Source organism: Mycobacterium sp. 3-98, assembly GCF_035918355.1.
Classification (GTDB): domain Bacteria; phylum Actinomycetota; class Actinomycetes; order Mycobacteriales; family Mycobacteriaceae; genus Mycobacterium; species Mycobacterium intracellulare.
In genome coordinates this window covers 907209-964267 of sequence record NZ_CP142360.1, presented here as the reverse complement: position 1 = coordinate 964267, position 57059 = coordinate 907209, and the positions used below count along the sequence as shown (strand labels likewise).

The 57059-nt window shown below is 69.2% G+C and carries 54 protein-coding genes, 1 tRNA gene and 2 pseudogenes (2 of these 57 cut by a window edge); 27 read left to right on the top strand and 30 right to left on the bottom strand.

Features of this window, described 5'->3' with window-relative positions:
* The 4 genes from QGN30_RS04695 to QGN30_RS04680 all read left to right on the top strand — a co-directional run.
* On the top strand, nt 1–945 hold the 3' portion of the coding sequence (locus QGN30_RS04695) for a putative alpha/beta hydrolase (RefSeq protein ID WP_201368061.1). Its footprint begins 261 nt before the window's first position; the window shows 945 of its 1206 coding nt (coding positions 262–1206); the start codon falls outside the window, past its left edge; the stop codon is at nt 943–945.
* A gap of 11 nt (nt 946–956) precedes the next feature.
* Nucleotides 957–1523 (top strand): hypothetical protein, encoded by a 567-nt coding sequence (locus tag QGN30_RS04690; protein WP_008261549.1) that lies wholly within the window; start codon nt 957–959, stop codon nt 1521–1523.
* A complete protein-coding gene (locus tag QGN30_RS04685) occupies nt 1523–2251 on the top strand; it encodes a hypothetical protein (protein WP_201368060.1) in 729 nt (242 codons plus the stop codon). The genes QGN30_RS04690 and QGN30_RS04685 overlap by 1 nt, the downstream gene beginning before the upstream one ends.
* A gap of 116 nt (nt 2252–2367) precedes the next feature.
* Nucleotides 2368–3105, top strand: a complete 738-nt coding sequence (locus tag QGN30_RS04680) for a hypothetical protein (protein WP_248923696.1) — start codon at nt 2368–2370, stop codon at nt 3103–3105.
* 47 nt (nt 3106–3152) lie between these two features.
* On the opposite strand, the gene QGN30_RS04675 is transcribed toward QGN30_RS04680, so the two are convergent.
* A complete protein-coding gene (locus QGN30_RS04675; protein ID WP_009954022.1) occupies nt 3153–4700 on the bottom strand; it encodes a sugar porter family MFS transporter in 1548 nt (515 codons plus the stop codon).
* A 506-nt stretch (nt 4701–5206) separates the two neighbouring features.
* Between QGN30_RS04675 and QGN30_RS04670 the strand changes: the two genes are divergently transcribed.
* From QGN30_RS04670 to QGN30_RS04650, 5 genes are all read left to right on the top strand, one after another.
* Nucleotides 5207–5752: a hypothetical protein gene (locus QGN30_RS04670; protein WP_014381310.1), complete on the top strand. Its 546-nt coding sequence runs from the start codon at nt 5207–5209 to the stop codon at nt 5750–5752.
* Between the two features lie 96 nt (nt 5753–5848).
* On the top strand, nt 5849–7525 hold the full coding sequence (locus tag QGN30_RS04665) for an Hsp70 family protein (protein ID WP_009954020.1): 1677 nt from the start codon (nt 5849–5851) through the stop codon (nt 7523–7525).
* A 249-nt stretch (nt 7526–7774) separates the two neighbouring features.
* On the top strand, nt 7775–10741 hold the full coding sequence (locus tag QGN30_RS04660; protein WP_248923258.1) for a (Fe-S)-binding protein: 2967 nt from the start codon (nt 7775–7777) through the stop codon (nt 10739–10741).
* A 32-nt stretch (nt 10742–10773) separates the two neighbouring features.
* Complete coding sequence (locus QGN30_RS04655) at nt 10774–12078, top strand: pyridoxal phosphate-dependent aminotransferase (RefSeq protein WP_008261567.1); 1305 nt, start codon at nt 10774–10776, stop codon at nt 12076–12078.
* A 32-nt stretch (nt 12079–12110) separates the two neighbouring features.
* Nucleotides 12111–13376: a YibE/F family protein gene (locus QGN30_RS04650; RefSeq protein ID WP_202377594.1), complete on the top strand. Its 1266-nt coding sequence runs from the start codon at nt 12111–12113 to the stop codon at nt 13374–13376.
* Here the strand turns inward: QGN30_RS04650 and rfbA are convergent.
* Genes rfbA through QGN30_RS04635 form a run of 3 tightly spaced genes read right to left on the bottom strand, consistent with a single transcriptional unit; the run spans nt 13373 to nt 15431 of the window.
* Entirely contained in the window at nt 13373–14248 is an 876-nt protein-coding gene (rfbA, locus tag QGN30_RS04645) for a glucose-1-phosphate thymidylyltransferase RfbA (RefSeq protein ID WP_008261569.1), read from the bottom strand. The two genes, QGN30_RS04650 and rfbA, sit on opposite strands and share 4 nt — an antisense overlap.
* Before the next feature lie 23 nt (nt 14249–14271).
* Entirely contained in the window at nt 14272–14646 is a 375-nt protein-coding gene (locus tag QGN30_RS04640; RefSeq protein ID WP_009954015.1) for a nuclear transport factor 2 family protein, read from the bottom strand.
* A gap of 29 nt (nt 14647–14675) precedes the next feature.
* Entirely contained in the window at nt 14676–15431 is a 756-nt protein-coding gene (locus tag QGN30_RS04635; RefSeq protein ID WP_008261574.1) for a maleylpyruvate isomerase family mycothiol-dependent enzyme, read from the bottom strand.
* 100 nt (nt 15432–15531) lie between these two features.
* Here QGN30_RS04635 and QGN30_RS04630 point away from each other — a divergent pair, with 100 nt between their 5' ends.
* The gene (locus tag QGN30_RS04630; protein WP_014385946.1) at nt 15532–16188 is read left to right on the top strand and encodes a class I SAM-dependent methyltransferase; all 657 of its coding nucleotides are present in this window, start codon (nt 15532–15534) and stop codon (nt 16186–16188) included.
* A gap of 239 nt (nt 16189–16427) precedes the next feature.
* Nucleotides 16428–17750 carry an MFS transporter gene (locus tag QGN30_RS04625; RefSeq protein ID WP_248923259.1) on the top strand — a complete coding sequence of 441 codons (1323 nt, stop codon included), beginning with the start codon at nt 16428–16430 and terminating at the stop codon, nt 17748–17750.
* Nucleotides 17751–17766: 16 nt separating this feature from the next.
* Here QGN30_RS04625 and QGN30_RS04620 read toward each other — a convergent pair.
* The 8 genes and pseudogenes from QGN30_RS04620 to QGN30_RS04585 all read right to left on the bottom strand — a co-directional run.
* Nucleotides 17767–17916, bottom strand: a pseudogene (locus QGN30_RS04620) (TauD/TfdA dioxygenase family protein); the annotation flags it as partial.
* A gap of 125 nt (nt 17917–18041) precedes the next feature.
* Nucleotides 18042–18227: pseudogene (locus QGN30_RS04615) on the bottom strand (TauD/TfdA dioxygenase family protein); the annotation flags it as partial.
* Between the two features lie 115 nt (nt 18228–18342).
* Complete coding sequence (locus QGN30_RS04610; RefSeq protein WP_008261583.1) at nt 18343–19668, bottom strand: UDP-glucose dehydrogenase family protein; 1326 nt, start codon at nt 19666–19668, stop codon at nt 18343–18345.
* Nucleotides 19669–19764: 96 nt separating this feature from the next.
* Nucleotides 19765–21219 (bottom strand): DUF7159 family protein, encoded by a 1455-nt coding sequence (locus QGN30_RS04605; RefSeq protein WP_416366845.1) that lies wholly within the window; start codon nt 21217–21219, stop codon nt 19765–19767.
* A gap of 164 nt (nt 21220–21383) precedes the next feature.
* Complete coding sequence (locus tag QGN30_RS04600; RefSeq protein ID WP_042909819.1) at nt 21384–22484, bottom strand: DUF7159 family protein; 1101 nt, start codon at nt 22482–22484, stop codon at nt 21384–21386.
* Nucleotides 22485–22654: 170 nt separating this feature from the next.
* On the bottom strand, nt 22655–24820 hold the full coding sequence (locus tag QGN30_RS04595; RefSeq protein ID WP_165576429.1) for a DUF7159 family protein: 2166 nt from the start codon (nt 24818–24820) through the stop codon (nt 22655–22657).
* Nucleotides 24821–24868: 48 nt separating this feature from the next.
* Nucleotides 24869–25441, bottom strand: a complete 573-nt coding sequence (gene dcd / locus QGN30_RS04590; RefSeq protein ID WP_008261591.1) for a dCTP deaminase — start codon at nt 25439–25441, stop codon at nt 24869–24871.
* A gap of 29 nt (nt 25442–25470) precedes the next feature.
* On the bottom strand, nt 25471–26106 hold the full coding sequence (locus tag QGN30_RS04585; RefSeq protein ID WP_198347146.1) for a hypothetical protein: 636 nt from the start codon (nt 26104–26106) through the stop codon (nt 25471–25473).
* Between the two features lie 175 nt (nt 26107–26281).
* Between QGN30_RS04585 and QGN30_RS04580 the strand changes: the two genes are divergently transcribed.
* A tRNA-Gly gene (locus tag QGN30_RS04580) sits at nt 26282–26355 on the top strand.
* A gap of 283 nt (nt 26356–26638) precedes the next feature.
* Complete coding sequence (locus QGN30_RS04575) at nt 26639–27775, top strand: LLM class flavin-dependent oxidoreductase (RefSeq protein WP_038537883.1); 1137 nt, start codon at nt 26639–26641, stop codon at nt 27773–27775.
* 113 nt (nt 27776–27888) lie between these two features.
* Here QGN30_RS04575 and QGN30_RS04570 read toward each other — a convergent pair whose 3' ends face one another.
* Nucleotides 27889–28668, bottom strand: coding sequence for an emopamil-binding protein (locus tag QGN30_RS04570; RefSeq protein ID WP_248923260.1), 780 nt, complete (start codon nt 28666–28668; stop codon nt 27889–27891).
* Nucleotides 28669–28933: 265 nt separating this feature from the next.
* On the opposite strand from QGN30_RS04570, the gene QGN30_RS04565 reads away from it, so the two are divergent.
* A complete protein-coding gene (locus QGN30_RS04565; protein WP_008261597.1) occupies nt 28934–29740 on the top strand; it encodes a L,D-transpeptidase in 807 nt (268 codons plus the stop codon).
* A gap of 149 nt (nt 29741–29889) precedes the next feature.
* Here the strand turns inward: QGN30_RS04565 and QGN30_RS04560 are convergent, their stop codons facing one another.
* Nucleotides 29890–30387 carry a hypothetical protein gene (locus tag QGN30_RS04560; RefSeq protein ID WP_036389690.1) on the bottom strand — a complete coding sequence of 166 codons (498 nt, stop codon included), beginning with the start codon at nt 30385–30387 and terminating at the stop codon, nt 29890–29892.
* A 392-nt stretch (nt 30388–30779) separates the two neighbouring features.
* Here QGN30_RS04560 and QGN30_RS04555 point away from each other — a divergent pair, with 392 nt between their 5' ends.
* From QGN30_RS04555 to QGN30_RS04540, 4 genes are all read left to right on the top strand, one after another.
* Nucleotides 30780–31118, top strand: a complete 339-nt coding sequence (locus tag QGN30_RS04555) for a DUF732 domain-containing protein (RefSeq protein ID WP_036454094.1) — start codon at nt 30780–30782, stop codon at nt 31116–31118.
* A gap of 153 nt (nt 31119–31271) precedes the next feature.
* On the top strand, nt 31272–31616 hold the full coding sequence (locus QGN30_RS04550; RefSeq protein ID WP_008261604.1) for a DUF732 domain-containing protein: 345 nt from the start codon (nt 31272–31274) through the stop codon (nt 31614–31616).
* Between the two features lie 44 nt (nt 31617–31660).
* The gene (locus QGN30_RS04545; protein WP_248923261.1) at nt 31661–33064 is read left to right on the top strand and encodes a mannitol dehydrogenase family protein; all 1404 of its coding nucleotides are present in this window, start codon (nt 31661–31663) and stop codon (nt 33062–33064) included.
* Nucleotides 33061–34500: an FGGY family carbohydrate kinase gene (locus tag QGN30_RS04540; RefSeq protein ID WP_248923262.1), complete on the top strand. Its 1440-nt coding sequence runs from the start codon at nt 33061–33063 to the stop codon at nt 34498–34500. Before QGN30_RS04545 ends, QGN30_RS04540 begins: the two co-directional genes overlap by 4 nt.
* Here the strand turns inward: QGN30_RS04540 and QGN30_RS04535 are convergent.
* The gene (locus QGN30_RS04535; RefSeq protein WP_042913729.1) at nt 34436–35944 is read right to left on the bottom strand and encodes a bifunctional phosphatase PAP2/diacylglycerol kinase family protein; all 1509 of its coding nucleotides are present in this window, start codon (nt 35942–35944) and stop codon (nt 34436–34438) included. The genes QGN30_RS04540 and QGN30_RS04535 overlap by 65 nt on opposite strands.
* A 41-nt stretch (nt 35945–35985) precedes the next feature.
* Between QGN30_RS04535 and QGN30_RS04530 the strand changes: the two genes are divergently transcribed.
* A complete protein-coding gene (locus QGN30_RS04530; protein WP_248923697.1) occupies nt 35986–36759 on the top strand; it encodes a hypothetical protein in 774 nt (257 codons plus the stop codon).
* On the opposite strand, the gene QGN30_RS04525 is transcribed toward QGN30_RS04530, so the two are convergent.
* From QGN30_RS04525 to QGN30_RS04515, 3 genes are all read right to left on the bottom strand, one after another.
* Entirely contained in the window at nt 36747–37418 is a 672-nt protein-coding gene (locus QGN30_RS04525) for a GAP family protein (protein WP_248923263.1), read from the bottom strand. The genes QGN30_RS04530 and QGN30_RS04525 overlap by 13 nt on opposite strands.
* Before the next feature lie 66 nt (nt 37419–37484).
* Nucleotides 37485–38159 carry a GAP family protein gene (locus QGN30_RS04520; protein WP_009956082.1) on the bottom strand — a complete coding sequence of 225 codons (675 nt, stop codon included), beginning with the start codon at nt 38157–38159 and terminating at the stop codon, nt 37485–37487.
* Between the two features lie 30 nt (nt 38160–38189).
* On the bottom strand, nt 38190–38495 hold the full coding sequence (locus QGN30_RS04515; protein WP_008261617.1) for a hypothetical protein: 306 nt from the start codon (nt 38493–38495) through the stop codon (nt 38190–38192).
* Nucleotides 38496–38566: 71 nt separating this feature from the next.
* On the opposite strand from QGN30_RS04515, the gene QGN30_RS04510 reads away from it, so the two are divergent.
* Entirely contained in the window at nt 38567–40102 is a 1536-nt protein-coding gene (locus QGN30_RS04510) for a glycosyltransferase family 39 protein (RefSeq protein WP_248923264.1), read from the top strand.
* A gap of 3 nt (nt 40103–40105) precedes the next feature.
* On the opposite strand, the gene QGN30_RS04505 is transcribed toward QGN30_RS04510, so the two are convergent.
* Nucleotides 40106–40933, bottom strand: a complete 828-nt coding sequence (locus QGN30_RS04505; RefSeq protein WP_009956078.1) for a glycoside hydrolase family 16 protein — start codon at nt 40931–40933, stop codon at nt 40106–40108.
* A gap of 116 nt (nt 40934–41049) precedes the next feature.
* Complete coding sequence (locus tag QGN30_RS04500; RefSeq protein ID WP_026071147.1) at nt 41050–42069, bottom strand: NADP-dependent oxidoreductase; 1020 nt, start codon at nt 42067–42069, stop codon at nt 41050–41052.
* Nucleotides 42070–42126: 57 nt separating this feature from the next.
* Here QGN30_RS04500 and QGN30_RS04495 point away from each other — a divergent pair, with 57 nt between their 5' ends.
* Complete coding sequence (locus QGN30_RS04495) at nt 42127–42786, top strand: DUF3060 domain-containing protein (protein WP_008261624.1); 660 nt, start codon at nt 42127–42129, stop codon at nt 42784–42786.
* A 14-nt stretch (nt 42787–42800) separates the two neighbouring features.
* On the opposite strand, the gene QGN30_RS04490 is transcribed toward QGN30_RS04495, so the two are convergent.
* The 4 genes from QGN30_RS04490 to QGN30_RS04475 form a co-directional block, all read right to left on the bottom strand.
* On the bottom strand, nt 42801–43187 hold the full coding sequence (locus QGN30_RS04490) for a hypothetical protein (RefSeq protein ID WP_008261626.1): 387 nt from the start codon (nt 43185–43187) through the stop codon (nt 42801–42803).
* 66 nt (nt 43188–43253) lie between these two features.
* Entirely contained in the window at nt 43254–44645 is a 1392-nt protein-coding gene (locus QGN30_RS04485; RefSeq protein WP_248923265.1) for a DUF7159 family protein, read from the bottom strand.
* Nucleotides 44646–44776: 131 nt separating this feature from the next.
* Nucleotides 44777–46774 (bottom strand): Hsp70 family protein, encoded by a 1998-nt coding sequence (locus tag QGN30_RS04480; RefSeq protein WP_248923266.1) that lies wholly within the window; start codon nt 46772–46774, stop codon nt 44777–44779.
* Between the two features lie 154 nt (nt 46775–46928).
* Nucleotides 46929–48158 carry a hypothetical protein gene (locus QGN30_RS04475; RefSeq protein ID WP_014381352.1) on the bottom strand — a complete coding sequence of 410 codons (1230 nt, stop codon included), beginning with the start codon at nt 48156–48158 and terminating at the stop codon, nt 46929–46931.
* 38 nt (nt 48159–48196) lie between these two features.
* On the opposite strand from QGN30_RS04475, the gene QGN30_RS04470 reads away from it, so the two are divergent.
* Together QGN30_RS04470 and QGN30_RS04465 are read left to right on the top strand one after the other, a co-directional pair.
* Nucleotides 48197–48829, top strand: coding sequence for a TetR/AcrR family transcriptional regulator (locus tag QGN30_RS04470; RefSeq protein ID WP_014381353.1), 633 nt, complete (start codon nt 48197–48199; stop codon nt 48827–48829).
* Nucleotides 48830–48887: 58 nt separating this feature from the next.
* Complete coding sequence (locus QGN30_RS04465; protein ID WP_014383424.1) at nt 48888–49364, top strand: nuclear transport factor 2 family protein; 477 nt, start codon at nt 48888–48890, stop codon at nt 49362–49364.
* 4 nt (nt 49365–49368) lie between these two features.
* On the opposite strand, the gene QGN30_RS04460 is transcribed toward QGN30_RS04465, so the two are convergent.
* Nucleotides 49369–50028, bottom strand: coding sequence for a L,D-transpeptidase family protein (locus QGN30_RS04460; RefSeq protein ID WP_009955662.1), 660 nt, complete (start codon nt 50026–50028; stop codon nt 49369–49371).
* 98 nt (nt 50029–50126) lie between these two features.
* Nucleotides 50127–50771, bottom strand: coding sequence for a phosphatase PAP2 family protein (locus QGN30_RS04455; RefSeq protein ID WP_038537916.1), 645 nt, complete (start codon nt 50769–50771; stop codon nt 50127–50129).
* Nucleotides 50772–50851: 80 nt separating this feature from the next.
* Between QGN30_RS04455 and QGN30_RS04450 the strand changes: the two genes are divergently transcribed.
* On the top strand, nt 50852–51334 hold the full coding sequence (locus QGN30_RS04450; RefSeq protein WP_038537921.1) for a hypothetical protein: 483 nt from the start codon (nt 50852–50854) through the stop codon (nt 51332–51334).
* On the opposite strand, the gene QGN30_RS04445 is transcribed toward QGN30_RS04450, so the two are convergent.
* Nucleotides 51318–51602, bottom strand: a complete 285-nt coding sequence (locus QGN30_RS04445) for a hypothetical protein (protein WP_038537924.1) — start codon at nt 51600–51602, stop codon at nt 51318–51320. The genes QGN30_RS04450 and QGN30_RS04445 overlap by 17 nt on opposite strands.
* Nucleotides 51603–51649: 47 nt before the next feature.
* Between QGN30_RS04445 and bluB the strand changes: the two genes are divergently transcribed.
* The gene (gene bluB, locus QGN30_RS04440) at nt 51650–52318 is read left to right on the top strand and encodes a 5,6-dimethylbenzimidazole synthase (protein WP_009955668.1); all 669 of its coding nucleotides are present in this window, start codon (nt 51650–51652) and stop codon (nt 52316–52318) included.
* Nucleotides 52319–52387: 69 nt separating this feature from the next.
* The gene (locus QGN30_RS04435) at nt 52388–53785 is read left to right on the top strand and encodes a sulfatase family protein (RefSeq protein WP_038537927.1); all 1398 of its coding nucleotides are present in this window, start codon (nt 52388–52390) and stop codon (nt 53783–53785) included.
* Between the two features lie 28 nt (nt 53786–53813).
* Here QGN30_RS04435 and QGN30_RS04430 read toward each other — a convergent pair whose 3' ends face one another.
* A complete protein-coding gene (locus QGN30_RS04430; protein ID WP_009955670.1) occupies nt 53814–54593 on the bottom strand; it encodes a trans-aconitate 2-methyltransferase in 780 nt (259 codons plus the stop codon).
* Nucleotides 54594–54769: 176 nt separating this feature from the next.
* Here QGN30_RS04430 and QGN30_RS04425 point away from each other — a divergent pair, with 176 nt between their 5' ends.
* Nucleotides 54770–55957, top strand: coding sequence for an alpha/beta hydrolase family protein (locus QGN30_RS04425; protein WP_009955671.1), 1188 nt, complete (start codon nt 54770–54772; stop codon nt 55955–55957).
* On the opposite strand, the gene eccE is transcribed toward QGN30_RS04425, so the two are convergent.
* Complete coding sequence (gene eccE / locus QGN30_RS04420) at nt 55947–56978, bottom strand: type VII secretion protein EccE (protein ID WP_036397171.1); 1032 nt, start codon at nt 56976–56978, stop codon at nt 55947–55949. The two genes, QGN30_RS04425 and eccE, sit on opposite strands and share 11 nt — an antisense overlap.
* Before the next feature lie 2 nt (nt 56979–56980).
* Nucleotides 56981–57059, bottom strand: the end of a protein-coding gene (mycP, locus tag QGN30_RS04415; protein WP_009955673.1) for a type VII secretion-associated serine protease mycosin. Its footprint extends 1331 nt past the window's final position; 79 of the gene's 1410 nt are visible here — the last part of the coding sequence; its start codon lies off the right edge, out of view; the stop codon is at nt 56981–56983.

The window sequence follows — 57059 nt, the reverse complement described above, 5'->3', positions numbered from 1 at the left end:
CTTGGGGCGCAGTCCTTGCAGCTGCCCAAGATCGCTGCAGACCTGGAAAACATCGCCGCCAACCTGGCCGAGGCGCAAAAGGCCGCGGCCGGACAGATCGCGGCGCTGGAAGGTCAGTTGCAGCAGCTGGACGGCTTCATCGGCCAAGCGGTGGAGTTGGAGAAGGACCCCACCCTTACCGCGGAAGATCGACACGCGCTGGATGCGTTTATCAGCGGTCGCGAAGACGACGCGATCCGCGACACCAAAGCCGCGCTGGGCCAGCTGCAATCGACCCGGGACGGTTACGCCAACTCGTTTCAGAACGCGATGGGGACCCTGCACGCGGACGGTTACGACCTCACACCTGCCCCTGCAGGACCCGGCCCGGCACCGGCCGACCAACCCGGCGGGGGACCCGCCCTGGCCCCGACGAAGGGCGAGGTGCTGACCGGGACTGCGGGCGCGATCGCCGGCGGCACGGCCGACGGTGTGCGCGGGGCGACGACCAAGTTGATCGCCGAGTCCCCCGGTACCGGCCCCGGCAAGGCTGATCCGGGATTGTTGCGGTGGTTCGAGGATCCGAAGATCGGCGGCTTCGAGCTGAAAGGATTCTCCCGTGTCGGCCGGGTGGTTGGTGCGGCCAGCGCGGTACCGGCCGTCATGTCCGATATCCACGACGGGAACTCGGTGCCAGAGGCCGTCACGCGGGAGGGTGTCGGAACTGCATTCGGGCTCTACGCGGGCGCGGCGGCTGGAGGATTTGCCGCGGATATGGCAGCTGGTGCAGCGATCGGGTCGGTCGTCCCAGGAGCAGGGACGGCGATTGGTCTGGTGGTGGGCGCAGTCGTGGGAGCGGGCGCTGCCTTCGGCGCATCCAAAGCGGTTGAAGTGGCCTGGCAGCCGGTCGCGAATGCCGTCGGTAGCGCGGTGCACGGCGTGGAATCGATCTTCGGTTTCGGGTAGGGGCATGTTCGATGCGATTCGATGAGTTCGTGCAGACCAGCGGCATTGTGGTATCTCCGGTCGAGCGGTTTGTCGGTTTTGTCGTGGAAGTGGGGGTGCCCTCGGGCTGGGAACCCTTCGACTCGGCTTTCGGTGCTCGTGTGTGGGCCTGTCGCAACGACCCGTGCATCAACGTGTTCGGTGCTAACGCGGTGTTGACGATGCATAAAGTGGCGGCCCCACTGGATGCGAGGGAGGCGTTCGCGATGCTGGCCGAGCAGCAGTTGCAGTCGGCGCCGGGATCTCACGAGGTGCGCCGCGAACTTGGCCCCGCCGGTGAATGTGTCGGAGTTCAAGGATTGCTCGCGATGCAGATTGCCCACGAGCTCGGCACCATCGACAGCGTCTCACGATCGCGGATCATCACGGAAGGACAAGAGACGCTGATCGCGCAACTCACGATGACCGCACTACATGAATCACCTGTAAAACAGGCGAATATCTGGCTGTCTGTCCGAATGGGTGCCGCGCCGGCAGGTCCGGCTTCGGACAATCACCCCCGTAAAGCTCCCGCAACGACGACACGAGACGGTCACTGATGGCGAACGGTGAGACCAGCGCCCGGTGGGGACGGATACTGCGCTACACCTTCGGCGGCACGTTGTGCCTCTTGACTGTGGTGGCAGCGCGGGCGGGACTGCAGTGGTACTTGTCTGTGGTGGTGCTCTGCGGAGCGATCTTGATCGTCCTCGGCAGGCGCCGAATCTTCCGGGCGGGTGTCACCCGGACGTATGACGAGATTATGTGTCACTACGTCCCCTGGTATGAGGGAAACGCGTACTTCCTGAATGTGTTGCTCCCGCTGATGGGAGTCGCCATGATTGCCGCATCCAACGATTCGGGCAACCCTGCGTGGCTTCGGTTCGGCGGGATCATCCTGCTGGTTCTGACGCCACTCTTCGTGTTTAGCGCCGTGCGCATGTGGCGTCGGTGCCTTTTGCGTATTTCCCCGTCGGTTTTGACCGTGCGTTTGACTGGACCCAAGGACGAGTTGACCGAAATCCAGCGTGAGTGTGTTGTGTCGATCGAGCCCAAGATCGTCCCAAATGGCGTGAGCGGACAATCGCTGCAAGTCGCAATCACCTACCGTGCAACGGATTTGAGCAGCGATGCCAAGACTCTGCTCCTGGGCCTGCAGTTGAGTGTCCAGCCGATTAACCTGCTTAACGCACTTGTGGCCTGGAAAGACGGCGCTCACGAAAACCCGAGCGAGCTACTCAATCGGGTCGAAGCGATTCTCCGGGGCCACTCCACCGTCGGTGTGTAACCGTGTCACGCGCGACGCATCGGCGCAGCATGCTCGCCACGATCGACGGCGCGTCACAGTCACGGATCATCACAGCTGAACAGGAGACCCGTAATCGCAACTCAAGACGGTCACTGATGGCCGACCGCGCGGCGAAACGCCGACGCGTGCCGAAACTGCGCTACGCCGTCGGTGGTGCCCTATGCCTGTTGGCGGTTATTAATGTGCTGGTTGGATCGGCTTGGTATCTGCCTGTGGGCGCTGCTGCGTGCGGTGTCGGCATCATTTATGGAAGCGGCCGCCGAATCTTTGGCGCTGGGGTCAGTCGCACCGGGGACGCGATCGTCTGCCGCTACATTCCTTGGTACGAGGGAAACACATACGTTTTCGGCACTTCTTTTCCGCTGATGAGTGCCGTCGCTATCGCCGCAGGAGGTGCACCCGGTAATCCGGCGTGGCTGTGGTACGGCGGGGTAATTCTGCTGGCCATCTCTGCCTTATTGGTGGGAGTCTCCCTCTGGATCTGGCGCCGATCCCTTCTCCGTATCACCCCCGCGGCGTTGACCGTGCGGATCGCAGAGCGCGGCAGTGAGTTGACCGACATCCGGCGTGAGCATGTCCGTTCGATCGAGCCAAAGCTCGTCCCGAGCGTGGCGGCCGGTACCGAGCGGTTGCAAGTCGAAGTCGCCTACCAGCCCGCCGATGTCAGCAGCGAGGCGACCGCGACGGTGATGCTCGGAATGTATCTGAGCGTTCAACCGATCAACCTGCTCAACGCCCTCGTGGCCTGGAAAGACGGCGCCCACGAAAACCCGTGCGAGCTGCTCGACCGGATCGAACGGATCCTTCGAGGCCAGTCAATGGCTGGCGTGTGACCGCGCCGCAGAGCAGCCCGAAAAGACGTGCCGCGCAAGCGTATTCGTCAGCGTGCGAAGTCTGACGGTCGGAATTTCCCCTCCGCCAGGTTCTTTTCGATTTCTTCCAGGCTTTTACCGGTGAGGTCGGGCATGCGGAAGAATACGAATATCCACGCCGCCACGTTGAACAACGCGTAGAGCCACATCGAGGGTCCGACCCCGATCGCATTGATGAGCGACAGCAGCGTCAGCGTGATGAGCAGGTTGGTCCCCCACAGCGTCGCCGAATGCACGGCGGTGCCCTCCGGTCGCACCGCCAGCGGATAGGTCTCCGAGCCGGTCAGCCATCCCATCAGCTGCAGACCGCCGGCATTGAACACCATGAAGGCGATCAGGGAAATCATGATGTAGGCGATCACATCTCGACCGCTGTCGGCGGTGACGAAGATCAGCCCGAGCGCGAACAGGCTGATCGCCGCGCCCGGCACCATGATGAGGGTGAGCCGGCGCCGGCCGACCCGGTCGATAATGGCCAACCCCACTAGTTGGGCGATCACGTACGTCGCACCCAACATCACCGACACCAGCAGAGCCACGGACCGGTACACGCCGTCGTCAGTCAGGATGGTCGGCGCATAGTAGATGATCATCTCGATGCCGCTGAGCTGGGTGAACACCGCGATGCCACAACCCAGGACCAGGGCCGGGCGCACCCAGGCGTCGCGCAGCCCGCTCCACCCGCGGGTGCTGGCCTTGCGTTCCATGCGCGCGAGTTCGGTCGCCTCGTCCAGCTCGGCGCCCACGTCGTAGCCGTCGGGCCGGACCCGCTCCAACACGGCTCGCGCGGCGTTTCGATCACCTTGCTTGACCAGCCAGCGCGGACTTTCCGGGAGGCGCAGCAACAGCCACAGCATGATCGCGGCGGGTACGCACGCGATTCCGGTCGGCCCCCGCCAGGAGACCGAGTCGAAGACCCCGATGAGGTTAGCGGCGAGGATGCCCACCCCGATGGCGATCTGGAAGCACAGCACCAACCGCCCCCGGTAGGCCGACGGCGAGAGCTCGGCGACATACATCGGGGCCGTCTGGGTCGCCCCGCCGACGGCGAAGCCCAAGACCAGCCTTCCCAGCGACAGCACCACGACATCCGGCGCGTCGGCACACCACAGCGCGCCGACGATGAACAGCACCGCCAGCATCAACAGCGTGCCGCGCCGGCCGAACCGGTCGGATAGCCAGCTGCACGCCAACGCCCCGACGATGGCGCCGAGCAGGATGCTGGCGGCGACCACCTGCTTCCAGGCCGCGGTGAGGTTGAACTCCTCGGTGAGCTGCAATAGGGCCCAGGAGATGACACCGGTGTTGTAGCCGTAGAGCAAGCCCGAGATCGCCGAGACGAGCGCAATGACGACCACGGCGCTCGTCAGTTGGCTTCCCGCCTCCGCGACGGCACCGACTGCACGCTGCGACGCTCCCTCGTGGGCCGCATCTGCGCACTTGGCCGGGTCGGTCCCATTGGGCAGCTCCGCCGCGCGACGGTGCTGGCTCGCCGCGGTCGGGGCGTCGTCGCCGGCTTCTGACCACCATTCGCGGTCTGTGGGATCGGCGGCCATTAGCAGGGCCGATCGTTGTAGCAGAGACGACGAACCCGGGGCGCATGGGCGGGCCGGCCGGGCATCGTGATCGCCTCCCTACCCTGCGCTCGGATTGCATGGCCGCTCGCCGCGGCGTCAGGACCCCGATGTCATACCGGGCGTCGCCGCTGTGACGGCGGGTACGTGTCGGTCGCTGGCGGCTCACTCGCCGGCCTGCCCAGCCCGGGAGGCGCCGCAGTTGATGTGGGCTTGCCGTTCGACCTCCACATCGATTCGGGAAAAGAGACTGTCACGAATATGTTGGTAAGTCAAAAGCGATGGGGCGGTCGAATTGTGCTGTACTGCAATATCATTCGTCCGGAAATGGTGTGGCGGGTGTGTTGAGCGCCACAGTCTGGCGGTAGGCTGTGGACCCTGAGTGCACGCTCTGTGTGGGAACCCGCACCCCTCCTTCTGAGCGACGCGACCGCCCCTTAGGGGTTGGCATCAGCAGGCTGGCAGGTGCGGTCAGTACCATCGGTGCCGTGGCATCCAACGGTCCACGCGATGACTTCCACAATCGGCCGACCCAGCATGCCGATTTCGGCATGAGCGAGCCGCCGACCGGTGAAGTCCCGCCACCGAACTTCCCGCCCCAGCCGCCCCACGGGTTCGAGCAACCCCAGGGCTTCGACCCGTTCGACCAGGAACCCGAGCCCACGCCCTGGTACCGCAGGCCCGCGATGCTCATCGCCTGGTTGATTTCCGTCGTCATCCTGATCGGCCTGATCGTCTTCGGGATCATCGAGCTCATTCACGACGACCAATCCGTCAACCACGTCCCCAAGTCGACGACGAGCACCACCACGACAACGACAACAACGACGCCGTCGACCACGACGACCACGACCACCACCGAGTCCAGCAGCAGCGCCGAAGAGCAGCCGCCGGCCCAGCAGCCGACGCAGCAGCAGCCCACCGGGCAACAAACGCAGCAGCCCACGCATCGCCACCATCTGCCGCAGCTGCCGCCGGTGATCACCATTCCGCAGGTGCCGACGGTCATCACGGTTCCGCCGGGCCTGCGTTAGCGAGTCGGCGGCAGGCCGATCACGCTCGGCGACGCGGCGCCGGCGGCGCCCTAGACTCGCTGCAATCCACGGGACTACTGACACAGGGGTGCGGACATGAGCCAGTCGCTCGGGCTATCGATCGGGGTGGCCAATCTGGTGGCGGCCCGCGCCGGCACCGCCCCGGTCACCCGCAGCTCGGTGGTCACCCTGTTCGAGCACCGTCCCACCGAAGTCGGCCTGCCGGAAGAGAATCCGAACCTGACCGCACCCGGCCTGGTGCTGCGCGGGTTCGTCGAGCGGGTCGGCGACCGGGCACCGCTGGTGGCGGCCGACGGCACCAAGTACCTGGGCGCGGCGCTGACGGTCGAGGCGATCGAGGCGATGGCCCGCACGGTCGGCTACGGGACACCGATCAGCATCGCGGTCCCCGCCTACTGGTCCGACGAACAGTTCGCGGCGCTGCGCGACGAGTTCTTCGCCCAGTCGGATCTCGCGCGCGGTGGGGTCGCGCCGATGCTGGTTTCCGACGCCACGGCCGCGGTGGCGGCCCTGCGCGGCACGCCGGGGTTTCCCGCCGACGGCGTCGTCGCGCTGTGCGACTTCGGTGCCGGCGGCACTACCGTCACGGTGCTGGACGCCAATGCCGGCTTTGCGCCCGTCGCCCCGGCCGTGCGGCACACCGACTTCTCCGGCGACGCGATCGATCAGCTCATCGTCGATCACCTGCTGGCCTCCGATGTCAGCACCGCCGTCCTGGGCGGCGGCGCGCGGATGGGATCGCAGACCCGCCTGCTGGCCGCCTGCCGGCGCGCCAAGGAACAACTGTCGACCGCCGCGGTGAGCACCGTCGCGGGGGCGTCCGGGGAGTCCACCCAACTGACCCGCACCGAGTTCGAGCAACTGATCTCCCCACCGCTGGACCGGTTTGTCACCTCGCTGCAAGACACGTTGCGGCGCAACGGAATTCCGAACACCAACCTGCGCGCCGTGGCGATCGTCGGCGGGGGCGCAAGCATCCCGCTGATCACCGCGCGGTTGTCGCAGCGCTTCGGGGTTCCGGTCCGCAGCGCGGCGCAGCCGGCGTCACTCGCCGCACTCGGCGCCGCGGCGCTCGGTGCGCAGTACGCAGCGGGGGGCGCCGAAACCACCGCGGCCGCCGCCGTGGAGACGCCGACCGAAATGGTCGGCACCGCGGGAATCGGGGCCACCCAGGCCGCGTGGGCCGCCCAGGCCACCGATGTGGATGACGCCCTGGCGTGGTCGCAAGACGCCGATTCCGACGAGCCGGTGCCCTACACCGGCCGCGACGCAACCGGCGAATATGCCAGCGAGGCACGGGAATTCGAGTACCCCGAGCAGGGCGGGCTGCCCTGGTACAAGCGCACAGCGCTGGTGTTGACCGTCGCCGGGGCGGGGGTGGCGGTGCTGGTGGCCGCGGCGCTGGCGATCGGCCTGTTGATGACGAAGTCCACCCCGGCCCCCCCGACGTCCTCGCCCAACCCACCGCCACCACCACAAACGGTGACCATCACCGGGCCGAACGACAGCACCACCGTCACCGTCGTTCCGGCTCCGCCGCCACCGTCCAGCGAGGCGCCGGCCACCACGACCACCACGACACCGCCGCCGGAGCCGTCGACCACGACGACGACACCCCCGCCGAGCACCACGACGACCACCACCGCGCCGCCCACCACGACATCGCAGGTGACCACCACGTCCGCGGCGCCGACGACGACCACCCGGGTGCGACCCCTGCCGCCGATCTTCCAACCCCCATTCGGGCGCTGACGCGAACGATTGCGTCTGGCGGGAAAAGGGCTCCGAAAAGGGTCATTTAACGAAGTTTGGTGGCGCTGGTCACTCCGACAAACGTCACACCCGGCGAGCGGGTATCAACTAGCAGGCCAGAGGCGCCGACGAACCCGAAGTTAGGGCAGCCTTTCTCGCGCCGAAAGCCGCGAAGATGTAACTATGAGCGGGGCTTAAGCAGGCAAATAAAGCACAGGCCGAATTATCTATGCATTGGGGAGACCTTCTGTGACAACGCAGATGCTCATCAGGCTGGTCGTGGGCATGGGCATGACGCTGGTCGTGGCCGCGCTCGCCGCACGACGGGTCCTGTGGCTGTTCAAGCTGATCACGTCCGGCAAGCCGGCCCCGGGGCACACCGACGAACCCGGCAAACGAATCTGGGCCGAGCTCTCCGAGGTCTTCGGGCAGCGCAAGCTGTTGAAGTGGTCGATCCCCGGCCTGGCGCACTTCTTCACCATGTGGGGCTTCTTCATCCTCCTCACGGTCTACATCGAGGCCTACGGGCTGTTGTTCCAGGACAACTTCCACATCCCGTTCATCGGGCGGTGGGACGCGCTGGGCTTCCTGCAGGACTTCTTCGCCACGGCCGTCTTCCTCGGCATCGCCACCTTCGCCGTCATCCGGTTGATGCGCAGCCCGAAGGAGATCGGCCGCTCATCCCGGTTCTACGGCTCGCACACCGGCGGCGCCTGGCTGGTGCTGTTCATGATCTTCAACGTCGTGTGGACCTACGTGCTGGTGCGCGGATCCGCGGTCAACAACGGCACGCTGCCGTACGGCAACGGGGCCTTCCTGTCGCAACTGTTCGGCGCGATCCTGCGCCCGCTGGGGCAGCCCGCCAACGAGATCATCGAAACGGTGGCCCTGCTGCTGCACATCGCGGTCATGCTGGCCTTCCTGATCATCGTGCTGCACTCCAAGCACATGCACATCTTCACGGCGCCGATCAACGTCATCTTCAAGCGGCTGCCCGACGGGCTCGGCCCGCTGCTGCCGCTCGAGCACGACGGCAAGCCGATCGACTTCGAAAACCCGCCCGACGACGCGACATTCGGGCGCGGCAAGGTCGAGGACTTCAGCTGGAAGGCCATGCTGGACTTCGCCACCTGTACCGAGTGCGGGCGCTGCCAGTCGCAGTGCCCGGCGTGGAACACCGGCAAGCCGCTGTCCCCCAAGCTCGTCATCATGGACCTGCGCGACCACTGGATGGCCAAGGCGCCCTACATCCTGGGTGACAAGGAGAGCCCACTGGAGAGCACGCCGGCGGGTGGGCTCGGCGAGGAGCTGTCCGGCGAAGAGCACGCCGAGGCCCACCACGTTCCCGAGTCGGGCTTCGGCCGCGTCATGGGTTCCGGCCCGGAGCAGGCCACCCGGCCGCTGGTCGGCACCGAGGAGCAGGGCGGCGTCATCGACCCCGACGTGCTGTGGTCCTGCGTGTCCTGCGGCGCCTGCGTCGAGCAGTGCCCGGTGGACATCGAGCACGTCGATCACATCATCGACATGCGCCGCTACCAGGTGATGATGGAGTCCGAGTTCCCCTCGGAACTGTCGGTGCTGTTCAAGAACCTGGAAACCAAGGGCAACCCGTGGGGCCAGAACGCGTCGGACCGCACCAACTGGATCGACGAGGTCGACTTCGACGTGCCGGTCTACGGCGAGGACGTCGACAGCTTCGACGGCTACGAGTACCTGTTCTGGGTCGGCTGCGCCGGCGCCTACGACGACAAGGCCAAGAAGACCACCAAGGCCGTCGCCGAGCTGCTGGCCATCGCCGGGGTGAAGTACCTGGTGCTCGGCACCGGCGAGTCCTGCAACGGCGACTCCGCGCGCCGCTCGGGCAACGAGTTCCTATTCCAGCAGCTGGCCGCGCAAGCCGTCGAGACCCTGGACGGGCTGTTCGAGGGCACCGAGACCGTCGACCGCAAGATCGTGGTGACCTGCCCGCACTGCTTCAACACCCTGGGCCGCGAGTACCGCCAGCTCGGCGCGAACTACTCGGTGCTGCACCACACCCAGCTGCTCAACCGGCTGGTCCGGGACAACAGGCTGGTGCCGGTGACGCCGGTGTCGCAGGACATCACCTACCACGACCCCTGCTACCTGGGCCGGCACAACAAGGTCTACGAGGCGCCGCGTGAGCTGATCGGGACCTCGGGGGCGAACCTGACCGAGATGCCGCGGCACGCCGAGCGCAGCTTCTGCTGCGGCGCCGGCGGCGCGCGGATGTGGATGGAAGAGCACATCGGCAAGCGGATCAACCACGAGCGCGTCGACGAGGCGCTGGCCACCGGGGCCACCACCATCGCCACCGCGTGCCCGTTCTGCCGGGTGATGGTCACCGACGGCGTCAACGACCGGCAGGAGGAGGCCGGGCGCAGCGGTGTCGAGGTGCTCGACGTCGCCCAGATCCTGCTCGCGTCCCTCGAATACGACAAGGCGACGCTGCCCGAAAAGGGCACGGCCGCCAAGGAAGCCGAAAAGCGGGCGGCCGCGGCGCCCAAGGCCGCGACGGCCACGGCGACCGCACCCGCCGAAGAGTCCGAGGAGGCGCAAGCCGAGGCGGCCCCGAAGGCCGCGGCCGCACCCGCCGCTCCCGTCAAGGGGCTCGGGATCGCCGGCGGCGCCAAGAAACCCGGGGCCAAGAAAGCCGCGCCCGCCGCCGAAGGCGAGGCCGAAGCGGCCGCCCCGGTCAAGGGGCTCGGGATCGCCGGCGGCGCCAAGAAACCCGGGGCCAAGAAGGCGGCACCGGCCAAGGCCGAGGCACCTGCCGAAGCGGCCGCGCCCGAGGCCGAGACCGAGGCCAAGGCGCCCGCCGCGCCCGTGAAGGGCCTGGGCCTGGCCGCGGGCGCCAAGCGACCCGGCGCCAAGAAGGCGGCCCCGAAGGCCGAGGCCCCCAAGGCCGAAGCACCCGAGGCCGAAGTGGCGCCGGAAGCCGAACCCGAGGCCAAGGCGCCCGCCGCGCCGGTGAAGGGCCTGGGCATCGCCGCGGGCGCCAAACGACCCGGCGCCAAGAAGGCGGCCCCGAAAGCCGAGGCGCCGAAAGCAGAAGCCGAGCCCGCCGAACAGGCGCCGGCCGAGCCGGCACCGAAAGCGGAGCCGGCAAAGCAGGCCGACGGCGACGACGCACCGTCGCAGCCGCCGGTCAAAGGCCTGGGCATCGCCCGCGGTGCGCGTCCCCCGGGCAAGCGCTGACCTGCGATTTTTGCGCTTGACAGCAAATTTCAGTGGACAGTGATGGCACCATTGGTGATGTGACCACCCACCAGCTGCCTCATCAGCTGCCACCGCACCCGTCGGCCCATCACCGGCAGCAGCGCACTTTCGCGCAGTCGTCGAAGCTTCAGGACGTCCTGTACGAGATCCGCGGCCCGGTACATCAGCAGGCCGCGCGGCTGGAGGCCGAGGGTCATCGCATCCTCAAGCTCAACATCGGCAACCCGGCGCCGTTCGGCTTCGAGGCGCCCGACGTGATCATGCGCGACATGATCCAGGCCCTCCCGTACGCGCAGGGTTACTCCGACTCGCAGGGCATCCTGCCGGCCCGCCGCGCGGTGGTCACCCGCTACGAGTTGGTCGACGGATTCCCCCGCTTCGACGTCGACGACGTCTACCTGGGCAACGGGGTCTCCGAGCTGATCACGATGACGCTGCAGGCCCTGCTCGACAACGGTGACGAGGTGCTGATCCCGTCACCCGACTACCCGCTGTGGACGGCGTCGACGTCGCTGGCGGGCGGCACCCCGGTGCACTACCTGTGCGACGAGACGCAGGGCTGGCAGCCCGACATCGCCGACATGGAGTCCAAGATCACCGACCGCACCAAGGCGCTGGTGGTGATCAACCCGAACAACCCGACCGGCGCGGTGTACACCAGCGAAGTGCTCACGCAGATCGTCGAATTGGCGCGCAAGCACGAGCTGCTGCTGCTCGCCGACGAGATCTACGACAAGATCCTCTACGGCGACGCCAAGCACATCAACCTGGCCTCGCTGGCGCCGGACATGTTGTGCCTGACGTTCAACGGGCTGTCCAAGGCCTACCGGGTGGCCGGGTATCGGGCCGGCTGGCTGGCGATCACCGGGCCCAAGGACCACGCCGGCAGCTTCATCGAGGGGATCAACCTGCTGGCCAACATGCGCCTGTGCCCCAATGTCCCGGCGCAGCACGCGATCCAGGTCGCCCTGGGCGGCTACCAGAGCATCGACGACCTCGTCCTGCCCGGCGGCCGGCTGCTCGAGCAGCGCGACGTCGCCTGGACCAAGCTCAACGAGATTCCGGGGGTGTCCTGCGTCAAGCCGGACGGCGCTCTCTACGCCTTCCCGCGGCTGGACCCCGAGGTCTACGACATCGACGACGACGAGCAGCTCGTCCTCGATTTGCTGCTGCAGGAGAAGATTCTGGTCACCCAGGGCACCGGCTTCAATTGGCCCGCACCGGATCACCTGCGCATCGTGACCCTGCCGTGGGCCCGCGATCTGGCGGCGGCCATCGAGCGGCTGGGCAACTTCCTCGTCGCCTATCGCCAGTAAGCACCCAGGAAAACGCCTCTACGCTCGACCGGGTGACGCACTCCCACTCGCACAGCCTGCCGCCGGGCCCGTCCGGCATCGATCCGTTGCCCGCCAGGATCGTCGTCGGGCTGCTGGTCGCGATCGGAGTGGCGGTGGCCGTCGGCGCGATCCTGTTGTGGCCCAGTCGGCAGCGCGTCGACATCCCGATGCCGCTGCAGAACGCGTCCGGCGGCGCGGTGAGCACGCAGGCCGGGCACGTGCTGTCCAGTGGGTTGGGCGACTGCGGCAGCCCGTCGGTCAGTCAGGTCCTCACCGGCCCGCCCCAGCCCGCAGCGCCCGGCGCCGGGCGCTGCGTGTTGACCCAGGTCGCCGTCGATTCCGGGCCGAACGCGGGCGCCACCACCCTGCTCGAGTCCTCCCCCGGGCCGGGTCAACCGAAATTCGCGGTGGGCGACCGCATTCGGGTCGTGCGCCAGGTCGACGACCAGGGCGCCACCAGCTACGCGTTCTACGACTTCGAACGGGGTTGGGCGCTGGTCGGTTTGGCGATCGCGTTCGCGGTGGTGATCGTGGCCGTGGCGCGCTGGCGCGGGCTGCTCGCGCTGGTGGGCATCCTGGTCGCGTTCGTGGTGCTGGTCATGTTTCTGCTGCCGGCCCTGCGGGACGGCGCCCCCGCGGTGCCGGTGGCGCTGGTGGCGTCGGCGGCGATCCTCTACGCGGTCATCTATCTGGCCCACGGGGTCAGCCTGCGGACCAGTGCCGCGCTGCTGGGCACCCTGTCGGCGTTGCTGCTTGCCGCCGCATTATCTTGGGCGGCAATACAATTGGCGCATCTCACCGGCCTGTCGGACGAGCAGAACACCACCGTCAGCGCATACCTGGGCAACGTGTCGATCGGTGGCCTGCTGCTGGCCGGTTTCATCATCGGGTCGCTGGGTGTGCTCAACGATGTGACGGTGACCCAGTCCTCGACGGTGTTCGAGCTCGCCCGCCTCGGGGGCTCGCGGCGAGCGATCTTCGTGGGCGCCATCCGGGTGGGGCGCGATCACATCGCCAGCACGGTCTACACGCTGGTGCTGGCCTACGCGGGCAGTTCGCTGCCGCTGCTGTTGCTGTTCAGCGTCGCCAACCGCTCGCTGACGGACGTGCTGACCGGGGAGAGCGTGGCCATCGAGATCGCCCGCTCGGCGGTGGGCGGGATGGCGTTGGCGCTGTCGGTGCCGCTGACCACGGGGATCGCGGCGGTGCTGGCGAAGCCTAGCGGCGGTCGCAAGCGCGGCGAAGCCGCGCGCAGCGGGCCGCCGCCACCGGCCTAGTGAAACCGGCTCCGCTCCAACAGGTTCAGCAGATAGGAGCCATACCCGGACTTGAGCAGGCTGTGCGCGCGCTGCGCCAATTGTTCATCGGTGATCCAGCCCTGCTGCCATGCCACCTCCTCGGGCACGCTGACCTTGAGGCCCTGGCGTCGTTCCAGCGTGCGGACGAAGTCGCTGGCGTCCAGCAGCGAGTCGAACGTGCCCGTGTCCAGCCAGGCCGTGCCGCGGGCCATCACCTCGACCGAGAGCCGGCCCCGGTTGAGATAGATCTGGTTGACCTCGGTGATCTCGTACTCGCCGCGCGCCGATTTCTTGAGCCCCTTGGCGATTTCGATCACGTCGTTGTCGTAGAAGTACAAACCCGGCACCGCGTAGTTGGATTTCGGTGTCTTGGGTTTCTCTTCCAAGGACAGCGCCAGGCCGTCGTCGCTGAATTCGACCACACCGTAGGCCGACGGGTTGGCCACCCAGTACGCGAAAACCGCTCCCCCGCTTATGGTTTGGAATCGGCGCAAGCTGGTGCCCAGTCCCGGTCCGTAGAAGATGTTGTCTCCCAACACCAAAGCCACCGACTCGTTGCCGATGTGGTCGGCGCCCAAAACGAACGCCTGGGCCAGACCGTCGGGCCGGTCCTGTGTCACGTAGGTGATGTTGACGCCGAATTGTGAGCCGTCGCCCAGGAGCCGCTGAAATCCCGGCGCGTCATGCGGGGTGGTGATCACCAGGATGTCGCGGATTCCGGCCATCATCAGGGTGGACAGCGGGTAGTAGACCATCGGTTTGTCGTAGACCGGCAGCAACTGCTTGCTGATGCCCGTGGTGATCGGATGCAGGCGGGTGCCCGACCCGCCGGCCAAGATGATTCCGCGCATGGATAGCTCCTGTGCCTGTGGTCCTAGTCGACGGCGTCGGATTCGGTGAGCTCGGTGGCCGCCAGCGCCGACGCGAGGCTGTCGTGCCGGAACACGGAGGTGACGTGGTCGCGCACCACCCGGAACGTCAGCGCGGCGTCGGTGGCGGCCCCCGGATCGCCGGTGCTGCCGGGTTTGAGTTCGACGGCGACGACACCGTCGTGCACATACATGCGGCCGAGCTCGGTCGCCGGCCGATGCGAGGCGGCCCAGCTGCGCAGCGCCTCGTGGCCCTGTGCGGCCCCGTGCGCGTCGCCCATCTCGATGTCGTCGCTGGACAGGGAGGCCAAGGTCTCGATGTCCGCGGCGTTGAGGGCGTCGTGCCATGCCAGAACGGTGGCGATCTCCGATGTGGTCATGGTGTGCAAATTACCGTGCGGCGCCGCGGCTAGAGCGGCGTACGGTCCAACCAGCGCTCCCACACGGCTTCGTCCCCGAACAGTTGGACGCCCGTGTCGGCCAGCGGGCGCCGGCGCAAAATCGCCAGCAGCAGCTCGGTGGCGCCGCCGCGCAGTGCCACGCTGCCCTTGCCGTGCTCGTGCGACCACGTGACCCGGCCCTGATCGACGGCGGCCGTCCACTCCCCGGCCTCGCCGAGGCCGGGGTCGGTGGCATGCAGGTGCAGGGTGGTCCCGTCCTCGAGGGGAAGCGGCGCCCCCTGGCCGCCCGCCTGGATCGCGACCCGCTCCAGCCATTCGGTGATCCCGTCGGCCGCGATGTCGGGCTCGAGGGCGAAATCGGTGCCCAGCGCGATCGCGGCGTCGGCCCGGTGCACGGCCACCTCGTGCAGCCGGCGCCGGATCCACCAGTTCGCCGGGCGCGGCCCGAGGAACGTCCAGACCGGCGTCTCCACCCCGGTCAGCTCGACGGCGTCCACCAGCCGTTGGGCGCCGCCGTGGAGCCAGGAGATCGCGTCGGCGGGGTCGGGCGGCGGCTTGCCGCCCTCCACGGTGCGGGGGTCGAGGTAGCTCTCGAGCCGGTCGCGCACGATCTGGGCCGCCCAACGGTCGCCGCGCCCGACGTGGCGGAACAGCTGCCGCAGGGTCCACTCCGGGCAGGTGGGCACCGGCGTGGACTCGTCGGCACCGTCGAACAGCTCCGCGAAAGCCCGGTTCTCGTCGAGGAATGCGCCGGCATAGTCCACGCCGGTCAGGCTACTCGCGTGGGCCGCGCCCGCTCGCCTTGCCGTGGGGATCCCGCGCCCTGCAGACTGTCGTCGATGACGAGGCGATGGACCAGGTGCCGTGCTTGCTGACAGCGCGGGCCTCCCGGACGCGCACGCGGCGATCCGCGCGTTTTGGGAGCGCGAGGGTTCGGAATATGACCAGCGGGCCGCGCACGGTATCTCCTCGGAGCCGGAACGTCGACTGTGGACGGCGGCGCTGAGCGCAATCCCGGAGCGTTCGCGGGTGCTCGATATCGCCACGGGCACGGGCTTTGTCGCGTTGTTGCTGAGCGAGCTCGGCCACCGGGTGACCGGCGTGGATGCCTCCGAGGCGATGTTGGCCCGGGCCCGCGCCAAGGCCGCCGCCACCGCCGCGACTGTCGAGTTCGTGGAGGGTGTCACCGAAAAGCTGCCGTTCCCCGACGCCAGCTTCGACGCGCTGACGGCGCGGCACTTCATCTGGACCTTGCTCGAACCGGAGAAGGCCTTCGCGGAGTGGCGGCGGGTGTTGGCCCCGGACGCGACGCTGATCGCCGACGTCTCGCTGAACCCGCACGTGGCGGGCCACCATTACGCCGACGACGTCGCCGCCGCGTTGCCGTTTCGCGCGCTCTCCGACGCTGCTCCGGTGGCCGACGCGCTCCGGGCGGCCGGGTTCGAGCACGTTCGGATCGACCTTTCTCAAGATGGCGGGGAATACCCCCGAGCCATGCTGCACGCCCGGGCCGGCCAATAGCGCCGAGCCGCAACATATTTCATGACGGTGACGCGCGCCGGGTTCCTCCGAAATCGGGTTGTGCCGCGTAATCAGTTGCTTTCAAGCTGATTTCAACCGTCGTCAATCGCGCCCGATGGCGCTGAACTGGGCAGGGGCTCCGGACGGTCGTACTCGCCGCGATGCCCCACTCGCGCCGGTCATTTCGATCGCCGGCGCGGGTGCGCGGAGCTTGACCGGCCGACCATTCGGAGACCTCGATGACGATCGCAGAGCAGGAAAGCACCCGGGCGGCGACCCCGCCCGCAGAGGCGGCACCCGTCCCGGGCATGCGCCGGGTGGCGTTGGCCAGTCTCGCCGGCAGCGTGCTGGAGTGGTACGACTTCTTCCTCTACGGCTTTGCGGCCACCCTGGTCTTCGGTCCGCTGTTCTTCCCGCGCGCCTCGGCCACGGCCGGAGTGCTTGCCGCACTTGGCACTTTCGCGGTGGGGTTCGTCGCCCGCCCTTTGGGCGGGGTCGTCTTCGGGCACTTGGGTGATCGCCTTGGACGCAAGAAGATGCTGGTGGCAACGCTTTTGATCATGGGCATCCCGTCGTTTCTGATGGGGTTGCTGCCCAGCTACAGCGCGATAGGGTGGTCGGCGCCCGCGCTGCTGGTGTTGTTGCGGTTTCTTCAGGGGGTGGGGCTCGGCGGCGAATGGGCCGGCGCGGTCCTGGTGGTCACCGAGACCAGCCCGCCACACCGCAGCGGTTTCTGGGGATCGCTGGTGCAGACCGGGGCGACGCTGGGCCAGGGGTTGGCCACCGGCTCGCTGTTCATCCTGGCCTCGTTGCTGAGCGAACACAGTTTCGTGACGTGGGGTTGGCGGGTGCCGTTCCTGTTCGGGATCGCGCTGAGCGTCGTCGGCCTGTTCATCCGGTTGCGGGTGATGGAATCGCCGGAGTTCACCGCGCTGCACCGCAGCGGCGAACTGTCGCGTTTCCCGTTGCGCGAGGCCGTTCGTCAGCACGGCCGCACCATGCTGGTCTGCTTCGGGGTCTATTTGGGCGGCGTGACCGTCCCGTTCTTCGTCGAGACCGTCTTTCTCACCGGCTACGGCACCAAAAGCCTTGCCCGGCCGGCCTCGTCGGTGCTGCTGGGAATCTCCGCCGTGCACGTCACCGTGTTCTGGGTGCTGACGCTGCTGGGCGGCTGGCTCGCCGATCGGGTCGGCGCGCCGAGGGTGGTCCGCGCGGGCCTACTCGGATTGCTCGTGTTGCCGACGGCGGGGCTGCTGGCCGTCCTCTCCGCCTCGTCGACGGTGGCGGCGCTGCTGATCACCGAGACCTTGATCGGCGCGCCGATGTGGGTCGTGTGGGGCGCATTGCCCAAATACCTCGCCGAGTCCTTCCCGGCCCGGGTCCGCTACACCGGAATGTCGTTGTCCGGCCAGAGTTCCACCATCATCGGCGGGCTCATCCCGTTGCTGCTCACCTCGGTGGTCGCCCACGTGGGCGGGGCGTTGTGGCCGGTAGCGCTGACCACCACCGCGGTGGCGGCGTTCGGGCTGCTCGGCCTGCTGTGGGCGCACCGGACCCGGTGAGGTCGCCCACGCCCTGTCAGGCGGCCCCAAAGAACTGGCCCTCCAACGGCTCCGATGGGCGCCCGTCCGGGCCGACCGGGATGTCGCCGACCAGCGTGATCCGATGCAGCACGCGCTCGTGATCGAGATGCTCGAAGTCGCGCGGCGCGAGATGCAACGTGGCCCGATTGTCCCAGAACGCAACGCTTCCCGGCTCCCACTTGAATCGAACCGAATACTCCGGACGGGGATCTGCTCGAACAACAGGTCCAGGACGTGACGACTCTCCCGCGGGGACAGGTCGACGATCTCCTTGGTGAAGAACTGGTTGACATACACCACGCGCTCGTTGGTCTCGGGGTGCACCCGCACCACCGGATGGATTGCCGCCAACGGCTTGCCGCGAACCAGCTCGCCGATCTTCTCGGCGCTGCGTTCGAAGGCCAGCGCGGCACCAAACCGGTGCTCGGCGCGAAGCCCGTCGATGAACCCACGCACCAGTGGTGAAAGGCCTTGGTAGACACCTACGGTGTCGGACTTTTGAGGGTAACGACGATCCGATCCCGCGAGAGCGGTTGAAATCGGACTGAAGGAAAGCCCGCTCCTGAGTACCCTACGGTCGCGGCGCGCCGAGCCGATACACCCGCCAGCCCGCCCGCTGCCAGCGGGCGGTGTCCAGGCAGTTGCGGCCGTCGACGATGACGCGGGCGCGCACCCCGTCGGCCAGGTCGTCGGGATCGAGCTCGACGAATTGCCGCCACTCGGTGAGCACCAGCACGGCATCCGCGCGCTCGCAGGCCTCTTCGACCGAGACCGCATAGTTCAGGGTCGGGAACAGGCGCTGCGCGTTGTCCAGAGCCTTGGGGTCATAGACGTTGACCGCGGCGCCGTTGAGCTGCAGTTGCCCCGCCACGTTGAGGGCGGGCGAGTCGCGCACGTCGTCGGACTCGGGCTTGAACGCCGCGCCGAGCACCGCGACGTTGGCGCCCAACAGCGACCCGCCGCACGCCGCGCTGGCCAGTTCCACCATCCGGGTGCGGCGACGCATGTTGATGCTGTCCACCTCACGCAGGAACGTCAGCGCCTGGTCGGCCCCGAGTTCGCCGGCGCGCGCCATGAATGCCCGGATGTCCTTTGGCAGGCAGCCACCGCCGAAACCCAAACCGGCATTGAGGAATTGGCGTCCGATGCGGGGATCGTATCCGAGCGCATCCGCCAGCAGGCTGACGTCCGCGCCGGCCGCCTCGCACACCTCGGAAATGGCGTTGATGAACGAGATCTTCGTCGCCAGAAAGGCATTGGCGGAGACCTTGACCAACTCCGCGGTTTGCAGATCCGTCACCAGGAACGGCACCCCCGCGTCCAGCAGCGGGCCGTACAGCTCACGAACGGCGGCCTCGGCGCGCACCGAATCCTGGTGGACCCCAAGCACAATGCGGTCCGGGCGCAGGGTGTCCTGCACCGCGTAGCCCTCGCGCAGAAACTCCGGATTCCAGGCGATTTCGACGTCCACCCCGCGCGGCGCCAGCGCGGCGGCGCGTTGGTTCAACTCGGCCGCGGTGCCCACCGGGACCGTCGATTTGCCCACCAGCACCGCCGAACTGGTCAACCGGGGCACCAACTCGTCGATCACGGCATAGACGTGGCGCAGATCGGCGCCGTATTCGCCCTTCTTCTGCGGTGTGCCCACGCCCAGGAAGTGCAGGTCGGCGAAGTCGGCGGCCGCGTCGTAGTCGGTGGTGAACCGCAGCCGTCCCGCAGCCAGGTTCTCGTTCAACAACTTTCGCAAGCCTGGCTCGTAAAAGGGGATGTCACCCCCGGCGAGCTTGGCCACCTTGCCCGGGTCGATGTCGATCCCGAGGACGTCGTGTCCGAGCGCCGCCATCCCGACCGCGTGGGTGGCACCGAGGTATCCCGTGCCGAACACGGTGCATCGCATACCACTGGTGTAAGCGACCCCGATGAGCTAACCGCGTCGCCGGGCTAAGCGGGAGGCAAACGGAAGATGACGGGTGGCCGCCGCTCCGCCGGCCTATTAAATCCCCGGGATGCCCGGGATGTTGATGCGTGGGCCACCCCCGCCGAATCCGCCGTGACCGTGGCCACCGCCGAAACCGCCGCGCGGCCCGCCGCCGAAGCCGCCGCGCGGGCCACCGGGGAAGCCGTCGTCGTGGTCCCCGTGGCCTCCGCCGTGACCGGGGCCCCACCCGCCACCGGGCGGACCGCCGATGCCTGGGATCGGCAGCGGGATCGGCACCGGAACGGGCGCGACCGGCGGCGGAGCGGGCGGCGGGGCCGCCGGAACCGGGATCGGCGCGGGCGCCACCGGGGCCGGAGCCGGGGCGGCCGGAGCCGGGGCGGGAGCCTCTGGAACGGGCGCCGGGGCCTCCGGGGCGGGCGCGGGAGCCGCGGGCGCCTGGGCAGGCGCCGGGGCCGCGGGCGCCGGGGCGGGCCGGGTGGGCGCGACCACGACGTTCTCATTCGGGCTGGGCCGCACATTCGCCGTCGGGCGGATGGCGATGGCCAGTGAGACGACCAGCGCCACCACGCCGATGACGAAGACCGCCGCCACGGCGCTGCCCACCAACTTGAAGTTGCGCCCACGATATTCCGCGCCGACGAGCTCGGTCGCCGCGGTCTGCGAGCCGGTGAAGAAGTCGTCGGGGTCGTCGGGCACGGCGCTGTACGCCAGGGCATCCACCCCGGCGTCACCGGGCGCGTCGAAGTAGCCGGGCGCCACCGCCAGCGGATTGATCGCACCGGTGCCGGGATCCTGCGCGTACGCCAGGGCCGCGGTGGACGACGCGAACAGCGGGGCATGCGCCGATGCCAGCGCGGCGCCGCGGGCCAGCGCCGTTTCCGGTTCCTCGGCCGCCGTCAACGGCAGGGTGGTCGCCGCCTCCAGCGCGGGCTTGATCAGCGGGATGTCGATGCCGGAGCCGACGACGAACACGGCGTCCGGGCGGCTTTCCATGTTCTCCGCGCCGGAGACCAGGCGCGTCAGCTCGGCGACGGCCGCCTCGTCGTCTTCGGGGAGGACCTGGCGCCGGACGTCGGCGATGGATCCGTCGGCGCTGTCGACGATCGCCAGCGTCGCGGTTTCGGGCTCGATGTAGAGCAGCGCGGTCTGCGCGTAGTTGGTCCGGTGGCCGACCGCTTGGGCCAGCGCGGCCGCGGCCAGGAAGGCCGAGACCAGCATCACATTTTCGACCTTGTGGGCGGCGAGCTTGTCGCGCAGCGCGGCCGCCTCGACGGGGTCGGTGAAGGTGACCCCGGTCGACGCCAGTTGGTAGCCACCCTCCGCCGCGCCCTGACGCGTCCCCAAGATGGCGGAGACTACCTGGTCCGAGGCGGTGACAGTTGCTGCGTCAGTGGACGTCGTCACGTCGAAATTGTCTTCATCGACGGTGGCACCGTCGCCGTTTTCCCCCTCGACCAGCACCATCCGGACTGCGGTCGGCGCCATCGACACACCAAGTACGGTGTCCAAAGCTCCTCCAATAGTCGGTTGCTAGTCATTCGCGGTGAGGGCGTCGCCGTCGCACGAAATGATGGCGCGTGACATCGCGGAGTCCCCACCGTTATTCCCCTAGTGCCCCGATTTTACGCGTGTTCGGCGGCCGGGGGGTGGGCCGGGACCCGTCCGCGGCGGGGCTAGGGGACCGGAAAATCGGGCCCCAAATGGCGATGCAGCCAGTCGTCCCAGTGTGGGTGGTCGCCGGATTGCGGCGGGGACGGCGCAGGTGCCTGGGGCGCGTCGGGCGTCGGCGCTTCGGGCGGCGCCGGCGCAGGGGCCGACGGCGGGGGCGGGCCGGTATTCGGGGGCGACGGGGCCTGCGGAGCGACGACGTTCGTGCTGACCTCCGGTGGTTGGTCCGTGCCCGGATCGCGGCCGAAGAGGAGCGCGAGCGCCAACGCGACGAAGCCGGTGACGAAAATGGTCATCACGAGCGCGACGGTGGCCGCCGGCTTTCGGCTGTGCCGCTCGCGTGACCGGGCGGCCCGCGCGTCGGGGTTGGACCCGGCCGCCTCGGTCGAGGAAATCCGCGCGGACGGCATCGTGATCGTCCGCGGCGCGCCCAACCGTGCGTTCGCCGCGGCCAGCGAGGCACCCCGGGCCAGGGCCATCTCGGGTTCCTCGGGCGTGGTCACCGAGAGCGACGTGGCGGCCTCGAGCGTTGGCTTGATCAACGGGATGTCCACGTCGGAGCCGACGAGGAACAGCCCGTCAGGCCGCGCCCTCATTGATTCGGCGCCCGAGACCATCGCCGTCAGCTTCGCCAGCGCGACGTCGTCGCGGCCGGGCAGCGGGTGCCGGTGCACGTCGGTGACGGTCCCGTTGGAGGTGTCGACGACCGCGAGGGTCGCGCTGGTGGGTTCGACGAGCAGCAACGCCGTGCGGGCCCAGTTGGTCGCGCTGCCCATCGCCTGCGCCAGCGCCGCGGCGGCCATCACCGCCGAGACCAGCATCACGTTCTCGATCCTGCGCGCCGCCAACACATCTCGCAGGGCCGCCGCCTCGGCCGGGTCGGTCCAGCTCACTCCGCTCGATTTGAGCTGGTAACCACCCTGGGCCGCGCTGTCGCGGGTGCCGAGAATGGCCGCGACGACGTGATCCGCGGCGGCAGCTGGGGTCGGATCGCCGACGACGTCGAAGCCGTCCTGATCGACGGTCACCCCGCCCGCGGCAGCGCCTTCGACGAGCACCATGCGGACTGTCTCCGGTGCCATCGACACACCGAGTACGACCTCCACCGCTCCTCCAAATCGCCAGACGCTTGGTTGCTGTGCTGCGCCAGCACAGCCGCGCCGGCGCCGCATGGGGGTTCGCGACGCCACCCTAGCCTGCTGAGTTATCGGTGGCCGTGACCGCCGAAGGTGTGCCCCATGCGCCGCTTGGTGGGGGCAGGCTCGGCAAACCGAGGCTATTTGTGGCCGCCGCCACCGCCGCCACCGTGACCACCGCCGAAACCGCCCAGGCCGCCACCGCTGTGGCCGCCGCCGAAGCCACCCAGGCCACCGCCGCTATGCCCGCCGCCGAAGCCACCGCCGCCTCTAGGCGCCGGCGCAGCGTGGCCACCGCCAAATCCGCCGCCAGGAGCAGGAGCGTGACCGCCGCCAAGTCCGCCGCCGGGCGCAGGAGCGTGGCCGCCGCCAAGTCCGCCGCCGGGCGCAGGAGCGTGGCCGCCGCCGAGTCCGCCCGGGCCGCCCCCACCAGGCTTCGGTACGCCGCCGCCCGAACCGGGCGTCGGGACATGGCCGCCACCCGAACCCGGGGTCGGGACATGGCCACCGCCGGAACCACCCGAACCCGGCGTCGGGACATGGCCGCCACCGGAACCACCCGAGCCGGGCGTCGGCACGTGGCCTCCGCCGGAGCCGCCCGACCCGGGCGTCGGGACGTGGCCGCCACCGGAACCACCCGAGCCGGGTGTCGGCACGTGGCCTCCGCCGGAGCCACCCGACCCGGGCGTCGGGACGTGGCCGCCACCGGAACCACCCGAGCCGGGTGTCGGCACGTGGCCTCCGCCGGAGCCACCCGAACCCGGCGTCGGCACGTGACCGCCACCGGAGTTACCCGGAGCGCCCGGCTTGGGCGGGGTGCCTTCACCGGGAGGCGTTTGATGGGGCGGCGACTGCGGAACGGTGCCGCCCACCTTCGGGGGCGTCGGCGGCTGAGGAATTTGCACCGGCGGTTGCGGCCGCGCCGGTTGAGGGATCGACACACGCGGCGGTGCCTCGAACAGCGGCGGCCTTACCACCGGGTTGGGAACCGGGATGCGCACCGGCACCGGAACGGGAAGGGGCGGAACCACGACGGGAACGGGGACCACCGGCGGCGCCGCCGGTACGGGAGGGGCTTCCGGCGGCGGAGGCGCGGGCAGCGGGGCCGCGACCGGGGGATTCAACGGCTTGGGGGCCGCCACCGGGGCCGGCAGGCTGATCTTCGGCTCCGGCGCGGACGCCTGCACGGGCGCCGGCGCCTGCTCGGTGGGAACGATCAGGTGCTGGTTCGGGGTGGGCTGCAATGCGACGGTGCCCGTCGTGCGGATCCCGATCGCGAGCGCGATCTCGAGCGCCAACACCGCGCTGATGCCGGCCACCGCCAGCCCGCTGCCGATCAGCAGGGCCGGCCGCCGCTGCGGCTGACTCTCTTCGGGAAGGAAGAGCCGTTCGATGACCACGGTCGGCGAGTCGGCGTCCTCATCGGCCACCGCGCTGTAGGCGAGCTCGTCGTCGCCGTCGTCGGGACCGAACGGGACATAGAGGTATTCGGGCAGTGAGTGCTGGTCGACGGCGCCGGTGCCGGGGTCCTGCGCATAGGCCAGCGCCGCGGTCGAGGAGGCGAACAGCGGGGCGTTCGCCGACGCCAGCGCCGCGCCGCGGGCCAGCGCCGTCTCCGGCTCCTCGGCCACGCTCACGTCGAGCGCCGTCGTCGTCTGCAGCGCCGGCTTCAACGGGCCGACATCGACGCCCGAGCCCACCACGAACAGCCCGTCCGGGCGGTATTCGAGCTTCTCCAGCCCGGCGACCATTCCGCTGAGTTGCTCGGCGGCGGCGCCGTAGGACTCGGCACGGATCTGCTGCTTGTACACATCGGGGATGGAGCCGTCGGAGGTCTCCACGACGGCCAGCGTGGCGGTATCGGGCTCCACCAGGAGGACGGCGGTGCGTTCGTAACCCATTGCGCCGCCGACGTTTTGCGCGAGCGCCGCCGCGGCGAGAAACGCCGAGACCAGCATCACGTTGTCGAGCCGGTGAGCGGTCAGCGCGTCGCGCAGGGCGGCAGCTTCGAACTGGTCGGTCCACGTCACCCCGATGGACGACAGCTCGAGGCCGGCATCGGCGGCACCCTCGCGGGTGCCCAAGATTGCCGAGATGACCCGGTCGGACGCGCTCACGGTCGCCGCGTCGTCGGCGCCGGTGACGTCGATCGCGTCCTCTTCTACCGTGGCGCCGTCGGCGTATTCGCCTTGCAGGACAACCATTTGGATCGACGACGGTGCCATCGACACCCCGAGCACGATATCCAAAACAAACCCCTCCAAAGGCATTGCGGTGAACCACGGCCAGGTGGAGGTAAAAACCATGGCTAACTAAGTATCGCGCAGAACGGGTGCGAGCGGGCCCCGCAGAACCTATGTAGACGATATGAAGTTCTGATAGGAGCGCGACGGCGTGGGTCCTCGCTGGCCCTGGTACTTCGAGCCCACTCGCGAACTGCCGTAAGGGTGTTCGGCCGGGCTGGTCAACCGCAAGATGCACAGCTGACCGATCTTCATGCCCGGCCACAGCGTGATCGGCAGGTTCGCGACGTTGGACAGTTCAAGGGTGATGTGACCGCTGAAGCCGGGATCGATGAAGCCGGCGGTCGAATGCGTCAGCAGGCCGAGGCGGCCCAGCGACGACTTGCCCTCCAGCCGTCCCGCGAGGTCTTCGGGCAAGGTGATGAGCTCCAGCGTCGAGCCGAGCACGAACTCGCCGGGATGCAGCACGAACGGCTCCCCCTCGACGGGCTCGACCAGGGTGGTCAGCTCGTCCTGCTGCTTGGCCGGGTCGATGTGGGTGTAGCGGGTGTTGTTGAACACCCGGAACATGCAGTCGAGGCGAACGTCGATGCTGGACGGCTGCACCAGGGCGTCGTCGAAGGGGTCGATGCCCAACCGGCTGGCGCTGATTTCGGCCCTGAGGTCGCGATCGGAGAGCAGCACGCGACGAGCCTATCTGCTGGGCAGCGGGTTCAGCGGAGATAGACCTCGTCGCCGGTCGGATATCCGCCGCCGGTGGTCGTGACGTGCACGTGGTCGTAGTGGCCGAGCCGGCTGGCCTGCGCTCCGCCAGGGGTGTAGTAGACGCCGCGCCAGATCGCGTCCTGGATCCCGAACCGGGTGGCGTTCTGCATCACGTAGGCGACGATCGAGTTGCCCAGCGCGATGCCCTCGGCGCTGCCGGGGTTGGGGATCATGACGTCGAGCGCCAACCCGCGGGGATGCCAGGGCAGCGAATCTGGCCGCACCCCACCGATCTCGTGGATCTGGGGGAACTCCGCGCTGATGCTGCGCTCGACCAAGATCGTGCGGACCTGAAGGCCCTGCTCCGGCGCGACGCCGGCGGGCAGGAAGCGCGATCGCGTGTGGTAGCGCGATGCCGCGGCGGGCTCGCCGTCAACCAGCGCTTTAGCGGGCCGCTTTGACGCGGCTGTCACGATTTGCACGCAACAGGGGGCGGGCTCGCTGATAACGGGTTTGGCCTGGTTGTGCGGTGCAAATGGATGGACGTCGGCGGACACCGCGAAGAACACCGCGGCGGGGGCGAGCACCCCAGCCAGGGCCACTGACGGTTTACGTCGCTTCCTGGCTAATTCGTGTCGACCCACCCGGAGCACATTACGTTGCGATAACGAAATAATAAATCTGAGCGTCATGAGAATAGTTAGATAGGCGTCTTAGATTTCGCGTGCCCGCTCTTAGGACCCGGTTGCCGGGGGAGGTCAGGCCTCCTGGGCCCGCCGGCGGGCGCGGTGGCGGATGCTAGCCTGCTGAGGCGACTGTGCCGATGTAGTTCAATGGCAGAACATCAGCTTCCCAAGCTGAATACGCGGGTTCGATTCCCGTCATCGGCTCCACATCCACCAGCGGTAACGCTTTCACATGCTGGGCAGCGCGGCCCGGGCACCGAATCTCTTCCTTGGTCGAGGCGACGCCACGGCGATCGGCGGGCCATGCGCAGTCTGGCCACAGAGCCGCGCGCGATGGCTAGTCCCGTTTGCTCGGCCCTACATAACGTTGGCGGCGTGATACGGCACCCACGGCGCGGCTGTCCATGCCGGCGCTAGGGCAACGACCGCTGCTAAGTCTCACCGCTGGCCACCATGCGGTCTTCCGCCGCGTCAACCGGGGGGCGAGGCAGTGAAGTTCGGTGTCGTCGAAGCGCCACTGCATAGCCGGTTCGGGCCGACGGCGGCGGCCGAAATGGGTTATCGGGTAGCCATGCTGACCGGTGCTGATTCGTACTGGCTGCCCGACCATCTCAATGCCTTTTTGCCGCGAGCGGTGATGACGCCGAAGTACAGCGGGATAGCCCGACTGGCGCCCGATGCGAACGCATTCCTGGAGCCGTGGACGACGCTCGGGCACCTCGCCGGCCGGCATCGTTTCAACCGGATGCGACTGGGCACCTGCGTGACCGACACCGGCCGCCGGAATCCGGCCGTGACGGCGCAGGCCGCGGCGACGCTGCACCTGATGACACGGGGCCGCGCGGTCCTCGGGATCGGAACCGGGGAACGCGAAGGCAACGAGCCATATGGGGTGGACTGGTCCAAGCCGGTGGCCAGATTCGAGGAGGGGCTGGCGACGATCCGTGCGCTGTGGAACTCCAACGGGCAGTTGGTGAATCGAGATTCGGAATGGTTCCCCCTGCGCAATGCAATTTTCACCTTGCCTGCCGTGAAAGGCAACCGGCCGCAGATCTGGGTGGCCTCGCACGGACCGCGGATGTTGCGGGCGACGGGTCGCTACGCCGACGGGTGGTTCCCAGTGGCGATCGTTAGCCCGGAACGGTACGCAACCGGGTTGGAACAGGTTCGCGCGGCCGCCGACGACGCCAACCGGGATCCGTACTCCATCGTCGCCGCGATCACGCAGTTCGTCGTGACCGGGCGCAGTACGGCCGAGGTCGACGACGCCTTGGAGTCAGTGCCCGCCCGCACGTATGCCCTCCTTCTCCCGGATGTGGAATGGGCCGAGCACGGCGCCCGTCACCCGATGGGAGAGGGATGCACCGGATATCAGGACATCCTGCCGCAACTACTCGACGAGGCGACGACGCTCGCCCACATCGATGCGGTACCGCGGGCTTTGATGCGGCGATGCCTGCTCAGCGGAACACCTGACGAGGTCCTCGATCAGCTCGCCACCTACCGCGATCACGGTGTCCGGTATCCGACGCTGCTCAACATGAGCACCATCCAGCCCCAACTCAGTCGCGGGCTGTCCAGCGCGTTGCCCTTCATGAAGATCCTCCGCGGAATCGCGAGGCTGTGAGAGCACCGAACCTGGCTTGTCCCAACGGTTTTGCGCGCCCCTCGAGGGTGCCGACGCGTTGGCCTGCCCTACCCGGCTCAGCGGTCCCGTGGCGGTACCGCCCGACGCTTCAACTACACCCCGGCGTTGACCGGCGCGGGCGCGTGTGTCGTCGCCCCGGCGCGCCTGGTCAGGTAATCGACCTGGAGATAAATGGCGTAGAGGACGAAGACCGGCAGGATCATGTAGGGGACGTTCTCCCCGACCAGCTTGAACCACAGGCCGTAAGCGCCCTGGCCGATGTCGTTGAAGCCGGTGCGGATTTCGCTGACGTAATAGACGAGGGTCCCGGTGAGCAGCACTGCGACGCCGAAGAACGTCAGCCAAAGACACTTGATCCGCGACTCGTCGGGTAAATCCTTGCGCAACAAGCGAAGCCACACGATGGTGAGCATGATGCCGACGAGCACTGCGCCGAATTCCAGGCCGAAGATCCACGGGTCGTCGCTGCGGTAGCGGGTATCGGCCAGGCCGTACTGCCACCACAGCCACCGCCACCCTGGGTCCGTGGTGGCGGTCCACAGGTTGAACGGGTGACCGAGCAAGAACGGCAACTCATAGGTCAGCTGGCTTCCCGCCGTCAGAGGGATGTAAATCAGTGTCAGCTCGGCCGCAAGCTGCAGACGGGATCGCTGCTCTCCCCGTCCCTTCCAGAACAGGATGAGGGGCAGCAGCAGCACCGGGATGCCGAAGATCAAATTCGCCGCCACATCCACCGTCAGCGTCGGGGGTAGCAGCCGGGTGGCCTCCGCGATGGTCATGAAGACGAAGACGACGCCGACGACCGTCAGCAGACCTACATAGGCGCGCTGACGGTGCGGTGCAAACGGACGAGCGAGGTCCGGTGATTCCATGACGCAACCTCTGATTCGACAGCGGGTGTCAAGTAGTTGATATCAGCCAGTTGACCATATTGCCGGCGCGATCCATCGTCAACAGCTCCGATGATCGCTTCGCTGGGAGCGCCCGCGTCCCGTCGCCAGGCCGCCGAACCAAACCTCCCGTTGTCAAAACGTGACCGTTGCGTGGCCAAATATCCACGTGCCCTTGCGCTTTCGCAGGTCAGACGCCATTTATCATCCCTATTGCAACGATGTCAGTTAAAAGGGAATTGAGGCCATGCGGACCGGTGTTCGGTGTGTTCTTGGGGTCGTCGGGGTCGCTGCCGGAATGGTCGTAGCGCCGGCCGGTGTGAGCCTCGCGTCGGCCAACCTGTCGCATGGTCCGGCCATCGCGTCGGTTTCACCGGCGCGCGGCGAGGTCGTGGGCGTGGCGCATCCCGTGGTGGTGACGTTCCGTGGTCCGGTCACCGACCGGAGCGCCGCCGAGCGGGCGGTTGAGGTCAAGTCGACGCCCGCGATGACGGGCAAGTTCGAATGGCTCGACAACAAGGTCGTCCAGTGGGTGCCCGATCGATACTGGCCGGCGCACAGCACAATTGCGCTGACGGTGGGCCAGGCGACCTCGGAGATCAAAACAGGTCCCGCCGTCATCGGGGTGGCCAGCATCTCGCAGCACACGTTCACCGTGAGCATCGACGGGGCCGAGGCGGGACCGCCGACCCAACTCCCGGCGCCGCATCATCGGCCGCACTTCGGGGAGCAGGGCGTGATGCCGGCCTCGCTCGGCAGGCCGGAATACGCGACGCCGGTCGGCTCGTACACCGTGCTCTCGAAAGAGCCTGCGGTGACCATGGATTCGAGCAGCGTCGGCATCCCCGTCGACGACCCCAACGGCTACCTGCTCACGGTCAACTACGCCGTCCGCATCACCAACCGGGGACTGTTCGTGCACTCGGCCCCCTGGGCCGTCCAATCACTGGGGCTTGAGAACGTCAGCCACGGCTGCATCAGCCTGAGCCCCGATGACGCCGAGTGGTACTACAACCACGTCAACGTCGGCGACCCGGTGATCGTCCAGGACTAGCGCCTCAGTCAGACCGAGCTGCGTCAAGCGGCGCCCTCGCAAACGAAGCTCCGCACCCACATGCAAGCCGGGTGCGGAGCTTCGATTGTTGGGGCACGCAACGGAACGGGCCCGCTGGTAGGAACCAGCGGGCCCGCACACATTCGGGCTCAGCTCGCGGGGCCCGGGCGAATCGGCTGACCGGACGTCGGCCCGCCGGTGGGCGCCGGGCCGGTCGGCGCGTCCTTCACCCCGGCCATGTCGATGATCGGAGCGGCCGCCTCCAAGGGAGCACCCGCCACCGGGCCGCCCAGGGCGATCAGCGGCGCACCGGCGGGCACCACCGGCACCGGCGGCACGACCGGCACGGGCGGCGCGAGCGGCAGTGGCGGCACGATCGGCACCGGAGCACCGAGCGGCACCGGTCCGGGCACGGCCATGGGCACGCCGGACATGTCAGTGAGCGGCGCCGCGCACATGTCCGCCGGCGCGCCCGCTGCCACGGGACCTCCGGCGGCCGGCGCCGCATCGCCCGCTTGCCCCTGGATGCACGCGTGGCCGCCCGTTATCAGCGGGGCGGCCGCCGCGTCGGGGCTCAACGCTATAGCTGCTCCGCACAACCCAGCGCCGGCAACTACTTTCATGTTGAACCGATCGACGATCGCCATCAGCGCCAACTCTCCTTCATTCACGCTCAGCTATTTCCGCAATCAATCAGTGCAGCAGGCCCGCCTAGCCGTACCGAGGCCGCCTTTTCACGACCGGGCCAATTGTCAGCAGCCGACACGCGACACGAGCCACGCCGCACCGCGCCGTTTCCAAATGGTGACGTCACAACGCTGTCACGAATCGGAACACCGCCGAAGGACATCCCTGACCTGCGCCGACACGCGTGCGTTCTGGGGCTTCTCCCGGGTCGTGCCGCCGACTTCGAATCCCGCGGACTTTATTTACCCGCAGGTCATTCACAGGGAATTTTTGATGCACAAAGTCTGTCCAGGAGGTTACATAGAAGTGAACACCGTGAGAGCAACCGTTGACAGACAGAGGGGAAGGGCATATGTCACCACGTCGTCTAGCTGGCGGTTTCATCGCCTCGGCGCTGTTCGGTGCCCCGCTTCTCGCCGGCCTCGTCTGGGCCAGCCCCGCGCAGGCCGACGCGGCCAGCTTTCTCAATGACATGCACAAGGACGGGATCCACGCCGTGACCGGCGGCGACGCCGCACTCCTGCAGGCGGGCCTGAACATCTGCCAGCAAATTTCCTGGGGCGCCCCGCCCGCGCAGCTCGAGGGCCTGGCGCTGCAGCGCTCCGACGAACGACAGGGAGCCGGCGGCCTCAGCCCCCAGCAGGCAGGCGACATCGTCGTCTTCGCCATGCGCGATCTGTGCCCAAGCTAGCCACGCCGAGCTGAGTCCTCGCACACCGCGCGCGCAGCCGCGCGGCCAGTCTTCGCCGACTATTCATCCTCCGGATCTCCCGCGCAGCGGTCCATGCACTTTTGTGTAAAGGTGCATCATCCGCATCGCGCAAAGACACAAGGAGAACGTGGGATGGCGGCACGCAGGCTGCACGGCCGGTTCATCGGAGCGGCGCTGACGTTGGGTCCACTTCTGATCTCGGGAATTGCCTGGGCCGGCCCGGCGCGGGCCGACCAGGCCGCCTTCCTCAACGACCTGCACAACGCCGGGATCCACGCCGTCGACGGCGGCGACGACGCGCTGTTGCAGATGGGCGCGGATCTGTGTCAGCAGCTTTCGTGGGGCGCTTCGCCGCAGCAGCTGGAGCTGCTCGCGCTGCAGCGCTCCGATGCCGACCAGGGCTCCGGCGGGATCAACGGCCGCCAGGCCGCCGACGTGGTGATCTTCGCCCTGCGCGACCTCTGCCCCAACGCCTAGCAATGAGCTAGCCGCAGCGGGGTCCGCGCTAAGGTGACACTCGAGTGAAGCTGAACGCACGGAACCTGACCGGTCTCGACATCCCCGTCCCGACCTATGACCGCAGCCAAATCGGCATCGGCATAGCGCATTTCGGTGTCGGCGGCTTCCACCGCGCCCACCAGGCTATGTACATCGACCGGCTGCTCAACGCCGGGCTCGCGCGGGACTGGGGCATCTGCGGTGTCGGCGTGCTGCCGGGCGACCAACAGATGCGCGACGCGCTGCGTGACCAGGACCACCTGTACACGCTGACCCTCGAACACCCCGACGGCACGCGGGAACCGCGGGTCATCGGTTCCATCGTCGACTTCCGTTATGCGCCTGAGGATCCCGACGCGGTCATCGAACTGCTCGCCGCCCCGGCGACCCGGATCATCTCGCTCACCATCACCGAGGGCGGCTACCAGCCGCCCCTGAGCGCGGTGTTCGGGTTGGTGACCGAGGCGTGCGACCGGCGCCGGGCCCGCGGCCTGCCCTCCCCCACCGTCGTGTCCTGCGACAACATCGTCGGCAACGGGGACACGGCGCGGCGTGCATTCACGTCCTACGCACAGCGCACCAATCCCGAACTCGCACAGTGGATGAACGAGAAGACACGCTTTCCCAACTCGATGGTCGACCGGATCACGCCCGTGACCACGCCGGACGTGGCCGAGCGGCTGGAGGCCGAATACGGCGTGCGCGACGCCCGGCCCGTGGTGGCCGAGCCGTTCGCCATGTGGGCGATCGAGGACGACTTCGCCGACGGGCGCCCGCCCCTGGACCAGGCCGGTGTGCAGCTGGTCGACGACGTCGCGCCGTACGAGGCCATGAAATTGCGGTTGCTCAATGCCGGCCATCAGGGCCTGTGCTACTTCGGATACCTGGCCGGATACCGCCTGGTGCACGAGGCCGCCCAGGATCCGGTGATCGCCGAATTCCTGGCCCGCTACCTGGATTCGGAGGCCATGCCGACGCTGACACGAATCCCGGGGCTGACCGAGTTCCGCAACCAACTACTCCCCCGGTTCGCCAACGCCTACGTGCGCGACACGGTCGCCCGGCTGTGCGCCGACTCCTCGGACCGCATCCCGAAATGGCTGCTGCCGGTCGTGCACGACAATCTGCGCACCGGGGGTCCGGTGCGGCTGTCCGCGGCGATCGTCGCGAGCTGGGCCCGCTACGCCGAGGGCGTCGACGAACAGGGCCAACCGATCGAGGTGATCGACCGGCTGGCCGACACGTTGGTGCCGCTCGCCCGCTCGCAACGCGACGACCCGGACGCGTTTCTGGCCAACCGCCCGGTGTTCGGCGACCTCATCGACGCCCCGCGCTTCCGCGACGCCTACCGGTGGGCACTGGACTGCCTGCACCGCCGCGGCGCGCGCGCCACGCTGCGGGCCCTGGTCGGGGACGACGCGTCATGACGCTGGTCGCCGGGATCGACTCCTCGACGCAATCCTGCAAGGTGCTGGTGTGCGACGCCGAGACCGGCGCGCTGGTCCGCGAGGGCCAGGCCGGCCACCCGAACGGGACCGAAATCGACCCGCGCACTTGGGAATCCGCCGCTCGAGAGGCCATTGCGAACGCGGGCGGGCTGGACGGCGTCGACGCTGTGGCCGTCGGCGCGCAGCAGCACGGCATGGTGTGCCTGGACGAAACCGGCGCGGTGGTGCGGCCCGCGCTGCTGTGGAACGACGTGCGCTCGGCCGACGCCGCGCACGCCCTCGTGCGCGAGCTGGGCGGGGCGCGCGCGTGGGCCCAAGCCGTCGGCGTCGTGCCGCTGGCCGCGATCACCGTGGCGAAGTTGCGCTGGCTCGCCCACCACGAGCCGCGCCACGCGGACCGCACCGCGGCGGTCTGCCTGCCCCACGACTGGCTAACGTGGCGGTTGCGCGGTGACGCCGACATCGCGGGGCTGACCACCGATCGCAGCGACGCCAGCGGCACCGGCTACTACGACGCCGCCACCGGCGACTACCGCCTCGATCTGCTGGAACTCGCGCTGCGCGGCCGCCGTCCGCGGCTGCCCACCGTGCTGGGCCCATCCGACGGGACACGCAGTGGCACAACACTATTCGGTGCGGGTCTGGGCGACAACGCCGCCGCGGCGCTGGGCCTCGGCGCCGAAGAGGGCGACGTGATCGTCTCGATCGGCACGTCGGGGGTGGTGGCCGCGGTCACCGCGGATCCGGTCCGCGACGACGCGGGGTATGTCGCCGGATTCGCCGACGGCACCGGGCGCTACCTTCCGCTGGTGTGCACGCTCAACGGCGCGCGGGTGCTCGACGCCGCGGCCGCGATGCTGCGGGTCGACCACGACGAGCTGTCGACGCTCGCGCTGTCGGCGCCCCCGGGCAGCGAAGGTGTGGTCATGGTTCCCTACCTGGAGGGTGAGCGAACACCCAACCGGCCCAACGCAACCGGGGCATTGCACGGCCTGCGGGTCTCCAACGCGAACCCGGCCAACCTGGCCAGGGCCGCGGTGGAGGGACTGCTGTGCTCGCTCGTCGACGGCGTCGCGCATCTGGCCGCGCGCGGCGTCGTCGCGCGCCGCATCCTGCTGGTCGGCGGCGGCGCGCAATCCAGGGCGCTGCGCGAGATAGCGCCGGCGGTGTTCGGCATGCCGGTGCTGGCGCCCGCCCCGGCGCAGTACGTCGCGGCGGGCGCGGCGCGGCAGGCGGCCTGGGCGCTGAGCGGCTCGCCCCGGCCGCCTGCGTGGGAGCCGCCGCCGACGCACGAATACACCGCCGAACCCTCGCCCGAGGTGCCCGTCCGCTACGCGCGGGTGCGCGATCTCACCGAGGGGGCCGCGCGTCGGGAAGCGGACGAAACACCGGAAGGATCCGGTATTTCGCGGTGAAGCGGGCCTGGTCGTATTTGTCCCCGACCTCGCCGTCGCGGGCAACCGTCGTGGGGCCGTCGACGGCGCTGAAGCTGAATTCGGGCACCTGCAGCTCGTGGTAGAGCGGGCTGCGTTCCAGCCGGCCCAGCGCCAGCGCGGTCAGGATCCGGGTCCTGGCCCACGGCCGGCCCGCCTCCAGGATGCGGACGTCGATCAGGCCGTCGTCCATGCGGGTCCGCCGCGCCGGCGCGAAACCGGTGGGCAGGTACAGCGAATTGCCCAGGAAGAACAGCGAAGTCAGCAGGGTCTTGTTGTCGTAACAGATGCGCACCGGCTCTTCCTTGCGCAGCGTGCGCAGCATCGCGTAAAGACCGGCCAGCGGCTTGCCGATGCGCTTCTCGAGCTTTTCGCGCCGCCGCACGAACGCCGGGTAGGCGCCGATGCTGGCGGTGTTGAGCACCATCTGAGAGTCGTTGAGGCACACCAGGTCCACGCACGCCACGCTGCCGCGCCGAATCGCGTCGACGGTCTTGGCCACGGTGTCGCAGCCGATGTCCTTGGCGAAGTGGTTGAACGTGCCGGCGGGGAAGACCGCCAGCGGGAGCCCGGCGTCGATGGCCACCCCGGCCGCGGCCGCCACCGTGCCGTCGCCACCGCCCACCGCGAGCACCTCGGCACCGGCGGCCGCGCCGCGCAAGACCTCGACGGGGTCGTCGTCGGGACCCAGCTCGCGGATGTCCACCTTAGGCAGCTCGGCGCGCACCTCGTCGAGCACGCGGGCCCCGGTGCCGCTGCCCGACTCCGGGTTGATGACCAGGACCACGCCGGCGCCGTCGGGCCGCGGCGGCGTCTCGACGCGCAGCGGTTCCGTTCGCGGAAGGGCGGTTTCGACGATCGGCGGCACGAGGCGGCCACCCAGCACGGCCAGGCCGGACCCGATCCCGAACCCGGCGATGACGTCGCCCGGGTAATGCGCGCCGGTCGCCACCCTCGACAGGCCCACCAGCCCGGCCAGCAGCGCCAGCCCGAAGCCCAGCGGCGGGTTCTCCAGGCCGACCCCGACGGCGAACGCGGCCGCGCTGGCCGAATGCCCCGACGGCAGGGAATTCGACGTCGGGCGGCGGCGGACCTGCCGGACGAGGGGCACCAAGTCGTAGCCGGGACGCGGGCGCCGCCGGATGCGCTTGGCGAACTGGTTGGTGACCAGGCTGGTGGCGGCCAACGTGACCAGCCCGCGGGTCGCGCCGCGCTGCGCGCTTTGCCTGCCGGTGGCCAGCAGGGCCGCGCCGATGGCCAGCCACAGCTTCGAATGGTCGGCCGCGCGCGTCAGCCGCGGCATGACCGTGTCCAGCAGCGGGGTGTCCGTCTCGGCGATCGCGTCGAACAGCTCGCGATCCAGCGTGCCGAGTCCTCGGGTGATCTGTTTGACGCCGCGCGCGCGTCGCCAGGGCCGCCTGTTCATTCGCTCCACCCTAACCATGGGTGACAATCGATCGGAAAGACATGGACGCACAGGGCTATTGCACGAGATGGCGGGAGAACGCCGAGCGCCGCGGCGTGCCCCCGCACGCGCTCGCCGAGATCAGCCGGCGCCACGACATCACGCGCGCCAGCTTCGTGGTCCTCGCGAGGATGCAAGAGATCAAGGACCCGGCCGGCCAATCCTTCTTCCTGCTGCCGCCCAGCGCCGGCGGGGGCGACGCCCGCGCGGCGGCGCTGATGACCTACATCCTGAACGCCGGCAGCGACTACGGCGCGGCGGGCAAGCGGCCCACCGACTTCCCGGCCACCCCCCACTGCGCCGCCGAGGTGACCCGAATCCGCTTGCGGCAGCAGACAAACGGCTGGAGCTACACCCGCGACGTCCCGTTCGTGCACCGCAACGAGGGGCGCCTGGTCACCACCCCCAACGGCATGCTGATGGGGTTGGGCGGCAACTGGATCCAGCGGCTGTTCAGCCAGCGGGGCGGCACCACGTGGGGCGACATCTTCATGGTGAACCTGGGCCGGCTCGACGACCCCGCCGAGCAGCTGCGCCGGGTCGTCGCCTCCGGGCACACCTGGTGCCTTGACGGGCACGGCGCGCCGCGCTGCACCCGGCTGGACCTGGACCGGGTGCTACACCACGAAGAGCGGCACGCGCAGCAATGGGCGGCCCGCGGCTATCTGGGCATGCTCACCGGCTACGGTCGGGAGTTGTTCCGCGAGTTGGCCTTTGGGGCGACCAACAGGCTCGAAGCCGACGCCGGCCTGGCCGACGGCGGCTACAGGGCGTGAATCCCGTGGTAGAGCACCATCGCGCCGATCACCACCAAGACGGCCGCGAGCAGGGCGGCATTGTTGCGGTCCATCCAGTCCTTGAGGCGCGCCAGCGTGTCGTCGAGGCGGCTGCCGGCGGCCACGTAGGCCAGGATCGGGATCGCGACGCTCGAGGCCGCGATGGCGACGAAGAACGCGGCGGCCGCCCAGTCGCCGGCGGCGCCGAGCCCGCTGGTGCCGATCCCCAATCCGGCCGGGACGCAGATGAGCGCCACGTCCGGGCGCACGAGGGCCAGCACCGCGCCGGTGATCCCGGCGCGCGCCGGGGTGATGTTGGCGAACGAGCGCATCCACGCCGGCGACTCGGATTGGTCGTTTCGGCGGAGCCACCGGTAAACGCCGAACGCGATCAGCGCCGCGCCCAGCACCACGCGCAGCCACGACGACCACCGCGGCGGCGCCTTGTCCAAGCCGCCGAGCAGCCCGGAGGCCGCGACGGCCAGCGCCGTCAGCGCGGCCAGGCTGAGCAGCCAACCGCCCAGGAACGCCAGGCTGCTCGGCCGCGGCCGCGGCGCCTGCAGCACCAGCACCGCCGGGATGACCGTGAGCGGCGACAGCGAGATGACCAGTCCGAGCGGAACGAGCCCGGTCAGCACCGTGCCCCAGCTTCCTGCCATGGGCGGCATCCTCCCATTGCCGTGCCGAAGTGACGCCGAAACGCGCCGGAGTCGGCCGAACGCGGGTCAGGCCAGCGCGCGAATCCCGTTGTAGAGCACGATCAACCCGATCAGGAACAGGATCACGGCCAGCATCGCGTCGTGGTTGGCCTCCATCCAGGCCTTGAGACGTTCCAGCGTTCCCTCGAAGCGGTCACCCGAGCCGGCATAGGCCAGGATCGGGATGGCCACCGTCGACGCGGCGACGACGACGAAGATCGCGGCCGCGACCAACTCGCCGCCGGCGCTCAGGCTGCTGTTGCCGACGGCCAAACCCGCCGCCGCGCACAGGATGAGCACCTCGGGCCGCAGCGGCACCAGGACCGCCCCCACCACACCGGCGCGCGCCGGGGAGAGCGTGGAAAACGACCGCATCCACCGGGGCATGCTGCGGTGGCGGTGCCGGGTGAACCAGTGGAACGCCGCCAGCGCGAGGAGCGCCACCCCGAATACCAGGCGCACCCAGGACGCCCATTTCGGCGGGGTCGCATGGAAGCCGCTGAGCGCCTCCGAGCCGGCGACGAACGCCGCCGTGAAGGCGACCAGCCCCACCAGCCAGCCGCCGAGGAAGGCGAGACTGGCCGGGCGCGGCCGGGGCGCGTGCAGCACGAGCACCGCGGGGATGACCGTGATCGGTGACAGCGCAATGACGGCCGCCAGCGCGACGAGCTTGCTCAGGACCGAGGCCCAACTTGCGTCCACGGGCAGCAATCATCGCATTGCGCGGTGCGGTCAGGCTTTGCGGCGCAGCGTCCAGGCCGGCACCCAGTGCGTCACGGTCTTGCGCCGGGATCCGTAGGCGACGGGATAGGTCACCAGACCCCACCAGTCGCCCTGCTCGCACAGGGCCCAGCAGCTCAGCCGGCCCTCGACGACCTTGTGCAGCTGCAGCCCGTTGGGCTGATAGCGCCCCGAGCGGTGCGGCTCACGCGGGAACAGCACCGTCAGGTCGACCAGGACGGCGATGGGCGGGCGGACCGCGCGAAACGGGTCACGGACCGGTTGGCCGTTGTACCCGATGGATGCGAGCCGTCCCATTGATCGATCATACGTTCGAATCAGGGGCCCGGTCGGCCGATCCTCCCGGGCCGTTCTGGCACCATAGCGATGTGTTCAGCCCCGGCGTGCTCGGCAGCCGCCGGCCTGCCGTGGCGGCCGCGCTGGACCCGGTGCTCGTCGCGGCGCTGGCCGTCGCGGTGAGCATGGCCGGGGCCGCCCGGCCCTCCTTCTGGTACGACGAGGCCGCGACCATCTCGGCCTCCTACAGCCGTTCGCTGGCCCAGATGTGGCACATGCTGGGCAATGTCGATGCCGTCCACGGCCTGTACTACCTGCTCATGCACGGGTGGTTTCAGGTCTTTCCGGCCACCGAGTTCTGGTCACGCGCGCCGAGTGGCCTGGCGGCGGGGGGCGCGGCCGCCGGCGTGGTGGTGCTGGGCAAGCAGTTCTCGTCGCGGACAGTCGCGATCGCCTCCGGCGCGTTCTGCGCGATCCTGCCCCGCACCACGTGGGCGGGCATCGAGGCGCGGCCCTATGCCCTGTCGATGATGGCCGCGGTGTGGCTGACTGTCCTGCTCGTCCACGCCGCGCGCCGCGACACCCGGCGGTTGTGGCTGGGTTACGGTGTCGCGCTGGCCCTCTCGATCGTGCTCGACGCGTATATCGCGCTGCTGCTGGGGGCGTACGTCGTATTCGTCGTCGTCTTCCACCGCGGCCGAACCGTGTTGGCGCGCTTCGCCATTGCCTCGGCCGTGGCGGTGGGTGCGGTGTTGCCGTTCCTGTTGACGGTCGCCGGCCAGGCACACCAGATCAGCTGGGTCGCCCCGATCGGTCACCGCACCATCGAAGACGTGGTGATGCAACAGTATTTCGAGCGAAGCCCCCCGTTCGCCATCCTGGCGGCGCTGCTGATGTGTGCGGCGATTGTGTTGTGGCTCAGCGGGTCCGCGCGGCTGGCGCCATCGGAGCGGCAGCTGTTGGTGCTCGCGGCGGGATGGCTGGCCATTCCCACCGCCGCGATCCTGACCTATTCGGTGCTGGTGCACTCGATCTACACGCCACGCTACCTGTCGTTCACCGCACCCGCGATGGCGCTGATCCTGGGGGTCTGCGGCGGCGCGGTGGCCGCCAGGCCCTGGGTCACCGCGGCGCTGGTCGGCCTGTTCGCCGTGGCGGCGGCGCCGAATTATGTTCGGGCGCAGCGCAACCCGTACGCCAAATACGGCATGGACTACAGCCAGGTGGCCGACCTGATCACCGCGCGGGCCGCGCCGGGCGATTGCCTGCTGGTGAACGACACGGTGACGTTCATGCCGGCCCCCATGCGCCCGTTGCTGGCGGCTCGCCCGGATGCCTATCGCAAGCTGGTCGACCTGACGCTGTGGCAGCGCGCGACCGACCGCAACGACGTCTTCGACACCAACCTCATCCCTGAGGTCGTCGCCAAGCCGTTGAGCCACTGCGGCGTGGTCTGGATCATCACCCAGGCCGACCCGTCACAGCCGGCGCACGAGCGGGGCGCCGCGCTGCCGCCGGGCCCCCGCTACGGGCCGACCCCGGCGTTCGCGGTGCCGCACGACCTGGGCTTCCGGCTGGTCGAGCGGTGGCAGTTCAACCTGGTTCAGGTGCTCAAAGCCACGAAATGACGGCTACCAGATGCGCAGGTAGTCCACCAGCATGGACGCCGGGAAGACACCCGCGGCGGGGTCACCGGCGCCCACCCCGCCGACGGCGAGCGTGAACATCGGGGTCATCCAGTAGCCGGGGTTGTTGAACGGCCACCGGAAGTCGTCGGGCGCGCCGCCGGCGACGTGGATGGGCTTGTTGGGCACCTTGTAGTACTGCGCCCCGTCCCGGAAGAACTCGAATCCCTCTTCGCCCCAGTGCATTCGCCACGTGTGCCAGTTGCCGTCGACCAGACCGGGAATCGACCTGCCCTCCCAGGTCTTCCCGTTGGACGCCGCGTGGACCGTGGTGCCGGGGGCCCAGTCGCCGTTGCCGTACCACTCGAAGATGTCGACCTCGCCGTCGGGCAGCGGGTCCTCGTTGACACCCCAGAACGACGGCCACAGGCCGGGGAACAAGCAGTCCAGCTTGATCCGCGCCTCCCAGGTCTGGTTGATCATGCTGCGGAAGTTGCCGCGCAGCTTGCCGCTGTAGTAGGTGTTGCTCATCAGATCGTGGGTTGCGCACAGGACGAGGTTGGAATTGCCGTCCTGGAACACGTTTTGGCGATCGTCGCGGTAGATCCCCTCCACGGGCGGGAACACGTCGTCCTGCCAGGTCTGAATCGTCCACTTGCCGGGATCGGGAGGCGAGCCGGCCGGCCCGTCGAACTCGTCGGCGAAGATGTAGGGCCCGCCGCCGGCGGCCGGCGGCGCCTGCGGCGCCGGCGGGGTGGCCCAGGCACCCGGCAAGCGCATCGCAGCCCCCAGCATGCCGAGCCCCGAGATCAACATCATGCTGCGACGATCCATCTACAAACCACCCATCGTTGAAAGCCGGCACGTCAAGCCCGGCGCGCTCTCCCCAGGCAACTCTCGCAAACGGTGTTATAACACCACGCGGTGGGGGTGCGGCGCATCCCGCGGCCTCAGCGCGCGCCGGGTTCGCTGATTTTGACCAGCGTCTTGCCGACGTTGACGCCGGTGAACAGGCCGTTGAGGGCGTCGACACACGACTCGATGCCCTCAAAGATGGTCTGCCGGTGGTGAAGTCGGCCCTGCGCCTCCCAGCCGCGCAGCGCGGCGAACGCCTCGTCGAAGCGGCCCCACTGGTCCAGCGCGTTGAAGCCCTGCATCAGCGCGGTCTTGGACAACAGGTTCACGTAGTTCGCCGGCCCCGGGTGGTCGCCGGTCAGGTAGCTGGAGATGACGCCGCACAGCACCACCCGCGCGCGGGGGGCCAGCCGGCCCAGCACGGCGTTGAGGATGGGCCCGCCGACGTTGTCGAAGTAGACGTCCACCCGTTGCGGGCAATGCTTTTTGAGCGCCGCGACGATGTCGTCGTTCTTGTAGTCGATGCACGCGTCGAACCCGAAGTCCTCCACCACCGCCCGGCATTTCTGCGGGCCGCCCGCGATGCCCACCACCCGGGCGCCGGCGATCTTGGCGATTTGCCCGGCCACCGATCCGGTGGCCCCCGCGGCCGCCGACACCACCACCGTCTCCCCGGGCTGCGGTCGGCCGATGTCGGTCATCCCGAAATAGGCGGTGGCGCCGGTCGGCCCGTACACCGACATGATCGCCAGCTGGTCGTCCTCGCCCGGGATCGGCGTGCTGAACAGGTCGTCGCGGATGATCACGTATTCCTGAAACCCGGTCAGCGTCGTGACGACGTCGCCGACGGCGAACGCGTCACACCGCGACGCGACCACCTCGCCGATGCCGGCCGCGCGGATGACCTCACCCAGCTGCACCGGCGGAAGGTAGCTGGGCTGGTCGTCGAGCCAGGTGCGGGCGGCCGCGTCGATGCCGACGTAGGTGGTGCGCAGCAGCGCCTCCCCCTCGGCGGGTTCGGGCGCGGGCGCGGTGACCATCTCCGTGTCGTCGGGCCGGACGAGCCCCGACGGGCGACGACGCAACAACACCTGGCGGTTCGGCAAATCGGGCACGATCCCCAAAACTACCGAACGGCCCGAAAACGCAGAAGCGAATGGCATATTCAATGCATGGCAGCAAACGATGACCCGGAAGAGCGGATCCGGGAACTCGAGCGCCCGCTCGCCGAGTCGGCGTGGGCCTCAGAGCAGGGCAGCTCCGCGTCCGCCGGCCAGGCCCATCCGCCGCCGACCCCGGGCGCCCCGCCACCGCCGCCGGCGTGGACCTACGGCGGCCCGGTCACCGGACCGCCGCCGCCGAGCCCCTCGGGCAACCGCGTGTGGTGGATCCTCGGCACCGTCATCGTGATCGGTGTGATCGCACTCGCGGGAGGCATCGCCGCCTTTGCCGCACACCAGATTTCCGGCGTGAAGTCATTCATCACCTCGCCGCCGAGCGTCTCGACGAGTCCCGCCCCGTCGGCCTCGCGGCGAGCAGCACCGTCGACCTCACCCGCCCCGCCGCGCGGCGCCCGGCTCAGCGTCGCGGGCATCAACGAGAGCCGGACCATCGCCTGTAACGACAACATCGTCAGCGTCAGCGGCGTGTCCAACACGGTGACGATCACCGGGCATTGCGCCAGCCTCTCGGTCTCCGGGGTGCAAAACGCGGTCACCATTGAGGCCGCCGACGCCATCACCGCGTCGGGCTTCAACAACAAGGTGACCTACCACTCGGGCACGCCGAAGATCAGCAACTCCGGCGACTCGAACGTCGTCACCCAGGGCTGAGCCGAAAACGACTGCTACGCAGTCTCTTCGGAGTCGTCGTCGAGGACGCTGACCGCGATGCCATAGGGCAGGAACCGCACCTTGCGTTTCGGGTCGAGGTTGTCCTTGTTCGCGCGCAGGGCGTCGAGCTCGGTCGCGTAGACCTGTTCGACGCGCGCGCCGCCGCCGTCGTCCACGGTGTAGATGGCCCACACGCCCTCGCCGGCCTCGCCGGCGGTCTCGGGCGCGGGGCGGGGTCGCCGCGACATGTCCTCGAAGATCGTTGACCAGCCCGACCTGCCACCGGGAGCGGCGACGAACCTGCTGACGCGCTCGAACACGTCGCGCAGCCCTTCGCTGCCTTCGCGGATCATGCGATCGAATTCGTCCGGGTCGAATCCGAACCCACCGTGCTCGCCCATCCGACCTCCTCGCCAGCGCGTGCCGTCATTGCCAGTGTGCGCTCAACTCCGCGCGTGTGCCACGTGCTAGGGGGCCGGGGGCGGCGCCGGCGGGGTGATCGGGATCGGCACGGTGACGAACGGGAAGTGCAGGTACATGGTCACCGGCGCGGGCCTGGGCGGCGGCGGCGCGGCCGGTGGTGGCGGCGGCGGTGCGACCGGCGGGGGCGCGGGGGCAGGCGAGGCCGGCGGGGGTGCCGCCTGCTCGACCGGTTGGGGCACGTACTGCGGCGTTTGGCGGGTCGGGGCGCGACGGACGGGCTCCGGGGGCGCCGACGTGGCCGTGGTCTGCGGCGCGGGTTGCTGCGCGATCGGGGCGGGCGCGGGCGCGGGGGCTGCCACCTCGGCGGTGGGCGCGGGCGCCGGCGGGGACGTGCTCGGGGCGGGCGGCTGCGCTTGCGGCGGGGTGCTGGGCGGCGCGGCCGGCAGCTGGATGCCGGGGGTGGCAACGCTGACGCCGGCGTTGTGCCCCTCACCCGCCGGCTGATCCGCCGTCAGCGTCACCAGCACGACCCCGGCGATCACGGCGGCGATGCCGCCCAGGGCGCTGCCGGCCAGCAGCATGGCGCGGCTCCGGCGCGGGGGCCGCTGGTCTTCGTCTTCCTCGGCGTCGTCGGCCAGGGCGCTGTAGGCGCGGAAACCGGTGCCCGTGCCGGCGTCGCCCCACAGGTCGAGGTGGCTCGGACCGACGGCCAAAGGGCCGAATTCCCCGGTGCCCGGGTCCAGGGCGTAGGCCAGGGCCGCGGTCGACGACGCGAACAGCGGCGCGTTCGCCGAGGCCAGCGCGGCCCCGCGGGCCAGCGCCATGTCCGGCTCCTCGGGTCCGGTCACCCGCAGCGAGGTGGCCGCCTCGATCGCGGGTTTCAGCGCAACGATGTCGGCGCCGCAGCCCACGATGAACACGCCGTCCGCCGCGGACCCGCCCGCGTCGAGACCGGCGACCATCGTCGCCAGCTCGGCGGGCGCCGCGGTGCCGGTGATCCGGCGCCGGTGCAGGTCGACGATGGAACCGTCGCCGACCTCGACCACGGCCAGCGTCGCGCTGGCGGTCTCCACGAACAGCATCGCGATGCGCTCGTAGGCCAGCGCGTCGCCGACCGTCTGCGCCAGCGCGGCCGCAGCCAGCAACGGCGCGACCATCATCACGTCGCCGAGATCGCTGGCGTTGATGGCCGCCCGCAGCGCCGCGACGTCGGCGGGGTTCGTCCAGGTGACCCCGGTGGAGCTCAACCGGTGGCCGCCCTCGACCACTCCTTCGCGGGTGCCGCCGATCGCGTCGATCACCCGATCGACCGCACTGCCGGCGGCGCCCACCTCGAACTCTTCTTGTTCGACGGTCACACCGTCGGCGTCTTGGCCTTCGATCGCTACCAGGCGGACCGTCCCGGGAGCTATCGACACCCCAAGCACGATGTCCACGTAACGCCTCCAAGGTCTTTCGAACGCCCCCGAGCGAGGGCATGACGGGGAAACCCCATCCGAACTTGGTGACACAAACGTTACCCGCGCGCGCATGGCCGCGCAGATGGACCGCCTAAGCAGGACCGACGCTAATAACCCGGGCCCCAGTAGGGATTCTGCGAACTCCCCGGATACTGCGGATACTCATTCCCCGGATACGGCTGGTACTGCGGATACTCGTTCGACGGGTACTGCGGCGAGTACTGGGGGTACTGGGGGGTCGCCGGGGCCTGCTTCTGCGGAACCTGGATCGGTATCGGCACCGGCAGCAGCGGGACGTGGATCCACTCCGTCGTCATGGGCACCGTGGTCGTGGTGCTGGTTGTGACGGGCTCCTCACTCGTGGGCGGAGGCGGCGACGTCGTCGTGGCCGTCGGTGACGGCGGGGCCGTGGTGGTGACCGTCGGCTGCGGCGGCGCGGTCGTCGTCGGTGGCGCCGTGTGCCGCGGGGTGTAGACCGGCGCCGGCGGCGCCGTGGTCACCACGACCGGAGGCGGTGGCGGCGACGGCGGCGGTTCGGGCGGCGGCGGTTCGGGCGGCGGCGGCGCAGGACTTGGGACGGGTTGCGCGCTCGGCGGCGGGGGTGGGGGCACGGCGGTGGGCGGCGGCGGTGCGGCCGGAGCCGGCGCCGCGGGCTTGACGGATGGCGCGGGCGGCGGCGCGACCGACGGCGCCGGCGGGGCCTGACGGTTCTCGATCCCGGTCAGCGTGTAGGCCACGCCGCCGACCGCGGTCATGGCGACCACCGCGGACATCCCGATGATCAGCTGGGAGATCCGGAGGCGCCGCCAGGGTCGCCGTTCCCGGGGTGGGTCGATGACGTTGAGCCGCATCGACCAGCCGGCCGGACCGTCTTCGTCGTAGGTTTCGCCGCCGAATCGCATCCGCAGGTCGCCGGGGTCGTCGGTCTGCGACCACGCCAGTTCGCGATCCGTGAGCGCCTCGTCGTCGATCACCAGCACGTCGCCGGCGCCCAAGTCCACGACGTCGCCGGCGGCGTCGGCCGTCGCGAGCAGCCCGATCGACGTGCGGGTTCGCAGATCCAGCTCGCCCCCGCGGGAGGCCAGGATCAGCGCCCCGCAGGCCGCCGCGAAGGCCGGCTGCGACGGCGTCAGGATCGGCGTGCGCCCGTGCATCGAAAGTCGTTCGGTCACAAGCGGAATGCGTGCCCCGCCACCGACCGTGACCACCGCCGCGAGGTCCGACCAGCTCTTGCGGTAGCGCACCAGCATGTCGTCGAAGGCATAGATGAAGCCGGTCAGCCGATCCTGGATCAGCTCTTCGAGGTCGTCCTGCGTCACCGTCAGGCTGCAACTGCGCCCGCCCAGCTCGGCGACGATGTCGGTGGCCATGTCGACCGAAAGGCGTTCCTTGGCCGCGCGGCACTGTTCCCTGAGTTCGCCGAGCTGCCCGACACCGGCGGTGCTGCCGGGGTCCAGGCCGCTGCCGTGGCCCAGCTCCTCGAAGGCGCGCAGCTGCAATTCCTGGTCGATCTCGTCGCCGGACAACGCGGTGTAGCGCATGGTGGCGCTGACGAGTTCGAAGTCACCGGCGATGTTCACCAGGGTGGCCGACGTGCCGCTGCCGCCGAAGTCGAGCAGCCCGACGATGCCCTCGTCGGGCAGGCCGAGCTCGGATTTCACCGCGGTCAGCGACGCGATCGCGTCCGAGACCAGGCGGGGCGCCATTCCGCTTCGGACGAACCCCACGTGCGTCCGCAGGGCGTCGCGCAGCGCCTGCACCGTGCTCGGTTTCCAGTGCGCGGGAACGGCGATGGAGATCTCCGAAGCCGCCGCATCGGCGCCGGCGGCGAGCACCATCGCGTCCAGGGCCTCCACCGTCAGCAGCTCCGGATCATGCGCGGAACCGTCGGGCGACACCAGCGCGACCGAGTCCCCGATGCGCTCGACGAAGTTTCTCATCGGCACGCCGGGTTCGGCTAGCGGCGGATTCTCTTCGGGCACACCAATTTTCGGTGCACAGTGCGGATAAAGGGTGAGCACGCAGCGGCGGTTAACCGGTGGGCTTCCATTACGCGCAGCGACCAGGTTCGTGGTCCCGATCGACAACCCAAGTGGGTCGTACATAGAGCGAAAACCTTCGTCTATAGGGGTCGGTGGCCAGCGTTAACCATAGCCTCGGACACGCCCAAAGCCGATGCTTCGCAATGTCATTGGTATCCGCTCGATGCGCTTGCGTCACCGAAGCGGTACCGAAAACCCCTTGACAAGTAGCTTTTCGTTACAACACCGTCAGCGGCAGCGAACGCCTGGGCTCGAACTGGAAGGTCGATCCGCCGCTGACCCGGACCACCGAAACCTCTGGCAGTTCCTCGGTGGGCGAGTCGGTTTCAACCAGTTCCGCGGTCCAGTCGGTGGCGGTTCCGCTAACTCGAACCTCGATGCGCGGATCGACCGCGGTGGCGATCGCCTGCAGCGGCTGCACGGATTCCGGGGAGCACAACGAGATCCAGGCACGGTCGTCGTGCGCCGGCGACGGGCGGACGTGCAGCCGGTTCGACTCCGTCTCGGCGACAACGTAGCCCGCGGGGTTCAGCAGCGGGTGCAGCTCGAGCACCCGCAGGACGCCTTCGGCCCCGCCCGTAAGCTTCAGCGCGCGGTGAATGCGTTCGGCGGCCACGCCCGCGATGCCGATCAGGCCGCGGGTGCACACGCCGAGGGATTCGTCGTCGCCGGCGGCACGCGCGGCCACCGCGATCGCGAACGACAGGTACAGCAGGTGCATCTGCAGGCACACCTCGTCGGCCATCCGGACCAGCGCCGAATGCGAGAAGGCGGCGAAGTCGAAGTCGGACAGCAACGGGCCCGAGTAGTCCGCCTGCCCCTCGTCCGAGCGATCGATGGGGTCGAGTTCCCATGTCGCGGCGCGGGTTTGGCTGACGACCTCCAGGGCCGGGATGGCCTGCGCCTCGGGGTAGGACTCGTCGATGATGACGGTCCATGCGCAGTGCGGATGGCGGTCCGCCGGCGTTCGCGGCGGGCGGTGGATGGGGCGCACCTGCGCGCGCGGGTTGGTCGCGATCGCGGTGGCGTCGAAGGTCGGGTCCTCGATGGTGTGGCACATCCCGAAGACGTACTGTTCGCCCATCGGCTCCACGTCGAGCAGGGCGCCGCAGTGGTCCAGCTGGAATTCGCCGTGCCAACGGTCGTGGACGGTGTAGCGGAAATCCATGAATTGCGGTGGCGCACCGATATCGAGCTGCAGGCCCTTGAAAATCGTGGGCACGTCGTCGCCCTCGTAGTTCAGCGCTTTCTGCATGCGCCGGGTGTAGATCGGGCTGGCGCCCGCCCATTCCTCGATGGCGATCTGCACCATCTCGTCGCGGCCGAACGAGGAGATGCACCAGGCCATCCCGGACCGGTCGATCAGCTGTCCGATCAGCAGCAGTTCGGGAACCAGGACGACGAGTTCGTCACGGGACAGTTGCGCGTATCGCGAGGGGCTGCTCACGCCCCAAAAATAGACTCGGCTATGTTATAAAGTCAACAATGTCCATCGTTGCCGGCCAGCCGCCCGGTCGCCCCGTCGGGCCCACTCGGCGTACCACCGCGCCCCGCAAGCGCGGCGATGACACCCGGGCGAAGATCATCGATGAGACGGTCCGCTGCATCGTGGAGGAGGGGTTTTCCGCCGCCACCGCCAAGCACGTGGCCGAACGCGCCGGCGTGACCTGGGGGGTCATCCAGTACCACTTCGGGGACCGCAACGGCCTGCTGATGGCCGTCGTGGACGACGGCGTGGCCCGCCTGGTGGACAGCCTGTCGTCGGCCGACGTCAGCGAGCTGCCGCTGCGGGACCGCATCGAGGTCGTCGTCGACACCGCGTGGGGCTGCTACAGCAGCCCGACGTCGATGGCCGCCTTCGAAATCCTGCGCGAGACCCGCGGCGGCCCGGACCCGTCGTCGCGGCGTCACCTGCTCGACATGAACGCCGCGATCGGCCAGCTGGGGCGGTTGATCACCACCGAACCCGCGCATGCCGGTGTGGCCGAGGTCATTTGGGCCACGCTGCGCGGTGTGGTGCTGGCGCAGATGGTCACGGGCACGGCCATCGATTGGAGCCTGGAACGGCGTGCCCTGATCGACATGGTCACCTCCTACCTCGCCCACCACGACACGTGACCCGCCGGCTCTTCGATGCGAACGCGGACGGCGCACCAGCGTGTGCTGCAATGACCTGATGACCCTCGACGATCTCGCCGATATCGAAGCGATCAAGCAAGTCAAATACCGGTATCTGCGCGCGCTGGACACCAAGCATTGGGATGACTTCGCCGACACCCTGGCCGAGGACATCAAGGCCGATTACGGGCCGTCGATCGGCAACGAGCTGCACTTCACCAACCGCGCCGAGTTGGTGGAGTACATGCGAACGTCGCTGCCCGCGAACGTCATCACCGAGCACCGGGTGACCCATCCGGACATCACCGTCACCGGCGACACCGCAACGGGCAGTTGGTATCTGCAGGACCGGGTCATGGTGTCCGACCTGAACTTCATGTTGATCGGGGCGGCCTTCTACCGCGACACCTACCGCCGCACCGAGGCCGGGTGGAAGATCAGCGGCACCGGTTACGACCGAACCTATGACGCCACAATGTCTTTGGAGGGCATGAACTTCACGCTCAAACCCGGTCGCGCCATCGCCACCGACTGAGGCGCTACTTCGTGATGGCGATGACGGCGCCGGGCCGCAGCCACTTCATGATCGACACCAGCTGAGCATCGTCGACGGCCACGCACCCCTCGGTGGGCTTGCCGTCGGTGGTGTGGAAGAAGAACGCGGCGCCCCCGCCCGGGGTCTTGTTCTTGTTGACGCCCATCACGACCGCGTGCTTGTACTGCGGGATCTGCAGGTTCTCGCTCTCGGCCGTGTTGAACGGGCACTGGGCCTTCTGGCACACCTGCATCGAGTTGAAGGTGGCGCTGTGGTCGTCGCCGCTCCACCAGTAGTTTCCCCCGGTGATCTGGGTGTAGGGCAGCCCGGTGCCGGGATTCGGCGCGGTGCCGAAGGCGGAGTCCAGGGTGTAGACGCCCATCGGAGTGGCCGGGACGCCGCTCTTGGCCTGCGGCGCCATCCCCGCCGAACCGACGTGGGTGGGAATGCCGGAACGCAGCGACTGCCAGCCGGTGCCGGTGCGCTGGAAGACCTCCATGGTCGCGTTCGAACCGCCGGTGCTCACCACCGAAACCACCTGTGTCGCATTGCCGACCGCGTTCGCGAACCAGGGAGCGCCGGCAGCCGCGCCGATCGGCGCGAGCACCACCGAGGCGAAAATCACGCACGCCGCAGCGCACAGTGACGTGAGCAGTCGGTGCATGCACTCCATCGTCAGACCCGCGCATCCTCGCGGTCAAGTAAAGCTTTAGCCCCGGTTAGGTCACCGCGCCGTGACCAAATGCCCACCGCCGCAGGGCTTTAGCTCGGGCGGCCGGGGGCGGGGGGACGAAAAACCCAGAGGCACACCAGGAAATACAGGTATCCCAGCGACCAGCCGGCCAGTACGTCGGACGGGTAATGCACGTTCAGCGCCACCCGGGACAGGCCGACCGCCGGCAGCGCCACCGCTACCGCGGCGACCGCGATGCGCCGCGCGGCCACGTTCATCATCGGCAGCGCAAACGACAGCATCGCGAGCAGCCCGGCGGTCGCCTCGAGCGCATGACCGGAGGGAAACGAGGTGGCGGCCGCCGGGACCAGCATGGTCGGCGGCCGCGGGCGGTCGGCCAGCGCCTTGGCCGCCGCCGTCGCGAACTCGTTGCACGGCGCGCACGCCAGCACCAGCACCAGCGCGGCCCGCAGTTGGCGCATCATCAGGGCGAGCACCGTCACGGAGATCCCCAGCACGGCCAGCGCGCCCGGTCCCAGCACGAACGACACCGATTCGGCGAACCGCAGCCACGACGGGTGCTTGATCGCCAGCGCCCGCGCCCCGTCCAGCAGGGACCAGTCCACGCGGTACAGCCACGCCCAGCGCTGGCGGTAGCCCACCCACATGAGCGCGTACACCGCCGCGGCCAGCGCGGCAATCCCGGCGGCCAACGGCGTCCTCGGGCGGGTCATCACCCACCGATACCAGCACGGCCGCAGCGGCGGCCGTGCGCCCGCCCCACGGAGTCGCGCCGCGCGGTCATACTGGCGGTATGGCCGTCTTTGTCCGCAGGTTGTTCGGCATCGGCAAGCTGCCCGACGAGCTGCACGCCCAGGTCGAATCGGAAGGCCTTATCCACCTTGCCGATTACGTCGCGGTGACCCGGCGTTTCAGCGGCACCATCCCCGGGGTGCGGTTGCCGCACGGCGTCGCCAGCTACACGGGGTCGCTGGCGTTCACCTCGGAGCGGGTGCTGGCAACGCTGTCGATGCTGCCCCGGCTGGCCGGCCCGACGGTCAGCGTGCGCTGGGACGCGCCGCAGACCGGCGCCGCGAACGTGGAGATCTCGTCGACGGGCCTGCAGGTCGACGTCGATGTCTCCGCGGTCGACGAAAAGTTCAGCGGCGAGTTGTCGCTGCACTACAAGGTCGCCATCCCGGCCGAGGTGCTCGACACCCTGCCGCGGCGGTCGCTGGCGTTCGACATGCCGCCGGAATACGTGTTCCGCGCGGTCGGGGTTACCTATAGTCCCTGATCGTGATCCGCGGCCACGGCGGCTGCCGCAGCACCGCCAGGCTGCCGATCACCCCGGCCAGCAGGCCGGTGACCACCCCGATCAGGGCGATGCGATTCGCGTCCACGGCCGGCGTCCAGGTGGCCCGGCCGTTGCGGACGGCGAAGACCCCCAGCGGTTTGGCGACCACGATGACGGTGGTGCCGTCGGGGGTCTGGTAGGGCTCGCCATAGCCGCGGCCGGCGGCGGGATCGGCGGCCAGCTGCTCGAGGACATCGGAAGGCTTCACGGGACACTCCCTTCGGGACACGTCCACGCTAATGCGGATTTCCTACGATGGCTGACGTGACCGATCAGGCATTCAGCCCGCAGGAGCGGCGCGCCGTCTATCGCGTCATCTCCGAACGCCGTGACATGCGCCGGTTCGTTCCCGGCGCCGTGGTGGACGAGGAGCTGCTGGCGCGCCTGCTGCAGGCCGCGCACGCGGCGCCCAGCGTCGGGCTGATGCAGCCGTGGCGCTTCATCCGGATCACCGACGCTGCGCTGCGGCGCCGTATCCACGCGCTCGTCGACGAGGAACGCCCGCGCACGGCCGCCGCGCTGGGCGAGCGGGGCGACGAATTCCTGGCGCTCAAGGTGGAGGGCATCCTCGATTGCGCCGAACTGTTGGTGGTGGCACTGGGCGACGACCGCGACAAGCACGTGTTCGGGCGGCGCACCCTGCCGCAGATGGACCTGGCGTCGGTGTCGTGCGCCATCCAGAACCTGTGGCTGGCAGCGCGATCCGAAGGACTCGGCATGGGCTGGGTGTCGCTCTTCGATCCGCAACGGCTGGCCTCGCTGCTCGACATGCCGGACGGGGCGGAGCCGGTGGCCATCCTGTGCCTGGGGCCGGTGCCCGAATTCCCCGATCGCCCGGCCCTCGAACTGGACGGCTGGGCCGTGGCGCGGCCGCTGTCGGAGTTCGTCTGCGAGAACCGGTGGGGGCGCCTGCCGTCCGCCTGACGAGCCGACGCGGCGGGGATCGCCGCAGCACGTTGCGGTATCGTCGCCGGTCGCGGGGCAAGGTGAGAGGTGACGCAATTGACGCCGGGCAAGGACAACGTGCTGATCGTGCACTGGCACGACCTGGGCCGCTACCTCGGCGTCTACGGGCACCCGGACGTGTCGAGCCCGCGAATGGACCGCCTTGCGGCCGAGGGCATCCTGTTCACCCGGGCGCACGCCACCGCGCCGCTGTGCTCGCCGTCGCGCGGGTCGCTGTTCACCGGACGCTATCCGCAATCCAACGGCCTCATCGGCCTGGCGCACCACGGCTGGGAATACCGCAGCGGAATCCGCACACTCCCCCAAATCCTGTCCGAATCAGGTTGGTATTCGGCGCTTTTCGGCATGCAGCACGAGACGTCCTACCCTAAGCGGCTGGGTTTCGACGAGTTCGACGTATCGAACTCCTACTGCGACTACGTCGCCGACAAGGCCGACGAATGGTTGCGGCAAAGCGCCGATGGCCTGGTGGGACAACCCTTTTTGTTGACCGCCGGGTTTTTCGAGACGCACCGCCCCTACCCCGAGGACCGATACACCCCGGCGGAGGGCGCCGACGTCAGGCTGCCCGACTACCTGCCCGACACCCCCGAGGTGCGTGGTGACCTCGCCGCCTTCTACGGGGCCATCAGCGCGGCAGACGCCGCCGTCGGGCGGTTGCTGGACACGCTGGCGGACACGGGATTAGACGCCACCACCTGGGTGGTGTTCTTCACCGACCACGGCCCGGCGTTCCCCCGCGCGAAATCCACGCTGTACGACGCGGGAACCGGCATCGGCATGATCATCCGGCCACCCACCGACCGGGGTGTGACGCCCCGCGTCTACGACGAGCTGTTCAGCGCTGTCGACCTGGTGCCAACGCTGTTGGGGCTGTTGGGAATCGACGCCCCCGCCGACGTCGACGGCGTGTCGCACGCGGGCGTCCTGCTGGAGCCGGACCCGCCCGCCACGCCGGTGCGCGACGAGGTGTACACGATGAAGACCTATCACGACTCGTTCGATCCGATTCGCGCGATCCGCACCAAGGACTACAGCTACATCGAGAACTACGCGTCGCGGCCGCTGCTGGATCTGCCCTGGGACATCGAGGAAAGCCCGTCGGGGGTGGCCGTGGCCCCGCTCGTCACGGCGCCGCGGCCCGAGCGGGAGCTCTACGATCTGCGCGCCGATCCCACCGAAACCATCAACCTGCTGGCCGATGACGGCGCGGACGTCGAGGACGTCGCGGCCGATCTCGCTGTCCTGCTGCATGATTGGCGCCAGCGCACGGGCGACGTCATCCCCTCGGAATTCGCCGGCACCCGCATCGCCGCGCGGTACACCGAGACGTACCTGCAGATCCATCATGGCGCCAAGCCGACCCCGAGGTCGGCCATCGCCGCCGACCGGGGCATCGAAGAAGGCAAGCCCGCGCAGCGATAGTCGCGGCTGGTCCGATGGTGGCGACCCGCTACGCGCGGCCCGCGCCGCCCACCACGGCGACGACGAAGACCCGCCGGAACGGGAAGATCGTCGAACCGTCGGAGCGCGCCGGATAGGCGTCGGACAGCAGCGGAATCAACTCCTCGCGGAACTGCTGCCAGGTGTCGTCGTCGAGCCGTTCGCGCACCGGGACCAGCGCCGTGCCGGTGATCCACTCCAGCACCGGATGCTCGCCGGTCAGCTGATGCAGATACGTGGTCTCCCAGACGTCGACCCGGCATCCCGCGTCCAGCAGCAGGTTGGCATAGTGCGCGGGCGGCTGCACCACCGCGCCGACGCGAAACGGTATGTCGCGCAACAACTTCGCGTACGGCTCACGGCGGGCCAGCGCCCGCACCGCCGCGTAGGACGGGGATTCGAAGTTGCCCGGCATCTGCACCCCGATCCACGATCCGGGCGCCAGCTCGCCCGCCCACCGCAGCAACAGGTCGGCATGCTCGGGCACCCAGTGCAGGGCCGCGTTGCTGACCACCACGTCGGTGTCGGGCTGGGGCTTCCAGTCGCGCAGGTCGCCGGTGACGGCGTCGATGCCGCGCTCCTTGGCGGCGGCCACCATCTCCGGGGAGCTGTCCATCGCCTCGATCACCGCGTCCGGCCAGCGCCGGCCCAGGTATGTCGTCAGGTGTCCGGGCCCGCAACCGAGATCGACGACGCGGCGCGCCCGCTCGGCGCCCACCCGCGACAGCAGATCGTAGAAGGGCCGGCCGCGGTGATCGGCAAAGGCCAGGTAGACGTCCGGGTCCCACATGTCGGTCCTCCTGATCAACGCGCCGTCGCTAGCCGGCTGATAGCAAACCGTATTACCCCTATGGTGCACCGGCATCACCGCCGTGGTCCCGGGATAAGACCGTAGCGACCGAAACCGGTCGAACATCCTGGAAGCGCGAGCCCGTCCGGCTACCATCGGCGTTCGTGGCGCCCGACATGGATCCGATCGACCCGCCGGTCCCCGTTCCAGACGTTCCCGGCGCCGATGTGCCGGCCGGCGCCGGCGGATTACCCCCCCACTCGGCGTTGTCGCCCCGTCAGCGAATGGTAGTCGAGGCATCGGCCCTCGGTGATCTGGCCCTGCGCACCTGGGTGGCCTCGCTGCTCACCACCACGGTGACACCGTTCGTGGTCGCGGGCGCCCTGCGGCAATCCGATGCCTCGACCGAGCGGAGCAACCTCGACTTCTACGCCGAGCTGGGGGCGGCGGGAGATCCCGCGCGGTCCTTTCCGGCGCCCACCGAGTTGCCGCGGGTGACCTCGCGTCGCGCCAGCCCGCTGGCGGAGTGGGTCGCGCGCGGCACGGTCGACAACATCGCGTTCCCCAGCAGCTTCACCGCGATCAACCCCGCGATGCGCGCGCGCTGGAGCGCGTGGGGATCCAACAACATGGTGCGCGCGCAGCACTGGCGCCACGACGACGGGCCGCGGCCCACGCTGTGCGTCATCCACGGCTTCATGGGGTCGTGGTATCTGGCCAACGGGCGGTTCTTCTCGCTGCCCTGGTACTACCGGGCGGGCTACGACGTGTTGATGTACACGCTGCCCTTTCACGGCAAGCGGGCCGAAAAGTTCTCGCCCTTCAGCGGTTTCGGCTATTTCGCCGGCGGGCTCAGCGGTTTCGCCGAGGCGATGGCCCAGGCCGTGCACGACTTTCGTTCCGTCATCGACTACCTGCGCCACACCGGTGTCGACCGGATCGCGCTCACCGGCATCTCGCTGGGTGGCTACACCTCGGCGCTGGTGGCCTCCGCCGACGATCGGCTCGAGGCCGTCATCCCCAACTGCCCGGTCGTCACTCCCGCGACGCTGTTCGACGAATGGTTCCCGGCCAACAAGCTGGTGCGGATGGGCCTGCGCCTCTCCGATATCAGCCACGAGGCGTTGAGCGCCGGCATGGCGTACCACTGCCCGCTCAGTTACCCGCCGCTGGTCGGCCGGGACCGCCGGATGATCATCACCGGCCTCGGCGACCGGATGGCGCCGCCGGACCACGCCGTCAAGCTATGGCGGCACTGGGATCACTGTGCGCTGCACTGGTTTCCGGGCAGCCACGTGTTGCACGTGAGCCAGTTGGACTACCTGCGCCGGATGACCGCGTTCCTCCAGGAGGTCATGTTCTAGCGGCCTCGAGGGTGTCGGTGGTCTCGGTGGTTGCCGAGTTGGTTTCCGGGCCGCCGGCCGACGACGCCCGATGGGCCCCGCCGACCAGGGTGGGCCAGTGCAGCTGGGCGAGCAGGCCCGCGGGCGCGGTCGTGTGTCCGTCCAGCCGCGCCGTCGACAACAGGTCCAGCGCCGTCAGTGCGGGCAGGTGGTTCCCGCGCTGCGGGGTCAGCCCGTCCAGCGGCGCCGTGCGCTCCGGCGGGGTGTCGGTCTGGAACGCGCACGCCACCGCGACGGTGGGGTGGGCCTTGTCGCCGGCGATCTCCAACGCGGTGCAGGTCTCGCGGGCCGCATGTGACCGGATGGCGTCCAACGTCTCCGGCAAGGCCTCATCCACCCGGATCTGGTATGCCGCAATGTAATCCGATGCGCCGCGCTGCACGCCGCGCCACCGCTCGCGGGGGTTGGACGTCAACAGCCGGGGAACGTCGTCGGGTGCGACGGCGGTCGCTTCCCATCCGATCTCGCGGAGGTGGTCGGCCAGGCGCCGCGCCGCGACCTGGGCGGTCTCCTGCAGCGGGATCCGCGGCGAGCGGGCCCGCAGCGCGGCCAGGTTCTCCGGCGCCGACACGGTGAGCCCGATCCAGGTCTCGCGCCGCGACGCGTCGGAGGCGTTGTCCCGGCTGGTGATCCGGATCTTGTCCGCCCGGATGCCGTAGCGGTCCAGGTAGCCGGCGATCAGCGGCAGCGGCAGCACATCGGAGTCGTCCTCCGGTGCGCCCACCCGGACCAGGGCGGTGGTCGCCGTGGCGGGGGGCTGCGGGGTGAACGCGTTGGCGCGCCCGATGATCGCCAGGCGGCGGCGCACCAAGGTGGTGAAATACAGGCCACCCCACCAGCCGAACAGCACGATCACGACGGCCGCCGCGATGCCGAGCAGCCAGTAGTCTCGTGGCGATCGCCACGGGCAGGCCATCACCGCGGGCACAATGGCCAAGAGCGCCAACGTGATTCGCCCGCTCCCGGGGGTAGGTATCGACATCTTCACGGGGTGGGGTCCTTTCGACGGCGTGCGGCGATGGTGGTGACCGCGCCGGCCACGGCGACCAGCACGGCCAGCACT

Coding starts and splice junctions, on each gene's coding strand:
- QGN30_RS04565 (WP_008261597.1), top strand. CDS start 28,934: ATGCGGACCGGTGTTCGGTGTGTTCTTGGGGTCGTCGGGGTCGCTGCC.
- QGN30_RS04515 (WP_008261617.1), bottom strand. CDS start 38,495: ATGGGACGGCTCGCATCCATCGGGTACAACGGCCAACCGGTCCGTGAC.
- QGN30_RS04555 (WP_036454094.1), top strand. CDS start 30,780: ATGTCACCACGTCGTCTAGCTGGCGGTTTCATCGCCTCGGCGCTGTTC.
- QGN30_RS04450 (WP_038537921.1), top strand. CDS start 50,852: ATGGCCGTCTTTGTCCGCAGGTTGTTCGGCATCGGCAAGCTGCCCGAC.
- QGN30_RS04665 (WP_009954020.1), top strand. CDS start 5,849: ATGAGCCAGTCGCTCGGGCTATCGATCGGGGTGGCCAATCTGGTGGCG.
- QGN30_RS04480 (WP_248923266.1), bottom strand. CDS start 46,774: ATGTACGACCCACTTGGGTTGTCGATCGGGACCACGAACCTGGTCGCT.
- QGN30_RS04685 (WP_201368060.1), top strand. CDS start 1,523: ATGGCGAACGGTGAGACCAGCGCCCGGTGGGGACGGATACTGCGCTAC.
- QGN30_RS04490 (WP_008261626.1), bottom strand. CDS start 43,187: ATGGGCGAGCACGGTGGGTTCGGATTCGACCCGGACGAATTCGATCGC.
- eccE (WP_036397171.1), bottom strand. CDS start 56,978: ATGTCGATACCTACCCCCGGGAGCGGGCGAATCACGTTGGCGCTCTTG.
- QGN30_RS04550 (WP_008261604.1), top strand. CDS start 31,272: ATGGCGGCACGCAGGCTGCACGGCCGGTTCATCGGAGCGGCGCTGACG.
- QGN30_RS04425 (WP_009955671.1), top strand. CDS start 54,770: ATGGATCCGATCGACCCGCCGGTCCCCGTTCCAGACGTTCCCGGCGCC.
- QGN30_RS04610 (WP_008261583.1), bottom strand. CDS start 19,668: ATGCGATGCACCGTGTTCGGCACGGGATACCTCGGTGCCACCCACGCG.
- QGN30_RS04455 (WP_038537916.1), bottom strand. CDS start 50,771: ATGACCCGCCCGAGGACGCCGTTGGCCGCCGGGATTGCCGCGCTGGCC.
- QGN30_RS04470 (WP_014381353.1), top strand. CDS start 48,197: ATGTCCATCGTTGCCGGCCAGCCGCCCGGTCGCCCCGTCGGGCCCACT.
- QGN30_RS04460 (WP_009955662.1), bottom strand. CDS start 50,028: ATGCACCGACTGCTCACGTCACTGTGCGCTGCGGCGTGCGTGATTTTC.
- QGN30_RS04495 (WP_008261624.1), top strand. CDS start 42,127: ATGGCAGCAAACGATGACCCGGAAGAGCGGATCCGGGAACTCGAGCGC.
- QGN30_RS04560 (WP_036389690.1), bottom strand. CDS start 30,387: ATGGCGATCGTCGATCGGTTCAACATGAAAGTAGTTGCCGGCGCTGGG.
- QGN30_RS04430 (WP_009955670.1), bottom strand. CDS start 54,593: ATGTGGGACCCGGACGTCTACCTGGCCTTTGCCGATCACCGCGGCCGG.
- QGN30_RS04625 (WP_248923259.1), top strand. CDS start 16,428: ATGACGATCGCAGAGCAGGAAAGCACCCGGGCGGCGACCCCGCCCGCA.
- QGN30_RS04535 (WP_042913729.1), bottom strand. CDS start 35,944: ATGAACAGGCGGCCCTGGCGACGCGCGCGCGGCGTCAAACAGATCACC.
- QGN30_RS04595 (WP_165576429.1), bottom strand. CDS start 24,820: ATGGTTTTTACCTCCACCTGGCCGTGGTTCACCGCAATGCCTTTGGAG.
- QGN30_RS04675 (WP_009954022.1), bottom strand. CDS start 4,700: ATGGCCGCCGATCCCACAGACCGCGAATGGTGGTCAGAAGCCGGCGAC.
- bluB (WP_009955668.1), top strand. CDS start 51,650: ATGGCTGACGTGACCGATCAGGCATTCAGCCCGCAGGAGCGGCGCGCC.
- rfbA (WP_008261569.1), bottom strand. CDS start 14,248: ATGCGCGGAATCATCTTGGCCGGCGGGTCGGGCACCCGCCTGCATCCG.
- QGN30_RS04505 (WP_009956078.1), bottom strand. CDS start 40,933: ATGGATCGTCGCAGCATGATGTTGATCTCGGGGCTCGGCATGCTGGGG.
- QGN30_RS04570 (WP_248923260.1), bottom strand. CDS start 28,668: ATGGAATCACCGGACCTCGCTCGTCCGTTTGCACCGCACCGTCAGCGC.
- QGN30_RS04540 (WP_248923262.1), top strand. CDS start 33,061: ATGACGCTGGTCGCCGGGATCGACTCCTCGACGCAATCCTGCAAGGTG.
- QGN30_RS04640 (WP_009954015.1), bottom strand. CDS start 14,646: ATGACCACATCGGAGATCGCCACCGTTCTGGCATGGCACGACGCCCTC.
- QGN30_RS04530 (WP_248923697.1), top strand. CDS start 35,986: ATGGACGCACAGGGCTATTGCACGAGATGGCGGGAGAACGCCGAGCGC.
- QGN30_RS04680 (WP_248923696.1), top strand. CDS start 2,368: ATGGCCGACCGCGCGGCGAAACGCCGACGCGTGCCGAAACTGCGCTAC.
- QGN30_RS04465 (WP_014383424.1), top strand. CDS start 48,888: ATGACCCTCGACGATCTCGCCGATATCGAAGCGATCAAGCAAGTCAAA.
- QGN30_RS04525 (WP_248923263.1), bottom strand. CDS start 37,418: ATGGCAGGAAGCTGGGGCACGGTGCTGACCGGGCTCGTTCCGCTCGGA.
- QGN30_RS04690 (WP_008261549.1), top strand. CDS start 957: ATGCGATTCGATGAGTTCGTGCAGACCAGCGGCATTGTGGTATCTCCG.